General features: G+C 48.8%; 55 protein-coding genes (2 of these 55 cut by a window edge). 18 read left to right on the top strand and 37 right to left on the bottom strand.

The annotated features are described in order from the left end of the window. The 12 genes from rpsR to V3O24_RS13260 all read right to left on the bottom strand — a co-directional run. Positions 1-198: the 5' portion of a 30S ribosomal protein S18 gene (gene rpsR / locus V3O24_RS13315; protein WP_104424167.1), read on the bottom strand. Its footprint begins 30 nt before the window's first position; only the first 198 of its 228 coding nucleotides appear in the window; it begins with the start codon at positions 196-198; the stop codon falls past the left edge of the window. Between the two features lie 33 nt (positions 199-231). Next, on the bottom strand, positions 232-690 hold the full coding sequence (rpsF, locus tag V3O24_RS13310; RefSeq protein ID WP_104424166.1) for a 30S ribosomal protein S6: 459 nt from the start codon (positions 688-690) through the stop codon (positions 232-234). Between the two features lie 244 nt (positions 691-934). Continuing rightward, on the bottom strand, positions 935-2,587 hold the full coding sequence (locus V3O24_RS13305) for a flagellar hook-length control protein FliK (RefSeq protein ID WP_331307597.1): 1,653 nt from the start codon (positions 2,585-2,587) through the stop codon (positions 935-937). A gap of 32 nt (positions 2,588-2,619) precedes the next feature. Next, positions 2,620-3,078, bottom strand: a complete 459-nt coding sequence (gene fliJ, locus V3O24_RS13300) for a flagellar export protein FliJ (RefSeq protein ID WP_331307596.1) — start codon at positions 3,076-3,078, stop codon at positions 2,620-2,622. Positions 3,079-3,107: 29 nt separating this feature from the next. Then, positions 3,108-4,466, bottom strand: a complete 1,359-nt coding sequence (gene fliI / locus V3O24_RS13295) for a flagellar protein export ATPase FliI (RefSeq protein WP_104424163.1) — start codon at positions 4,464-4,466, stop codon at positions 3,108-3,110. After that, positions 4,463-5,284, bottom strand: a complete 822-nt coding sequence (locus V3O24_RS13290; protein ID WP_331307595.1) for a flagellar assembly protein FliH — start codon at positions 5,282-5,284, stop codon at positions 4,463-4,465. The genes fliI and V3O24_RS13290 overlap by 4 nt, the downstream gene beginning before the upstream one ends. Continuing rightward, complete coding sequence (gene fliG / locus V3O24_RS13285) at positions 5,271-6,287, bottom strand: flagellar motor switch protein FliG (protein ID WP_104424161.1); 1,017 nt, start codon at positions 6,285-6,287, stop codon at positions 5,271-5,273. Before fliG ends, V3O24_RS13290 begins: the two co-directional genes overlap by 14 nt. Next, positions 6,280-8,100 (bottom strand): flagellar basal-body MS-ring/collar protein FliF, encoded by a 1,821-nt coding sequence (gene fliF, locus V3O24_RS13280; protein ID WP_331307594.1) that lies wholly within the window; start codon positions 8,098-8,100, stop codon positions 6,280-6,282. Before fliF ends, fliG begins: the two co-directional genes overlap by 8 nt. 25 nt (positions 8,101-8,125) lie before the next feature. Then, a complete protein-coding gene (gene fliE, locus V3O24_RS13275) occupies positions 8,126-8,440 on the bottom strand; it encodes a flagellar hook-basal body complex protein FliE (protein WP_331307593.1) in 315 nt (104 codons plus the stop codon). 60 nt (positions 8,441-8,500) lie between these two features. Further along, positions 8,501-9,880, bottom strand: coding sequence for a sigma-54 dependent transcriptional regulator (locus V3O24_RS13270; protein WP_331307592.1), 1,380 nt, complete (start codon positions 9,878-9,880; stop codon positions 8,501-8,503). Next, positions 9,867-11,168, bottom strand: a complete 1,302-nt coding sequence (locus V3O24_RS13265) for an ATP-binding protein (protein ID WP_331307591.1) — start codon at positions 11,166-11,168, stop codon at positions 9,867-9,869. Before V3O24_RS13265 ends, V3O24_RS13270 begins: the two co-directional genes overlap by 14 nt. Positions 11,169-11,312: 144 nt before the next feature. Beyond that, entirely contained in the window at positions 11,313-12,812 is a 1,500-nt protein-coding gene (locus V3O24_RS13260) for a sigma-54 dependent transcriptional regulator (protein ID WP_331307621.1), read from the bottom strand. A 297-nt stretch (positions 12,813-13,109) separates the two neighbouring features. Between V3O24_RS13260 and V3O24_RS13255 the strand changes: the two genes are divergently transcribed. The 3 genes from V3O24_RS13255 (at position 13,110) to V3O24_RS13245 (ending at position 15,415) form a co-directional block, all read left to right on the top strand. Then, positions 13,110-14,360: an HlyC/CorC family transporter gene (locus V3O24_RS13255; RefSeq protein WP_331307590.1), complete on the top strand. Its 1,251-nt coding sequence runs from the start codon at positions 13,110-13,112 to the stop codon at positions 14,358-14,360. Between the two features lie 109 nt (positions 14,361-14,469). Next, positions 14,470-15,042 carry an FHA domain-containing protein gene (locus V3O24_RS13250; RefSeq protein ID WP_104424154.1) on the top strand — a complete coding sequence of 191 codons (573 nt, stop codon included), beginning with the start codon at positions 14,470-14,472 and terminating at the stop codon, positions 15,040-15,042. Positions 15,043-15,046: 4 nt separating this feature from the next. Beyond that, on the top strand, positions 15,047-15,415 hold the full coding sequence (locus V3O24_RS13245) for a PilZ domain-containing protein (protein WP_104424153.1): 369 nt from the start codon (positions 15,047-15,049) through the stop codon (positions 15,413-15,415). Positions 15,416-15,524: 109 nt separating this feature from the next. Here V3O24_RS13245 and radA read toward each other — a convergent pair whose 3' ends face one another. Together radA and V3O24_RS13235 are read right to left on the bottom strand one after the other, a co-directional pair. After that, entirely contained in the window at positions 15,525-16,895 is a 1,371-nt protein-coding gene (gene radA / locus V3O24_RS13240; RefSeq protein WP_331307589.1) for a DNA repair protein RadA, read from the bottom strand. A gap of 161 nt (positions 16,896-17,056) precedes the next feature. Continuing rightward, positions 17,057-17,527 carry an ATP-dependent zinc protease gene (locus V3O24_RS13235; protein ID WP_331307588.1) on the bottom strand — a complete coding sequence of 157 codons (471 nt, stop codon included), beginning with the start codon at positions 17,525-17,527 and terminating at the stop codon, positions 17,057-17,059. Positions 17,528-17,635: 108 nt separating this feature from the next. Here V3O24_RS13235 and corA point away from each other — a divergent pair, with 108 nt between their 5' ends. Further along, entirely contained in the window at positions 17,636-18,700 is a 1,065-nt protein-coding gene (gene corA / locus V3O24_RS13230) for a magnesium/cobalt transporter CorA (RefSeq protein WP_331307587.1), read from the top strand. A gap of 99 nt (positions 18,701-18,799) precedes the next feature. On the opposite strand, the gene V3O24_RS13225 is transcribed toward corA, so the two are convergent. Further along, the gene (locus V3O24_RS13225; protein WP_331307586.1) at positions 18,800-20,149 is read right to left on the bottom strand and encodes a GGDEF domain-containing protein; all 1,350 of its coding nucleotides are present in this window, start codon (positions 20,147-20,149) and stop codon (positions 18,800-18,802) included. Between the two features lie 192 nt (positions 20,150-20,341). Between V3O24_RS13225 and V3O24_RS13220 the strand changes: the two genes are divergently transcribed. Continuing rightward, positions 20,342-20,500 (top strand): hypothetical protein, encoded by a 159-nt coding sequence (locus V3O24_RS13220; RefSeq protein WP_331307585.1) that lies wholly within the window; start codon positions 20,342-20,344, stop codon positions 20,498-20,500. Between the two features lie 248 nt (positions 20,501-20,748). On the opposite strand, the gene V3O24_RS13215 is transcribed toward V3O24_RS13220, so the two are convergent. From V3O24_RS13215 to V3O24_RS13180, 8 genes are all read right to left on the bottom strand, one after another. Further along, positions 20,749-21,084 carry a DUF2956 domain-containing protein gene (locus V3O24_RS13215; RefSeq protein WP_331307584.1) on the bottom strand — a complete coding sequence of 112 codons (336 nt, stop codon included), beginning with the start codon at positions 21,082-21,084 and terminating at the stop codon, positions 20,749-20,751. Positions 21,085-22,183: 1,099 nt separating this feature from the next. Then, positions 22,184-22,765 carry a hypothetical protein gene (locus V3O24_RS13210; protein WP_331307583.1) on the bottom strand — a complete coding sequence of 194 codons (582 nt, stop codon included), beginning with the start codon at positions 22,763-22,765 and terminating at the stop codon, positions 22,184-22,186. Between the two features lie 194 nt (positions 22,766-22,959). Next, a complete protein-coding gene (locus V3O24_RS13205; RefSeq protein ID WP_331307582.1) occupies positions 22,960-23,640 on the bottom strand; it encodes an NrdJb in 681 nt (226 codons plus the stop codon). Positions 23,641-23,869: 229 nt separating this feature from the next. Continuing rightward, entirely contained in the window at positions 23,870-24,604 is a 735-nt protein-coding gene (locus V3O24_RS13200; protein ID WP_331307581.1) for a DUF3800 domain-containing protein, read from the bottom strand. Beyond that, positions 24,605-26,755: an adenosylcobalamin-dependent ribonucleoside-diphosphate reductase gene (locus tag V3O24_RS13195; protein WP_331307580.1), complete on the bottom strand. Its 2,151-nt coding sequence runs from the start codon at positions 26,753-26,755 to the stop codon at positions 24,605-24,607. 181 nt (positions 26,756-26,936) lie between these two features. Next, entirely contained in the window at positions 26,937-28,679 is a 1,743-nt protein-coding gene (locus V3O24_RS13190) for an ABC transporter ATP-binding protein (protein WP_331307579.1), read from the bottom strand. Between the two features lie 201 nt (positions 28,680-28,880). Beyond that, on the bottom strand, positions 28,881-30,818 hold the full coding sequence (acs, locus tag V3O24_RS13185; RefSeq protein ID WP_104424146.1) for an acetate--CoA ligase: 1,938 nt from the start codon (positions 30,816-30,818) through the stop codon (positions 28,881-28,883). A gap of 26 nt (positions 30,819-30,844) precedes the next feature. After that, positions 30,845-32,734, bottom strand: a complete 1,890-nt coding sequence (locus V3O24_RS13180) for an adenylate/guanylate cyclase domain-containing protein (protein WP_331307578.1) — start codon at positions 32,732-32,734, stop codon at positions 30,845-30,847. A 41-nt stretch (positions 32,735-32,775) separates the two neighbouring features. Here V3O24_RS13180 and V3O24_RS13175 point away from each other — a divergent pair, with 41 nt between their 5' ends. The 8 genes from V3O24_RS13175 to V3O24_RS13140 all read left to right on the top strand — a co-directional run bounded on the left by V3O24_RS13175 (position 32,776) and on the right by V3O24_RS13140 (position 38,498). Beyond that, on the top strand, positions 32,776-33,381 hold the full coding sequence (locus V3O24_RS13175) for a hypothetical protein (RefSeq protein ID WP_104424144.1): 606 nt from the start codon (positions 32,776-32,778) through the stop codon (positions 33,379-33,381). Next, the gene (locus tag V3O24_RS13170; protein WP_331307577.1) at positions 33,378-34,097 is read left to right on the top strand and encodes a hypothetical protein; all 720 of its coding nucleotides are present in this window, start codon (positions 33,378-33,380) and stop codon (positions 34,095-34,097) included. The genes V3O24_RS13175 and V3O24_RS13170 overlap by 4 nt, the downstream gene beginning before the upstream one ends. A gap of 44 nt (positions 34,098-34,141) precedes the next feature. Further along, entirely contained in the window at positions 34,142-35,509 is a 1,368-nt protein-coding gene (locus V3O24_RS13165; protein WP_331307576.1) for a pitrilysin family protein, read from the top strand. Continuing rightward, the gene (locus V3O24_RS13160; protein WP_104424141.1) at positions 35,509-36,834 is read left to right on the top strand and encodes a pitrilysin family protein; all 1,326 of its coding nucleotides are present in this window, start codon (positions 35,509-35,511) and stop codon (positions 36,832-36,834) included. Before V3O24_RS13165 ends, V3O24_RS13160 begins: the two co-directional genes overlap by 1 nt. Then, on the top strand, positions 36,824-37,378 hold the full coding sequence (gene rsmD / locus V3O24_RS13155; RefSeq protein WP_331307575.1) for a 16S rRNA (guanine(966)-N(2))-methyltransferase RsmD: 555 nt from the start codon (positions 36,824-36,826) through the stop codon (positions 37,376-37,378). Before V3O24_RS13160 ends, rsmD begins: the two co-directional genes overlap by 11 nt. A 106-nt stretch (positions 37,379-37,484) precedes the next feature. After that, positions 37,485-37,979, top strand: coding sequence for a pantetheine-phosphate adenylyltransferase (gene coaD / locus V3O24_RS13150; protein ID WP_104424139.1), 495 nt, complete (start codon positions 37,485-37,487; stop codon positions 37,977-37,979). Then, on the top strand, positions 37,976-38,206 hold the full coding sequence (locus tag V3O24_RS13145; protein ID WP_331307574.1) for a 4Fe-4S binding protein: 231 nt from the start codon (positions 37,976-37,978) through the stop codon (positions 38,204-38,206). The genes coaD and V3O24_RS13145 overlap by 4 nt, the downstream gene beginning before the upstream one ends. Before the next feature lie 46 nt (positions 38,207-38,252). After that, on the top strand, positions 38,253-38,498 hold the full coding sequence (locus V3O24_RS13140; protein ID WP_104424137.1) for a YfhL family 4Fe-4S dicluster ferredoxin: 246 nt from the start codon (positions 38,253-38,255) through the stop codon (positions 38,496-38,498). A 115-nt stretch (positions 38,499-38,613) separates the two neighbouring features. Here the strand turns inward: V3O24_RS13140 and V3O24_RS13135 are convergent, their stop codons facing one another. Continuing rightward, positions 38,614-39,384, bottom strand: coding sequence for a TIM barrel protein (locus V3O24_RS13135; protein ID WP_331307573.1), 771 nt, complete (start codon positions 39,382-39,384; stop codon positions 38,614-38,616). Continuing rightward, a complete protein-coding gene (locus tag V3O24_RS13130; RefSeq protein ID WP_331307572.1) occupies positions 39,377-40,261 on the bottom strand; it encodes an NAD(P)-dependent oxidoreductase in 885 nt (294 codons plus the stop codon). The genes V3O24_RS13135 and V3O24_RS13130 overlap by 8 nt, the downstream gene beginning before the upstream one ends. A gap of 215 nt (positions 40,262-40,476) precedes the next feature. Here V3O24_RS13130 and yeiP point away from each other — a divergent pair, with 215 nt between their 5' ends. Together yeiP and V3O24_RS13120 are read left to right on the top strand one after the other, a co-directional pair. After that, positions 40,477-41,043, top strand: coding sequence for an elongation factor P-like protein YeiP (yeiP, locus tag V3O24_RS13125; protein ID WP_331307571.1), 567 nt, complete (start codon positions 40,477-40,479; stop codon positions 41,041-41,043). 3 nt (positions 41,044-41,046) lie between these two features. After that, positions 41,047-42,198 (top strand): methyltransferase, encoded by a 1,152-nt coding sequence (locus tag V3O24_RS13120; RefSeq protein WP_331307570.1) that lies wholly within the window; start codon positions 41,047-41,049, stop codon positions 42,196-42,198. Positions 42,199-42,315: 117 nt separating this feature from the next. Here V3O24_RS13120 and V3O24_RS13115 read toward each other — a convergent pair whose 3' ends face one another. Continuing rightward, positions 42,316-42,468, bottom strand: a complete 153-nt coding sequence (locus V3O24_RS13115) for a hypothetical protein (RefSeq protein WP_181049894.1) — start codon at positions 42,466-42,468, stop codon at positions 42,316-42,318. Between the two features lie 274 nt (positions 42,469-42,742). On the opposite strand from V3O24_RS13115, the gene glgX reads away from it, so the two are divergent. Beyond that, entirely contained in the window at positions 42,743-44,833 is a 2,091-nt protein-coding gene (gene glgX / locus V3O24_RS13110; protein WP_331307569.1) for a glycogen debranching protein GlgX, read from the top strand. Positions 44,834-45,118: 285 nt separating this feature from the next. Here glgX and V3O24_RS13105 read toward each other — a convergent pair whose 3' ends face one another. The 3 genes from V3O24_RS13105 to V3O24_RS13095 all read right to left on the bottom strand — a co-directional run bounded on the left by V3O24_RS13105 (position 45,119) and on the right by V3O24_RS13095 (position 46,840). Further along, the gene (locus V3O24_RS13105; RefSeq protein ID WP_181049893.1) at positions 45,119-45,292 is read right to left on the bottom strand and encodes a hypothetical protein; all 174 of its coding nucleotides are present in this window, start codon (positions 45,290-45,292) and stop codon (positions 45,119-45,121) included. 600 nt (positions 45,293-45,892) lie between these two features. Beyond that, entirely contained in the window at positions 45,893-46,615 is a 723-nt protein-coding gene (locus V3O24_RS13100) for a hypothetical protein (RefSeq protein WP_331307568.1), read from the bottom strand. Between the two features lie 30 nt (positions 46,616-46,645). Then, on the bottom strand, positions 46,646-46,840 hold the full coding sequence (locus tag V3O24_RS13095) for a DUF2934 domain-containing protein (protein WP_331307567.1): 195 nt from the start codon (positions 46,838-46,840) through the stop codon (positions 46,646-46,648). Positions 46,841-47,411: 571 nt separating this feature from the next. On the opposite strand from V3O24_RS13095, the gene V3O24_RS13090 reads away from it, so the two are divergent. Beyond that, positions 47,412-49,322 (top strand): PAS domain S-box protein, encoded by a 1,911-nt coding sequence (locus tag V3O24_RS13090; protein WP_331307566.1) that lies wholly within the window; start codon positions 47,412-47,414, stop codon positions 49,320-49,322. After that, positions 49,312-49,962 carry a response regulator gene (locus V3O24_RS13085; RefSeq protein WP_104424131.1) on the top strand — a complete coding sequence of 217 codons (651 nt, stop codon included), beginning with the start codon at positions 49,312-49,314 and terminating at the stop codon, positions 49,960-49,962. Before V3O24_RS13090 ends, V3O24_RS13085 begins: the two co-directional genes overlap by 11 nt. Positions 49,963-50,029: 67 nt before the next feature. On the opposite strand, the gene V3O24_RS13080 is transcribed toward V3O24_RS13085, so the two are convergent. The 8 genes from V3O24_RS13080 to V3O24_RS13045 all read right to left on the bottom strand — a co-directional run. Further along, positions 50,030-50,767 carry a zinc ribbon domain-containing protein gene (locus tag V3O24_RS13080; protein WP_331307564.1) on the bottom strand — a complete coding sequence of 246 codons (738 nt, stop codon included), beginning with the start codon at positions 50,765-50,767 and terminating at the stop codon, positions 50,030-50,032. 90 nt (positions 50,768-50,857) lie between these two features. Further along, a complete protein-coding gene (locus V3O24_RS13075) occupies positions 50,858-52,471 on the bottom strand; it encodes a glycosyltransferase family 39 protein (RefSeq protein ID WP_331307563.1) in 1,614 nt (537 codons plus the stop codon). 3 nt (positions 52,472-52,474) lie between these two features. Beyond that, positions 52,475-52,759, bottom strand: a complete 285-nt coding sequence (locus V3O24_RS13070) for a lipid-A-disaccharide synthase N-terminal domain-containing protein (protein ID WP_104424128.1) — start codon at positions 52,757-52,759, stop codon at positions 52,475-52,477. Further along, positions 52,756-53,475, bottom strand: coding sequence for a glycosyltransferase family 2 protein (locus tag V3O24_RS13065; RefSeq protein WP_104424252.1), 720 nt, complete (start codon positions 53,473-53,475; stop codon positions 52,756-52,758). The genes V3O24_RS13070 and V3O24_RS13065 overlap by 4 nt, the downstream gene beginning before the upstream one ends. A gap of 104 nt (positions 53,476-53,579) precedes the next feature. After that, positions 53,580-53,975, bottom strand: a complete 396-nt coding sequence (gene rpsI / locus V3O24_RS13060) for a 30S ribosomal protein S9 (protein WP_331307562.1) — start codon at positions 53,973-53,975, stop codon at positions 53,580-53,582. An 11-nt stretch (positions 53,976-53,986) separates the two neighbouring features. Further along, positions 53,987-54,415, bottom strand: coding sequence for a 50S ribosomal protein L13 (gene rplM, locus V3O24_RS13055; RefSeq protein ID WP_104424126.1), 429 nt, complete (start codon positions 54,413-54,415; stop codon positions 53,987-53,989). Positions 54,416-54,526: 111 nt separating this feature from the next. Next, positions 54,527-55,888 carry a sigma-54 dependent transcriptional regulator gene (locus tag V3O24_RS13050; RefSeq protein ID WP_331307561.1) on the bottom strand — a complete coding sequence of 454 codons (1,362 nt, stop codon included), beginning with the start codon at positions 55,886-55,888 and terminating at the stop codon, positions 54,527-54,529. A gap of 14 nt (positions 55,889-55,902) precedes the next feature. Continuing rightward, positions 55,903-57,671, bottom strand: partial view of an ATP-binding protein gene (locus tag V3O24_RS13045; RefSeq protein WP_104424124.1) — the 3' portion only. Its footprint extends 379 nt past the window's final position; the window shows 1,769 of its 2,148 coding nt (coding positions 380-2,148); its start codon lies off the right edge, out of view — the gene reads right to left on this strand; it ends in the stop codon at positions 55,903-55,905.

Raw genomic sequence — 57,671 nt, 5'->3', positions numbered from 1 at the left:
TGCAATAAAACGAGCGCGTTTAATTGCAACGCCTAACTGCCGTTGATATTTGGCGCTGGTTCCTGTAATGCGGCTAGGGACAATCTTACCGGTTTCAGTAATATAATCACTTAATAAATCAAGATCTTTATAATCGATCTCTGTTCCACCTTCTGCACTGAACCGGCAGAATTTTTTGCGTCTAATGTTACGTGCCATAATAATTCTCGTAAATCCAAGTGTTAAAGGTTTTTATTCAGAAGCGAGTGCGTCGGCGTCAAAATCTTCGTCGATGTCATCCAAATCAATTTCATCATCGCTGTCTGCAGCAGCCGCTGCTTCTCTAGCCGCCGCATCTTTTGCTCTTGATTCAGCCGCTTTATTTTCCTCGGCTGTTGAGGTCGCAATGATAGATGGCTCAGTAATAGCCGATTTTTGCAACAAAGTCATGCTACGCAAAATGGCGTCATTGAAACGGAATCCGCTTTCCAACTCTTCCAAAGTAGCTTGATCGCACTCAACATTCATCAGCACATAATGCGCTTTATGAATTTTATTGATTGGGTAAGCCAGGTGTCTACGACCCCAGTCTTCCAAACGATGGATTTTACCGGAAGCGGTTTCGATGGTTGATTTATAACGCTCAATCATCGCTGGAACCTGAGAACTCTGGTCAGGATGAACTAAAAAGACAATTTCATAATGTCGCATGATTTTTCCTTTCGGGTTAAGCCTCCCCCTCTATTTTATTTAGAGGTGGTGAAGCAAGGAGGGGCAGACAGCCCCTAAGAACCGCGCATTATAGATGTTTTTTTAGCTATTGGAAAGTGCGGCATTGAGAAACAACACTATAAGCGAAAGAAAGGTATTCAAATAACTCAGCATAGCCCGCCAATTTTAAGCCGCGAATACGGCGGCTTCATAGCCGCCTCGACAATTACCAGCCTATTTTTCATTATGCATATATACTCAACAAGCCCTTGCTGACTACGGCACGCCCACTTTCAATTTCTTGCTCTACATTATCAACCCCATCGGCAGCCGCACCCGCGCCACCTTGTCTCTGGCTATCAGCAAAGCCTTGAGCAAAGTTTTGTGCTTGTGAACGCCCCGAATCTGAGGAATGCCCCCCTTGATAAACATTTACATCTACCAGATTGATCTGCTGGGCGCTCATCATTTCCCGCAGTTTGGGAATGGAAGCCTCAAGAACTTCTCTTACCGCCGCATGTTGCGCAGTAAACACAACTGTCGCCTGATCGTCGGCAACATCAACACGAACCGATATGGGACCAAGATGTTGTGGATTTAACCTAATCTCTGCCGCAGGTATCGCTCTGTTGTTCATCCACACAATCCGCTCCCCCAAATCCTTATTCCATTCCGGATGCGATATCGGTTTGGTCATTGCCGGAGCCTCGGTTTTATGATCAATAACCGGCCGATTAAGTTGGCTTATGTCGCCAGCCCCCCCAGGCAAAGTTTTTTCTCCAGCTAAAGTTGGCACTAGCCGCCCCTTAACATTTTCCCCTTTGCCGATATCCTCAGCATATTTTAAATTAAAGCCCGGTTTCTCCTGAACCGGCTGCCGAAAAACCGCTTCGCCTTGCAAAGTATCGTCGACTACCTTCGCAGACTGATCCGATTTAGCGCTCCCAACAATCGATGACTTGATATACGACAACAACCCATTGCCGCTAACCTCATCAATTACATCCGCAGGCGTCAAATTACTGACCGATTTTCCTTGCTCAACCGACATTATGATTGGATGAGGAATAACGGCCGCCACCAAGCCTTCAGCTACGTGATCACCGCCCTCCTCTGCCGTTTGAGCCTCTTCGCCAATCTGCGCTCTACTTGGCTTATCATTTACCTGTTTCAAATCGGTTCGCTCAGGAACACCCATGCCAACAATATTTTTTATGCCTTGCTCAGCCTCGGCAGCTACCATGTTTTGCTGAGTGGGGACAGTCTCGGCAGCTGTCATGTTTTGCTGAGCGGGGACAGTCTCGGCAGCTGTCATGTTTTGCTGAGCGGGGACAGCCTCGGCAACTGTCATGTTTTGCTGAGCGGGGACAGCCTCTGAAACTGCAACTGCATATGTCTTGTTTTCCAGGACCGGAACAACCGCAGCATTTGTACCCTCAATGTTTTGTTGGACCGGAGTAGCCATTGCAATGACATCTTTTATATTTTTCTCAGCCTCAGCCGCCTTTTCTCCAGCCGTGGTACCCAGAGTAATATATTTTAATACATCAGTTACCGCACCCAATGCAGCCTCATGATCGGCATCGTCTTTTGTTTTATAAGTCGGCGGCAAATCATTGCCCAACAAAGCGGCAAAATCTTGCACATCACTGCTGCCTACAGATAATTCGGTAACGACCGGCAAACTGTTGACAGCGGGATCCGGTGTTTGTAGAGGCGCTGTATCCCCGGTTTTTATGTTATTTAACAGTTCGAGTTGCGCCACTAATGCGCCGGAGAAACCTTCAGAAACAACACCATCAGGCAAAGGCTGCGACATGCCTTCAACAACACCGATGCCTGCAACTGGAGCGATGCTTGGTGGCAAAGATGATAGATTTGCACTTTCAATATTCATAATCAATTCTCCTGAGATTCTGCGTATACTAACTAAGCATTTCCCGTGCCATTTGAATTATTCCGCCCGATCCTGGACGCCCGCTCATCCTGCTCTTGCTGCTCCCGTTTTGCTTCCTGTTTCATTTCTACCACCAAGGCCGAGTCACAAACCTTTTGCAGACTTTGGGTTTTATGATGTAACTCTTCCCAAATTTTTCTTTTGGCCATTACTTCAGCCTCAATTGAAATCAGCACTTGTTCCTGGCCCATTATTGCTTTATCCAGCTTCTCAATAAACGACCTAAACTCCAGGAGCTGAGCAACATTGACGCCTTTAACGCCCATCTGATCGAATCTATCCTGATATTCCTGCCGATAGCTTCTCAACCCTTGAACTTGAGCTTGCATGGTCAGGAGCTTTCTCTGAACCGCACCCAACACTTCCAAAGCGTTTTTTTCCTGCGTCGCTTTAATGTCCACAATCGTTTTAATACGCTGCGATTTTTTCACTTATATCCTTTGTTATCTCGAAGAGCGCATCAGCCAGGCCGGTTTACACCCAATAGTAACGCCAATTCCTGCAAGCTCTGATTGATATCGACTGAGTCATCCATACTTTGTTGCAAAAATTCCAAAATTGCCGGATTTTTCTCAATAGCCTTGTCAATTCGAGGGTCCGATCCTGGCTGGTAGGCGCCGACGCTGATCAAGTCGCGGTTTTGCTGATAAAGTGAATACAGCCGCCTTAATTCCTTCGCCATTTGCATATGCCCTGGATCAACAACATCCGGCATAACCCGACTGATAGACCCTTCTATATCAATGGCGGGAAAATGCCCTGAGTCGGCCAAGTTTCTGGACAATATGATGTGCCCATCCAACACTCCTCGGGCAGCATCGGCAATAGGGTCATTGGTGTCATCGCCCTCGGCCAGGACAGTATAGAAGGCGGTGATAGAGCCGCCGCCATGATCGGCATTACCGGCACGCTCCACCAAATGCGGTAATTTTGCGAAAACCGAAGGCGGATAGCCCTTGGTAGCCGGCGGCTCGTCGATCGCCAGCGCAATTTCACGATGCGCTTGGGCAAAGCGCGTTAATGAGTCCATCAACAACAGCACATCGAGGCCTTGGTCGCGAAAATACTCGGCAATGCTGGTTGACAATAACGCCGCATGAACACGCATCAAAGGCGGGCAATCCGCCGGCGAAACGACGACCACAGCCCTTTTGAGCCCTTCTTCGCCCAAGGTCTTCAGCACGAACTCGTTAACTTCTCGTCCCCGCTCACCAATCAGGCCAACCACGACAATGTCGGCCTTGGTAAACTTGGTCATCATGCCTAACAGTACACTCTTACCCACGCCGGTACCTGCAAACAAGCCCATACGCTGCCCGCGCCCCACGCTGAGTATTGAATTTATCGCCCTAACACCGACATCGAGCGGTTCGCGTATCGGTCTTCTCGACAACGGATTGATCGGCACCCCATTGAGTGAAATCAGTGCATCGGTTTTAAGCGGACCTTTATCATCAATCGCATTTCCTGCACCATCCAGCACACGCCCCAACAAACCGAATCCCACCTTGGCCGAACTGTTTTTCCCCAACGGGATAACCCGGCAATCTGGCTCAAGGCCATGAACTTCCGCAGTCGGCATCATAAAAACCCGTGCGTCGGAAAAGCCCACTACTTCGGCCTCAATCAGCCTGCCATTTTTGGTCTCGATTCGGCAACGGGAACCGATAGCCGCCCGGCAACCTACAGCTTCGAGCGTCAACCCCACCATACGGGAAAGCTTGCCTTCAACAACAAGCTCGGGTACTTCGGCCAGCCTTTCGGAATAAGGTTTTAGCTTATCAAGCCAGATCCGTGACCGGTCTGCATCAGGAATCACGAGCCTTCATCCTCGGCAACCGCTCCTGCCTCGTTTACAACACTCGCGTCTAACGCCCCGCCTCCCGGCTTACCTCCTGTTGCCGAAGAGCCTTCCGCGAGACCTCCAGCCGCCAGATCCTGCGCCCGCTCACCGCCCAGCAGGTTTGCAATGACAGCCGTCAATCGGTGTTCTACCGTCGCATCAACATGTGAAATCTTGGTATCGACTTCGCAGCCGCCACGGGTAATTAGCGGATCTTCAACCATAGTCCAACTTGAAGACATCTCATCAAGCGCGAGAGCGGAACGCACTAACTCGGCGTCTTCCGGGTGTAATTTCAAACTGATTTTTTGCGAGCCCAACGGTAAAACATTGATCGTTTCCCGGACAACGGCAATAATTTGCCCTGGATCCATCTTGAGCTCCCGGCGTATTATTTGCGTAGCGATAGCTATAACCAGCTTAACAAGCTCTTTTTCAACTTCTTCATCCAGGCGTTTAAACGGTTCGCTTAAGGATTCCAACAGTCTGACCAGCGTCGCCGCCTGCGTTTGCAGCAAATGCAAATTATCTTCGTAACCTTTTTTGGACCCTTCATCAAAACCTTGCTGAAAACCATGCATTTTGCCTTGCGCAAATGCTTCGTCATAGGCCTGCTTCTGCATGGCCTCGATTTCATCGACCGTTAAAATCGGCGTCGGTTCCTGCTCCTCAAGCTCCACCACTTCCGATCCGGCAAAATCTTCCTCTACCCTGCCGGAAACATCCGGCATACTCCATAACTCTAAGGCCGCAAGCTCGGATGCCGTAAACCTTGGCGTCTTAGATAAGCTCATCGCCGCCTACGCCCATTTGTATCTCACCCGCATCCGCCAGTTTTTTAGCAATAGCCAATATGTCTTTCTGCGCCAATTCCACCTCACTCAACTTGGCAGGCGGCGACGCTTCCAGGTCGTCGCGCAGCATCTCCGCCGCACGTTTGGACATATTACTGAATATTTTCTCTTTAAGCTCGCTACCCACGCCGCGCAACGCCAATAACAACTGCCCGGTTGAAACCTCACGCAGTAATGTTTGCATGCCTCTTTCATCAATAGAAGTGAGGTCTTCAAAGGTAAACATCTTCTCCTGAATTTCCTGAGCCAATTCAGACCTGTGCTCGGCGATTCCCGACATCACCAGATCGGCGGCACCGCCATCCAAAAAGTTTAAAATATTAGCCACCGCATCAACACCGCCGATATTGGTCGATTTAACATTATCAGAGCCGGTTAGTTGTTTTTCCATAATTTGATCCAACTCACGCAGAGCGGATGGCTGCACGCCCTTCATCGTTGCAATTCTCATCATCAAGTCAGCACGCATGCTTTCGGGCAAGTACATCATCACATCCGCCGCCTGCTCACTTTCCATCAAGGACATAATCGTCGCGACAATCTGCGGATGCTCTAAACGAATCATATCTGCAATCGACCGGGTATCCATCCACTTCAACTGTTCGATACCTTTCGTGTTTCCGCCTTGCAAAATCCGGTCAAGGATACTGTTCGCTTTATCTGCGCCCAAAGCGCTGATCAATACGGTTCGGATATACTCATCGGTATCCATGCCCAGAGCCGTCTGGTTCTTAACTGCGACAATAAACTCTTCAACCACCTCGTCCATCATCTCTATGGAAATCTCACCGACGCTTGCCATCGTGATACCTAAAATCTGCACTTCCCTGGGCGTCATGTGCTTTAGAACCAGCGCCGCCCTGTCCATGCCCAGCGCCAGCAACAACACTGCGGCGCGGTCAACTTGGGTTAAATCTTTTTTTAGTTCTGTCTTATTAGCCATCTTTTTTAACCCACGACTTAATAACTTGCGCAACTACTTTTGAATCGTCGTCAACCAATCGCTTCACATATTCCAGGCGATGCTCATAACTCTGAGGTACGTCCAAAAGCAATAGATCCTGCATTTCTTCGGGCATCTTCAAATTTACACTTTGTTGACCGACCGGTACGGCGATAGGCAGGCCATGCTCATCAAAACGGACAGTTCCCCCGATAGAGGCCGCCTTTTTTTCCGCCTCGGCCAAAGCCAAGGCTTTTTTCTCTTCCATATCCCGGCCGACCAGACTGCGCATCGTGGGCCGCAATACACCAAAAAACAGGAACAATACGGCCAACGCGGCGGCAACTTGTTTCATCGCATCAAGAAACCAGCCTTGTTCCCAAACGGGTATTTCCGGCAACGCCTCAATAAGTTCGTCTATTTTAAAGGCGACATTAGTAACCGTAACCTGATCGCCTCGACTGCTGTCAAAACCTACCGCCTGTTTTACCAGATCGCTAAAGCGATTAATATCTTCCTGGGAATAAGACTGCGCTTTAACCGTGCCATCGCTCTGGGGTATGCGGCGGTCATCGACAACGACAGCCACAGACAATCGGCGCAAGCCGCCTGTGGCCAAACGGGTATGGGTAATGGTTTTATCCAGCTCGTAGTTTCTGGTTGCATTTTTTGATGCCGAACCGGACGGAGTAGAAGCGGCCTGATCGTTCGGGGCAGTCGAACCTGGCGCTCCCGCTGTTGTGGGGGTTGTCTGCGGGGCGACACCCGCAGGCGTTGGCTGATTTGATAACGCGCCGGGAACGCCTTGAGTAGCGGACAATGAACTTTTCTCTTCCGATACTTGCTCGCTCCTTAAAGCCGGCAAATCTGGATTGAACATTTCTTGGGTTCTGTCAGTTTCGGTAAAATCCACATCCGCTGAAACTTGCACGCGCATTCCCTCGCCCCCCACCAATGGCGACAAAATATTTTGAATGCGCCCCATCAGATGCTCTTCGATATTTTTCTTGTATTCAAATTGCTTGGAGGTCAAATTCCCCGCTGCTGATGAGCTATTGCTGTTTAACAGTTGCCCTTTTTGATCGACGACCGTTACTTGGTCAGCATCAAGCTGCGGCACACTGGACGCAACTAAATGAATGATTGACTCAACCTGCCCTTTATCCAGCGATCTGCCTTGATACAGGTTCACCATGACGGAAGCGCTGGGCTTCTTGCGCTCACGCACAAACACCGACTGAACCGGCATAGCCAATAGCACTCTGGCTGATTTTACATTCTGGATAGACATAACGGTTCGCGCAATTTCGCCTTCCAACGCTCGTTGGAAGCGCACCGCTTCAACGCTTTTACTGGTGCCGAAACCCTGCTCCTTGTCCAGTAACTCGTATCCCATACTGGTGCTTTTAGGCAAGCCCTGAGCCGCCAATTTCAGCTTCACTGCACTGACATCATCCATCGGCACCATAATGGCCCCGGAACCGGTTTCGACTTTATACTTAATATTCTCCTTATTGAGAACTTCAAGAATTTCAGCCACATCACTTTCGCCGATCTCGGAATACAAACGTCCGTAGGAAGGTTCCTGCGACCATAGCACAATAGCGACGCCGATAGCGACGCTCAGAGCCAGACCCAACATCAATCCTATCTGACGCGCTATGGTCAATCCGGCCAGACCTTTTAGAGCGGGATGGGCATCAACCTTGGTCGCAAAAATATGAGAGGATTCACCGTCAAGATGACCCTTGCTCTTTGCCGTCGGGTCATGCTGGTGACTTGGGTTGGTCTCAATCAGGCTATTTTCGCTCATTTTTTAATCACAGTTTGCCGTCATGCTACATTGGCATATTCATGACATCTTGATAGGCTTCAACCAATTTATTTCTAACCTGCAGCATTGCCTGGAATGAAACACTTGCTTTCTGCGAAGCCACCATAACTTCTGCAAGACTGACATTAGTATCGCCTTGTTCAAAAGCTTCCGCCATTTTTCCGGCGGTTTGCTGGGAGTCATTAACAGCTCCGATACTCTGCTTTAGCATTGCGGCAAAATCGGCCCCGCCGCCTGTCTCTTGCACTTTAGCGCTACCGGCCTCAAGTGACATTGCCCGCATCTGAGCCAAAACTTGATTTACATTCATCTCACTCATGGGGTTTTCCTCTTACACATTTATATAGTACAGAGTGTAAAGCATTTTTAATGCCACATGTTAGCACGAAATAATCACCCCCGAATCTTTCATCCTTGCCATTTTATACCGGAGTGTTCTGGGGCTGATGCCCAACTTCTCGGCCGTTGTCTTACGACTGCCGTTTTCCATTTGCAGGGTCTGTAAAATAATACTTTCTTCGGCAGAGCGAACGCCCTCGCCCAAGCCGCTGATCTCAAGCTTTTCATCCTTACTCTCGGCTAGAGACGTTTCAGGCTGCCTCTCGGAAGAAATCCTCATCGAGCCCATGTCCTCAAACACCAAATCATCGACAGTAATTTTATCGCCAGTCCGCAAAATAAGCGCCCGCTGCACCACATTATCCAGCTCCCTGACATTACCCGGCCAGCTATAAGCCAGCATTTTCTCGACAGCCTTAGGGTCAAACTCAGGCAACTTTTTGCCGTCCGATCTATGCCGCTGCATGAGTTCCTGCGCGAGCGGCAAAATATCGCCCGGCCGATTGCGTAACGGCGGAATGTTAATTGGGAATACATTCAGACGATAATACAAATCTTCGCGGAACCGTCCTTGCTCCATCTGTTCTTTTAGCTTCTGATTGGTAGCCGCCAAAATTCTGACGTTCAACTTGATTTTTTTCTGGCTGCCCAGACGCTCGACCTCTTTTTCCTGCAACACCCGCAATAACTTTGCCTGCAAGCCCAGATCCATTTCGGCTATCTCATCCAGCAACAAAGTACCGCCCTGAGCCTGCTCGAATTTCCCCGGCATAGACTGAACGGCGCCGGTGTATGCGCCTTTTTCATAACCGAACAACATTGCCTCCAGCATGTTTTCAGGAATAGCCGCGCAATTCACCGCAACAAAAGGCCCGCGATGATAAGCCGAATTCTGATGAATATAGCCGGCAATAACTTCTTTGCCCGTTCCACTTTCACCCTGCAACAACACGGTAACATCGGTTTTAGCAACCCTGGCAGTCAACGCATAAAGTTTTTTCATGCCGTTGTCCTGCACGACTCGCTCATTATCGGCCGTATTGGCCGCCAACGGATTGGCTGTCACATAATCAGCCACCTTATTGACCAGCGCCTCGGCATCGAATGGCTTGATAAGATAATCGGAAGCACCTGCCTGCATGGCTTCGACTGCCTTAGGGATAGTCCCGAAAGCCGTCATCAGCAGCACCGGCGTTTCCGAATATTTTTGCTGCATATTTTTCAATAGCTGAAAGCCATCCATAACCGGCATCTGCACATCGCTGACAACCAGCTTAAACTGACTGTGTTCCAACTTAATTAACGCTTCTGTACCGTTGCGGGCGGAAACCACACGATAACCGCCTATCTCCAGCGTATCGCAAAGTGCTTCGCATAAAGACAGATCATCCTCAACGACTAACACATCATACTGTTTCATGGTTCAGCTCCCTTTGTTGATGATGATTTTTACCGGACAAATCTGTCTGGAACAGATTTGCATTGACCCGAAGGGCATCAGGCTGGATAGCCTTATGTGAAAACCCGCCCGGCAGTAAACCAAACGCCTGATTGATACAAGGCAGGACTATCGAAAAAACAGTGCCCCGCCCCAGAACCGATTCGACACGTACTTGACCGCCATGCGCCTTCACTACGCTGTCGACGACCGCCAATCCCAAACCGGTACCATAGCTCTTGGTGGTGAAAAACGGCTCAAAAATACGCTGACATAGCTCGCTTTCGATACCCGGACCGTCATCTTCAATCACGATCCGTAAATTGCAGCCGTCAAGCTGATCCACGGAAATGTGTATGCACCCGGCCTGCCCTACCGCATCAACCGCATTATTCAATAAATTAAGCAACGCACCGCGCAAGGCATTTTCATTACCCAGCATTACGTCGCTTTGTACCTCATTAACAATCTGCAAATCAATCCCGCCGTTGCCGGTATAGTCTTTCACCGCTTCTTTCAGATGATTCAACAGTTCGGCCAATGAAAAAGTCTCCATCGCCAAACGCCCGTCTTTGGCAAAAATCAACATATCGTTAACCTGCCTTTCCAGATATTGCAGACGCTCAAGAATTTTTTGCGAAAACCGCTGCCGTTTTTCATGATCCACTGCCGGACTGCCCATTTGCGACGCATAAAGTATCGCCGTCGCCAGCGGCGTCCTGACCTGATGCGCCATGCTCGCGACCATTTCGCCCATGGCCGACAACTGTTTTTGCTGATTCAGCATATCCTGCAGGTTGCGCATTTCGCTGACGTCGGACAACAAAATAATTTGCCCGGAATCGGTATCTGCTACGTCTCTGCTGGCGGTCATATTGACCCGTTTGCCATTGCTCAATTGGCGTTCATGCGGGTTACCGACGACGGGAATCAAACTGCGGGCGACAACGTCAAGCCAATCCTGACCAATCAGAGGTTCGCCTAAAAAGGCTATCGCTACCGCATTGCAATCCAAAACCTTACCATCCACATCCAACACAATAACCCCGGCCGGAAGCGCTGCCAATATCTTTTCCAACCGGCTGGCAAGCTTTTCTTTTTCCTCAAGCGTTCTGAGCCGTTCACTATGGGCGAAGGCAAGCTCAGCATGCAGTTTGGCGACCTGCTCTTCCAGTCCTTGGTAAGAAACCGACAAGTTCTGGGATAGTTCGTTAAAAATGCGAAACGCATCGGTGAGTTGCTCGGTTTTCTGGTTTTTCTGAGTATTCATATCTGATCGCTCTAGGTTTTTATCTCTCAAACTTAATTGTGGACAAGCAAAAACCAGACCAAATATTAACTACTTTAATTTCAATTGCTTACATCACTCGCCCAACATTTAAAAACCAATCCGCCAAAGAATTGACTCCCCTACTTAACGTTGCAAATCATATTTGCGTAATTTCTCAACCAATGTTGTACGCCGCATATTCAACCTCTTGGCGGCATGGGCCACCACGCCGTTGCATTCATTTAACGCCTGCCGTATCAAATCGAGTTCTAAAACATTCAAATATTCTTTCAAATCGATTCCCTGTTCCGGCAACTGGGCTAAAGCACCCGACGAACTATCAAGAGTACCGATAACCTCAATTTGTCCGGCCCCGGATAACTCCTCCTCTTCCTCACGATCTTCTTTTCCTTCCTTTGTATTAACAGCTTCTTCGTCGCTCATCGCTTCCGCATCATTAATGATGTCTTCAGAAACGTCGTACTGTTGAAATTTTTCCGGCAAATCAGCCGCGTCAACGAGCCCTTTGGGATTAATAATTGCCAAGCGTTCAATCAAATTTGCCAACTCCCTGACATTGCCGGGCCAGTCATGTTGCATCAGCACGGCTAATGCGGCAGAGGTCATCCGTACTGAACCGCGATTGGACGCTTCCATACGTGCGATCAGATCGTTCACTAACAAGGGGATGTCTTCAGCCCTGTCTTTTAAGGCCGGTATTTCAATAGGAAAAACATTTAAGCGGTAAAACAGATCTTCCCGGAACCGGTTTTCTTTAATCTCGTTTTCAAGATACCTGTGCGTTGCGGCAATAACCCGCACATCGCAATGTATAGTTTTGTTACTTCCTACGCGCTCAAAGGTGCGTTCCTGCAATACGCGCAATAGTTTGACCTGCATAGCCAGAGGCATATCGCCGATTTCGTCCAAAAAAAGCGTACCGCCTTCGGCCATTTCAAAACGGCCTTGCCGGGCGGTTAAAGCCCCGGTAAATGCCCCTTTCTCATGCCCGAACAATTCGCTCTCCAATAACTCCCCCGGAATCGCGCCGCAATTTATCGGCACAAAGGGTTTGTCTTTACGAAAAGAGGCGTCGTGCAAAGCCCTGGCAACCACTTCTTTTCCGGTGCCCGACTCGCCAAGAATTAAAACCGTTGCATCCGATTCCGCAACCTGCTCGATCAGCTTGCGGATCTCGACAATAGCCTGGCTTTTGCCTTTTAGCCTCTGAGCGGTAGGCGCACGACGGTCCCCTCCTTCACGTACTGTAAAAACCGTATGCCCGCCCGATGCTGAAAATTTATCGAGTATGGGTTTCAACACGGGATGCGTAGTCGGCCATTCCAGTACTTGAAACACACTATTGGTGATCGCGGTCGAAACCTGAAGTGCGGTTCCCTTATTGATCAGCAGGACGACGGGAATCTTATTCGCCCGCTCCACAATATCACTGACCACAGTCGCCTGTTTTTCAATGCCATCGCCGACAAAAACCCCGCACAGCTGATCAGTTTCGCTAAAACAAGACGCATAGTCCGCCGTTCCTACGGCTTGTACTGCGTATCCCATAAACTGGAAAACCGCCTCCAATTGCTGGATTCTTGCTTTGTTATTGTCAACTACCAAAATGCGCGGCAACGCCATATTTTCACACTCATCACTCATTAATAGGCCGTTTAACAGCCTGGAAACCGACCGAATAGTAACTGCTGCCCATTATCCAGCAAGGCCTTAAAAAAAATCTCTCTAATTATTTAGCTATTCGGCAAAGTTAAGCATCGAATCAGCAGCATGTCAAAATTCTTTTTATTTCATATTGTTCTAATACCTTTCTAATGTAACTTACACAATCAACCTCATCAGCAACTCACATCGACGCTTGACAAAAATTTCTCATCATGGAGACTAGAGCCGTTTTCACAACCCCAGAGTACATCTTCTTTGAACGATATGTCCCTTGGCATGCTGTTTGGCATACTTGCCGCCATGCTTATTCTTTCCGCTTTTTTCTCCGGCTCGGAAACGGCCTTGATGACGCTAAACCGTTATCGTTTAAAACATTTAGTTAAACTAAATCATTCCGGTGCAACCAAAGCACAGCAATTACTGCAAAGACCGGAGCGCTTGCTCGGCCTGATTTTGCTATGCAATAATTTTGTCAATAATTTCGCATCCTCAATAGCGACTGTCATCGCCATTAAGCTCTATGCCGATGAAGAATCCAGTGTCGCTATCGCTGCCGGAATTTTGACTATCGTAATGCTTATTTGCTCGGAAGTAACGCCCAAAACGCTCGCCGCCATCAAACCGGAGCCGCTTGCCTTCCCCGCCGCCTGGATTTACACACCTTTACTGAAAATCCTTTATCCCATCGTTTGGTTCGTCAATTTATTTGTCAACCTGTTGCTCCGCGTAGTCGGCGTCGATGTCAAAAAAAATCGTCATGATGCACTAAATAAAGACGAATTAAAAAGCATTATTAGCGATGCGGAAAGTCTGATGCCTACACGCTACCAGAAAATGCTGATGGGCATACTCGAGCTCGAATCGGCGACGGTTGAAGACATCATGACGCCTCGCAACGAAATTATCGGCATAGACCTTGAGTCGCCTATTGAAGACATCATTAGCCGAATAAAAACCAGCCCGCATACCCGATTACCCGTCTACAAAACCAGCATCGACAGAATTATCGGCTTTATCCACTTAAGGAAGATACTGGTGCTGATTAACCAGGAAGACTTTGATAAGCACACCATCATCAGCTGCCTGGACAAGCCCTCATTTATTCCTGAGAGCACCCCGGTACATAATCAAATGCACCGGTTTAAACATGAAAAAATCCGCATAGGTCTGGTGGTCGATGAATACGGCGATGTGCAGGGATTAGTCACACTGGACGATTTATTGCAGGAAATAGTAGGTGAGCTGATCACCGACGACGTCGCCGTTAGAGCCCAAAACGACGGCAGCTATCTGGTTGACGCCAATATAACTATCAGGGAACTAAACCGCGTCGCCCAATGGTCTCTGCCCACGGAGGGGCCTAAAACACTGAACGGACTTATTATTGAGTTTATGGAAACCATCCCCGAAACAGGAACCGGTATCAGGCTGCACGGATACCCGCTGGAAATTATAAAACGGGATGAAAATAGCGTTAAATTGGTCAAATTTCTACCGATAAAATAAGCCTTTCTCACAAGGCCGACCGAGGCATTACCCAAAAGTGGAATTTGTTGAACAACTAAAATGATACCGTCTATAATCAAAACTCGTTTAAAGATGCTCATCCATAACAATGGCAAAACTCACCGTTTTTTTCAAAGACAAAGCAATTCATTCGAGCCTGTTTGAAAACGGTATTGTCCATATCGGACGCGATGAAAGCAATGACTTAACGATTGACAGCCTGACCGTCGCTCCGGCTCACGCCGTAATCATTATTGGTGACGATGACTGCACTATCAAACAACTCAACGATGAATTCCCGCTAATCATCAACGGTGAAGAAACCAAAACCCGCATTCTCAATGACAACGACATGATCTCAATGGGAAAACATGGCGTCATGTTCAATACCGCGGAGCCAATCGAATTAAAATCGCTTAGCCAGACCGCCAATCTGCAATTTATGACCGGCGACAATATCGGGAAAATCCTGCAATTAAAAAAGCCAATGGCCCGGCTTGGCCGTGATGGCAACGGCGTTGTTGCTATCTCAAGGAGAAAAGACGGGTATTTTGTTTCAGTCTTGGAAAACAGCGGCACCATTACCGTAAACAATGAGCCCTTAAACGATAAAGCGCTAAAATTGAACACGAATGATGTGTTGGTTATCGACAATACATCCCTGCAATTCTTTTTGAATTAAATCCATGAATCCAATAGAAAACCCAGACCACCGCCATTTTCACCGCATTCATTTCGCCGAAGAAGCAACCTTAAGCTCCGATGACAATACATGGAGCTGCGAAATTATTGATTTGTCGTTAAAAGGCTGTTTATTACGCTTTGACTTTCCCTGGGAAGAAAACCCGGAAAAACTCTACACGCTCACCTTACACCTGTCCGAGGATGCCCAAATAAAAATGGAGTTGACCGCAACCCACGTCGTCGGCAATAAAGTCGGGTTTAAATGTGAGCATATCGATATAGACAGTATTTCCGAGCTACGCCGTCTGGTCGAGCTTAATCTTGGCAACAGCGCCTTACTGGAAAGGGATTTGTTGGCGCTGTTCGAGTAAGATGAATTAGGCGAAGGGCAAAAGACGAAAGGCGAAAGGGTTCTTTTTTAGCCTTTAGCCTTTAGCCTTTAGCCTTTAGCCTTTAGCCTTTAGCCTTTCGTCTTTTGCCTCATATCTCCGAAAGAATATCCAACGCTTCGGAAAGCGTAGAAACCCCGTAAATCTTCAATCCCTCAATCGGTTTTTTAGGTGCATTAGCCTTCGGAATCACCGCCTTTTTGAAGCCGTGTTTTGCCGCATCATTTAGCCGGGCGTGACCATTGGCTACCGGCCTGATTTCCCCGCTCAATCCAATTTCGCCGAAAAAGAACGTATCATGCGGAATCACCTTATCCCTCAAGCTGGACACAACCCCGACCACAATAGCTAAATCGGAACTGGTTTCGGTCACCTTAATGCCGCCGACCACATTGGCATAGATTTCATCATTCGCGGTAAAAATGCCGCCGTGCCGCGACAGCACCGCCAGCAACATCGCCAGACGATTTTGATCGAAGCCCACCGCCAGCCGCCGAGGATTGCCATACTGGCATTCGGTCACCAGCGCCTGAATTTCCACCAGCAGCGGTCGCGTCCCCTCCCACAACACCGTCACCACGCTGCCTGAGGAGGGCTTGTCCGGCCGGTTTAAAAACATCGCCGAGGGATTTTTAACCTCTTTTAGCCCAGTGCTGTCCATCGCGAAAAAGCCCAGCTCGCCGACGCTGCCGAAACGGTTTTTATCCGCCCGTAACACCCTGAACCGCGCGTCATCGGTTGATCCCAGCATCACTTGCGTATCGACGATATGGCTCAAGGTCATCGGTCCCGCCAGCGATTGATCCTTGGTCACATGCCCGACCATAAAAATGGATACGTCGTGCTTTTTGGCGTATTGGGTCAAATAACTGGCCGACTCCCTGACTTGGGAAACCGAACCCGGCGCCGACTCCGTATCCTGAGTATGCATCACCTGAATCGAATCGATCACCAGAATTTGCGGCTTGACTTCATCCATCACATCGCAAATCCGCTGCACCGAGGTTTCGGCCAGCATCATGATCTTGTCCGCAGGCAGCTTGAGCCGGTGCGCCCTTTCGGCAATCTGTTGCAGCGACTCCTCGCCGGACACGTAAAGCACGCTCACGCCGCGCCCGGCAATATTGGCAATCGCCTGCAACAGCAGCGTACTCTTGCCCGCCCCCGGCGCTCCGCCGATCAACACCACGCTGCCGCAAACGATGCCGCCGCCCAAAACGCGGTCGAATTCGGAAATTCCGCTGAAAATCCGCTCCGCCTGGGAAAGATTAACGTCGGATAATAATTTAACCTCCGACCGGCTCCCGGCATAACCCGCCGTGCGGTTATGACGCTCTGCCCCGCCCAGCCTGACTTCCTTGATAGTATTCCATTCGCCGCAACTGGTGCATTGCCCGCCCCAGCGGGGGAAATCGGCGCCGCACTGATCGCAGACAAACGCGGTTTTGTTTTTCTTGCTCATAAGTCTTTAAAAATGTCTTTAACAGCTGTTAAAAATAGAACTCGGATAGCACGGATTTGACTGAATAAAGGCTAAAGGTAAAAGACGAAGGGCAAAGGGCAAAGGGCAAAGGGCGAAAGATACACTTTAGCCTTTAGCCTTTAGCCTTTAGCCTTTCGTCTTTAATCTTTACGTTCCAGCAATCGCCGGTATTCATCCGCATCGGGCTTGCCCTGTAGATACGATGCGCCGGGATCGATGATAAACCGCGCATCCATCGCCGTGCGTCCCAGCAACATACGAAAGCGCATCGTATCACGGTTGGTCAGCGTCATCTCGGCTCTTATCACCGATGGCCCCAGCAACAGCTGGGTTTCGATCACATAACGGCGCTGCTTGTGCCCGCCGGAATCCGTAACCATGCGCCGGTCTTTAACCGGTGCGTGACATTCAACCGCCATGTCGTAGCGTTGCTGCAAGGGATGAATCGCAAACATCACCCAGCGCTGCCCGCCTTTTCGATAAGGCTCGATAGCGAACGCATGCAAAGCCGATGATCTCGCCCCGGTATCGATTTTTGCTTTAATCCCGGCAAGCTTGAGTTCCGGCAAAGCCACCCACTCGCGCCAGCCCAGCATCGGTTTGTGTATCATCTGTGTAAAGCCTTCATCTAAAGTTATACTTTGTCCAAACAACTAAAATATGCGCCATTATGCTTGAATACCTAAGCCGGATAAAAAAAATTATCAAAAGGATAAACCATGTCTGAATCACTGAGTTACGCCTCCGAAAAATCGGGTCTGCCGCCAGGATCGCTGGTGCATGTCGGCGAAGTGCATAAGTACGAACAGAAAATCACCGTCATTGATTACAACAAATCATCGCTAAACCGGCGCACCATAAAGACCATTGAAGAGCTGCTGCCCTACAAGACCACCGACACCATCACCTGGGTAATTATCGACGGCCTGAAAGACGTTTCAATTATTGACGCGATCGGACAACATTTTGATATTCATGGTCTGGTGCTTGAAGATATTCTCAACACTCACCAACGCCCGAAATTCGAGGAATTTGACGATTATTTGTATATCGTCATCAAAGCGATTGCCCTGGCTGCGGATAAGTTTAATGTCGAGTATGAGCAGGTCAGCTTACTGCTGCTAGACAAATTTGTTTTCACCTTCAAGGAAAAGCCCGATGCGCTGTTCGAACCCCTGTTCACCCGGCTTAACAACGATAAAAGCCATCTCAGGAATCTGGGTACGGATTACCTGGCCTATGTGATCATGGACAGCATCGTCGACGAGTATTTTAGCCTGCAAGACACCTTCGACGAACTGATTGAAACCGTTGAAGATGAATTACTGACCGATCCATCGGCGCAAACCCTGAACACCATCCAGAAAATCAAGCGCGAATTGATTTTTTTACGCCGAAGCGTATCGCCGATGCGGGAGTTGCTGGCTTCCATTCAGCGCTGCGAATCGCCGCTGATCAAAGACAAAACCAAACGCTACTTCGGCGATATTTATGATCATGTGATACGCGTAACCGAAGCCATGGAATCCTACCGGGATTTAATCTCCGGTATGCTGGATATTTATTTATCCAGCGTCAGCAACAAAATGAACGAAACCATGAAAGTGCTGACCGTGTTTGCGTCCATTTTTATTCCGCTAACCTTCATCGCCGGTGTCTACGGCATGAACTTCGAATACATGCCGGAACTTAAATGGCGTTGGGGTTACCCGACATTGTGGATGATATTTATAGGGGTATCGGTATTTTTGCTCAGGTTTTTTAAGAAAAAGGACTGGCTTTAACTGGGTAAAAATCACCAAGATGCACCGATTAAAAAAACAGGCAAAAAGCGGCGCTCACAAGTTTCATGTGATGCCAGATCATTTTCACAAAGTTGCCATTCAGATGGCGGCGGAATAACCCGCAACCTGATTGCGTCCATTCATTTTAGCTTGATACATAAAATGATCAGCCCGACTCAGCAAACCATTAAGAACTTCATTTTTTTTCAGCTCAGCGCAGCCAATCGAAACCGTAACAGCCTTGTCAATTGGAAAAAGCTGAGTTGCTATAGACTGTCTTAATTTTTCCGCTAGCAGCATAGCCCCGGATAAATCTGTACACGGTAATAAAACAACAAATTCTTCCCCCCCATATCGTCCGCTAATATCATCTTTGCGAATAGACGCCCGAATTGTAGCCGCTAAAATTTGCAAAACCTCATCGCCGGCTTGGTGTCCATAATTATCATTAATGTATTTGAAATGATCGACATCTAGCATCATTACTGACAAACACTCCTGATTTCGTTTGGCGCGTTCTATGAGGTAATTGCCGCTTTCCAGAAGAAAATGCCGATTCCTTAATAAAGTCAACGCATCAGTAGTGGCTGCAAAATTTTGTTTACGCTCTAACTGGCGTCTTGAAGCATCAATTTTTTCCTGATACATCGCTGAATAGGCGATCAGCAAAGTTATGAACATACCAGTTAGAATGACAAATACGCCTATCAGCTCACTCGAATTGTGAAATTTAATGGAGAATAACAAGTAGCCCAAGAAGATTGGGAATAAATAGCCCAATACAAATTGGATTCTGGCGATTTTTCCGCCAACCCAGGGGCTTAGAATTGCTCGCAATGCATGATATTGGGCATTTACCAACAGAGCGGCATAGCCAGCCGGTATTGAAGGAATTACTGTCGTAAGCGCCATCTGTCCATAAAACATGGGCACGGCGTAGAAATAACCGGTCAAACTCACAAAAGGAATACCCAATGCCAGAAAAGCTAAAAGCTGAGATAAAACATATTTTTTCTGGGCAAAAAGTATTGAAGCGGCTGCGCACATTAAAATAAAAACAGCCGTATTGATGCCTATTTCAATCGGTTTCCCCGCTATTGCCGATTGGGCTAACTGTGTGGAAAAAGGGGTGATTATTTGTAAAATGGGGATAGCGGAAAAAAACTCGATAAGCCGAGCGCCAGCCAACAAAAAAGCTAAAATATCGCACCCCATTATTAAGGGGGTATTTGAATAAGGCCGCCAGAAAGATTTACCGACACCCAGAAGAAACAACATTATTGCTGTTAATGGATGAGTAGCGGGACCGCTGCTTATAGGCCTGTACAGTGGTTCAAAATTAAGTATATAACCTATCAAAACGATCAAGGAACTGACTACACAGAAAAAACCCAGTGGCCGAACCAAGCGTAGAGCAAGAATGATTTCTTTAAATCGAATTTCGGGCATTGGTAGAAAACTAGAAAATTAGGCGGGCTATAGTCAGCTATATTTCGAAAAGAAGTCAACGAATTATTCTTAGCCGAATGCTGCTCGGGGTCGGGAACCGACTGTCGCTGATAGCGGTAACCAGTTATTAGCTAGCCACTTAAGCGCTTAACAATAAATCGCCATGCATTAAAATAGGAAAATGTTTAGGCAATGAGTGTAAAACCGATTGAATTGAGCGAAAGCGAAAGACTATCGGGTACACCGTCGCTCAGTACAGCCGTGCATCATGTCGAGCACCGGCTCATAGTAACAGGGCTGTTTGAAGCTGCTGGATTCAAGATAACGTCTGAAAAAGTGGCTCAAAATTAATGGCCAATTTTGGCTCGGTTTAATTGGCCATTAACAATCATCATGAGCACAAAAAACCACAAACAATTATATTGCTTCATCATTGTGTTGTTGGGAAACAGATCCCGTTGAAAATGTTGAGCTGGAGATTGCGAACCAGCGTAACACAGGATGCGGCGCGTCCCATACTACATTCCCACGCGGCGAGAACGAAGCAAATTTACCCGTCGTATGAGTTCACATTCAATGAATCAATGGGGCTCGATGGTTCATTGAATTTGAACGAGAAAGTAAATGCCCGCGCCCAGCCATGTCAAAAACAGTAGCGACCAAGGAAGCCAGTGCTGCCGATAAACTATTTGTATTTCATAATCATCGGACTCAATCGATTGCGCCTTTTGACTTGATATTTTCTTGAGTTTCCTGTTCAGGTCCCTGGCTTTTTCCTTTTGCTGTTTTTTGTATAGATCGATTCCTTTTTGAATGCCTTGAGCAATCAGCTTTGTTTGTTCTTTGGTTTGAGCGGGGCGTTGAATTCCTCGGGCTATTTTCAACGCTTCCTCTTGAGTTTGCTGCGACGGCTTTTGATAGCTATGTTTAGTCATGATTGTATTTTGATAATGAATGCTTTCCTGATTATACCGTGCGAGATTACGGATGCAGATAATCAAATTACTAGCATTTTATAGATAATAAGCCTTTCATGACTTGTTAAAAGCCAAGCGACCGCGCGAGTATAGAATGGCAAAGTTTACAGGATGGTTATTTACAAATACCAATAAAGCATGCACATTGGCTCATTGATTTTCTAGTCAAACACAGGACGTAGCGCGTCCCATACTGCAAAATAAGGTGTCGCTAGCGCGACGCTTGATTGAATCGGGGTCTCGCCCCCGACGGCGAGATACTTTTCTTTGCTCCGCCAAAGAAAAGTATCCAAAAGAAAGGCGGCCCGGTTGCCGCTTACTTCCTGCGTTCCTCGCTTTCGCCGGGGGTTGCCAGAAGGGCCATCCCTGGCCCTCTGGCAACGCGCTGCATCCATGCAGCGCCCCTGTCGGGCTGTTCCCGGCGAAAGCTCCGGTACTCGGCGCGGCATACGGGATTAAGCTCCCACTACCGGCAAATTTCCTTCGTTCTCGCACAGCGTTTATTGTTATGGAAAAAACGTTTTTGTCTCGTTCCCACGCGCTGCGTGGGAACGCAGTCAAGGCGCGCTACGCCGCGAGTCGTGGTTAATGTATTGAAATATAGGCCTTACAAATACAGGACGCAGCGCGTCCCATACTGCATTCCCACGCAGCGCGTGGGAACAAGTAAACGAGAATCGTCGTATAAGAGCGAAGAAAATTTGCCTGTGTTACGAGTTTAATCCCGTATGCCGCGCCGAGTACCGGAGCTTTCGCCGGGAACAGCCCGTGAGGGGTGCGGCAGGGAGGCCGCACGTTGACGAAGGGGCAGGAGCCCCTTTCGGCAACCCCCGGCGAAAGCGAGGAACGCAGGATCAAAGCGGCAACCGGGTCGCCTTTTCTTTGGATACTTTCTTTTGGCGAAGCAAAAGAAAGTATCTCGCCCTCGGGTGCGAGAACCCGATCAAATCAATCGTCGCGGTAGCGACACATTGTTAATGTTGTTGGCAGGTTTTTTCGTTGGAAATGTTGGGCTTCATTGCATTCAGCCCGCCTACGCGGCTTGTACTTGTTAAGGTTAGGCATTTGTTTTTAGCCACTCAGGGAGTTTTGTTTCAGCAGCCATATGAAAATTAGATACAAGCTCAAGAGCTATATTTACTGCCCAGCCAGGCTTCAAAGCGGCCAGTTTGTCAACTGACGGAAGGAGCGCTGCTTCCTCGGGAACAGATGTGCCGCTGGGACGGCTAGAAACGGCATGAATTAAACCGTCTCGGTAATTGACGAGTATGCACCAATTTACCCAAAAGGTATTTTTCAAAGAGGGAGTTCCTTTTAGAAGACCATCTTGGCAAAGTATCTTCGGAATCTCTTTCCATTTCTCTTTAGCCGAAAATTTTGCGGAGGTAGGGAAAAGTTCGAAAAACTTTTGGAAATCTCTTTGAAGAATTTCATCACGAACCCATTCGACCAAGTAGCTTTCAGCAAATGCTACGGAAAAGATAATTTCTCGCCTTCTGGCCGAATGATGATTTTCTGGCTTTTCAGCTTCTGCTTTTGCATCTGCGAGCCATTCAGGTGCAAATGAATAGGTCATCCAGAGATCTGGACTGTCGATAGTCTGATAGATAGTGATATTGTGAACTTCCAGTGTGGTCATGGTTCGCTCCTTAGCCCTTACGAGTGATTATCTGGACGTAGATAACATGCAAATTCAGTATGTTAACCAGCGTTATTTTCAAAAGTTGTTCTTTATTCAATTTTAGCTCAGCAGAGCCGAATCGTAATTAGGCAATCCACCCGTGATAGTTTGGCTACCGGCGACATGCAATGTCGCCATGAATCCCAATCCCATCACCCACACTTACTCTCCCCACAATTCAAACAAGTCATACACCCATCCATCAACACCATCGCCTTAGTGCTGCACTTGCTGCAAAGCACCGCCTTCTCAGGAAACGCCTGCCCCTCCGACTCCCCATGCGCAGCTTCAAACTCCTTACGCTTCTCATCAAGAAACTGTTTCTGGTGATCGGTCATCTTTTCCGGCTTGATCATCCCGATGTGCTTCAAATGCGATTCGATCGCGTAGCCGATTTCGGCGACCAGCGACGGCATGAACACGCCGCCTTTTTTGAAGTAGCCGCCGTGCGGGTCGAATACCGCTTTCATTTCCTCGACCAGGAAGCAGGCGTCGCCGCCTTTGCGGAACACCGCCGAGATCAGCCGGGTCAGCGCCAACACCCACTGGAAATGCTCCATGTTTTTGGAGTTGATGAAGATTTCATAAGGTCTGCGCTCTTCATGGGGCGTGCCCTGGTTCAGGATCATGTCGTTAATCGTGATGTACAACGCATGTTCCGACTGCGGGGTTTTGATTTTGTAGGTGGAACCGAGCAGCACTTCCGGGCGCGTCAGGTTTTCGTTCATGCTTTCCAGCGAGGGCTGTTCCGGCTCTTGCTTGACCGGTTCGGCATCTTCTTTGGTCAGGACTTTGTAGCTGACGATTTTTTTGGTGATCTTATGTAGTGTCATGATGTCTGCCTTGATAGGTGTTAAAGATGTAATCAATTTGAAAGCCATTACTTTGGATTACATGAAATATGTTAGTGGTTTGTGCTTTATCCCTTTAATGCCGTGCTGATTACTACCAGTAGTTATACTTTACTTGACTGCTGGTAGTAACTTAACGATAATGCGGCCAAGGATTGAGGATTCTCGGTCGACCAAAAGCCTCGGTGGTTACATCGGGGCTTTTTGTTTTTTACGGGTAGCATTTTAATCCGTAGCCGATTTTGTCGCCTTGGCCGTTCTTGTAAAACTTCTCGCTAATAATCTCAAAAGCCCTATTGCTTTGCCCCGGCTTTAGTATGTGCAATCCGATTGGACGCGCAACTAAGTCAGCCACTTGTAAACCAGCCGAATTGCTTTTTTTATCCGCAAACACCAGTTCAAAAGGCAGTGCTTGCCGTAGGTGGTTATTGCCCGCGCAAATCCGGCGGAACTCAAGCTCTAACGCGTCATCTTCGACCTTGCCGCGTTGCTCGACAACGATATGTGTAACAGCGGGCTGTTGCCGCAAATAATAAAAAATACGCTCCAAACCGAAACGCAAGGCGATATGGTAGGGGTTTTCCAGTTCATGATGGTGCTGGCGATACGCTTCTTTTTTTATTACGGTGCTGATGAGTGTGAAAGGTGTTCCTTGGATAATACCGGTTAACTCATCTAAAAAATCCGCTTTGAGTTCCCTGCTTTTTAAAAACGAAAAGCTGCCTCGATCGCGACGAATATCGGTTTCATGCAAAACGACTTGATCATGCCCAAAATGCTTTAGTTTAAATTCTTGCAATAACGGGACTGCTGTTTGCACATAGTCCCGCTTTTTAAAGATACAAAAAACCAGTACAAATATTGGGTAGTTGGGATCTATGGTATTCAAACCATGGTCGCCGCTTTCATCAACATAAACGATGTATTCCGAGAACTTATTGGTCATTTAAAACTTGCCGTAGTAACCTTCTTTCAAGGCGTCAAACAGGTTGGCGGCGCTGTGGATTTCGCCGTCGTATTCCACTTCCTCGTTGCCTTTATATTCCACGACATGGCCGTCTTCCAGCGTGAACTGGTAGGTGGTGTTTTCCAGGTCCGATTCCTTAACCAATACGCCCTGGAACACTTCGGGATTGAAACGGAACGTGGTGCAGCCTTTCAGGCCTTTATCGTAGGCGTATTCGTAAATGGACTTGAAGTCTTCATACGGGTAATCGGTCGGCACGTTGGCGGTTTTCGAGATCGACGAATCGATCCATTTTTGCGCGGCCGCCTGAATATCGACATGCTGTTTCGGCGTCACGTCGTCGGCTGATATGAAATAATCCGGCAATTGCTGATCGGGATTGTCGCTGTAAGGCATCGCATCGGCATTGACCAAAGCGCGGTAGGCCAACAGTTCAAACGAAAACACGTCTATTTTTTCCTTGGATTTTTTACCGGCGCGGATCACGTTGCGCGAATAATGATGCGCAAAGCTCGGCTCTATGCCGTTGCTGGCGTTATTGGCCAGCGACAGGGAGATGGTGCCGGTCGGGGCAATGGAGCTGTGATGGGTAAAGCGGGCGCCGGTTTCGATCAGCTCGGCGACCAGTTCGGGCTCTTCCCGGCTCAATTGCTGCATGTAGCGGCTGTATTTGGCGTGCAGCAGTTTTCCGGGTACGCGGTCGCCTATTTTAAGACCATCGGCAACCATTTCCGGGCGTTTGTGCAGCATTTCGCCGGTGACGGTAAACATCTGCTCCATGATCGGGGCCGGGCCTTTTTCTTTGGCCAGCGCAAGTCCGGCTTTCCAGCCTTCGACCGCCAGCACCTTGGTCACTTCTTCGGTAAATTCCAGCGACTGTGCGTCGCCGTATTTCATGCCCATCATGGTGACGGTCGAACCCAGCCCCAGGTAGCCCATGCCGTGGCGGCGCTTGCCGAGAATTTCTTCTTGTTGCTGGGGCAGCGGCAGGCCGTTGATTTCAACCACGTTGTCGAGCATGCGGGTGAAAATCTTGATGGCTTTGCGGTAGTTGTCCCAGTCGAAATGCGCGTCGCCGGTGAACGGTTTTTTGACGAAGGAGGTCAGGTTGATCGAGCCTAACAGGCAGCTGCCGTAAGGCGGCAGCGGCTGTTCGCCGCAGGGATTGGTCGCGCGGATTTTCTCGCAAAACCAGTTGTTGTTCATCTCGTTGACCTTGTCGATCAGGATGAATCCGGGTTCGGCGTAGTCGTAAGTCGAGCTCATGATGATGTCCCACAGGCGGCGTGCGGGCATGGTTTTACTGACCTTGCAGGCGACCAGGCCGTCGTCGTTAACGACATAGCCGTCCATGTGCGGCAGGTCGCGCCAGATGATTTGTTTGTCGTCGGCCAGATCCAGGTTATCGAGCTTGACTTGTTTTTCGGTGACCGGAAACGACAGCGGCCAAGGCAGATCGTTTTTTACCGCTTCGACAAACTCGGTGGTGATCAGCAGCGACAGGTTAAATTGGCGCAGGCGCCCGTCTTCGCGTTTGGCGCGGATAAATTCGACGACATCGGGATGGCCGACGTCGAAAGTCGCCATTTGCGCGCCGCGCCGTCCACCTGCGGACGACACGGTGAAACACATCTTGTCGTAGATGTCCATGAACGACAGCGGACCGGAGGTATAGGCGCCCGCACCGGACACATACGCGTTTTTAGGTCTTAGGGTCGAGAATTCGTAACCGATGCCGCAACCGGCTTTCAGCGTAAGTCCCGCTTCATGCACCTTGTGCAGAATATCGTCCATCGAATCGGAAATGGTGCCGGATACGGTGCAGTTGATCGTCGATGTGGCCGGCTTGTGTTCCAGGGCTCCGGCATTGGACGTAATCCGCCCGGCCGGAATAGCGCCCTGGCGCAAGGCCCACAGGAAATCTTTGTAAGACTGTTCCTGTTTGGTTTTATTCTTTTCCACCCCGGAGAGCGCTCTGGCGACCCGCTGGTAGGTTTCGTCGATGGTGCCGTCAATCGCCACGCCGTCTTTGGTTTTTAAGCGATATTTGGAGTCCCAAATATCCATTGAGGCGTCTTGAAAAGGTATTTCGGTCACGGTGTTTGGGATCACATGTAGCTTTGCCGACATTGGGAGCTCTCTCTAGTAATAGGGGGATAGTAAGTTAAGGCAAAAAACATAAAGCGAAAAGCCGCCGAGTCAGGCCAGCAATCGATATATAGTGCTTATTTTTTATAATAACACAATATGTAGTGGTTTAGCGAGCAAATAAAAACAATGCGGCAAACTTCACAGTTGCGGATTAAGCCTGCTATTCGACCAGGAAATCGCCACTTTGATGCTGCCACATGGCGTAATATTTGCCTTGTTTGGCGAGCAGTTGCTGGTGCGTGCCTTGCTCTATGATTTTGCCTTTTTCCAGCACGACGATGCGATCCATGTTCAGGATGGTCGACAGGCGGTGAGCGATAACCAATGTGGTTTTATGTTTAATCAGCTCGAAAATCGCGGCTTGAATCTGTTTTTCGGTCAGCGAATCCAGCGCGCTGGTGGCTTCATCCAGGACCACAATCGGCGCATCCTCCAAAAAGGCGCGGGCAATGGCGATGCGCTGCCTTTCGCCGCCGGACAGTTTGACGCCGCGCTCGCCGACCAGCGTGTCGAATTGCTCCGGCAGCTGTCTGATGAACTCAAGGCAGCGGGATTTCTCGGCGACATCAGCCAACCGCGCGTCCGAAATATCCGCGCCCAGCGTGATATTGTCCCGTATCGAGCGATGGAATAAATCCGGCTGTTGCGGCACCATCGATATTTGCCGGCGCAATGAAGCCAGCGTAAAGGCTTTTGCATCGACTCCGTCGAAGCTGATGCCGCCTTTTTGGGGTTCGATGAAACGGAACAACAGTTTGGTCAACGACGATTTGCCGGAACCGGAGTGGCCGACCAGCGCGACTTTTTCACCGGCTTTAATGTTCAGGCTGAAAGCCTCGAACAGCCGGTTTGCTTCGTTATAGCCGAAGCAGACCTTGTTAAAATCGATAGCGCCGCGGACGATGGTCAACGCCTGGGCATTGGCCCCGTCGGCCTCGACATCTTGCTGGCGGAAAATATCGGCCATTTCGGAGGCGTCGGCCAGGGCTGAGAAAAAGTTCCTGAAATTGCGGCCGAACTCCCATAAGCGCTGGATCAGCATGATCATGATCGACTGGAACAGCACAAACTCGCCGACCGGAAAGCTGCCGGTTTTCCATTTTTGAATCATCAAATAAACCAGCAGCAATTCAATACTGAAGGTCATCAGGCCTTGCACCGCGAAGGAGATGAACATCAAGGTCCAGGCGATTTTTTTCTTCCTGTAAACAATATCTGAGGCTTGGTTGATGCGCGCCTGTTCGCCGGCTTCCAACGCAAAGCTCTTGACCACGAAGATATTGCCGATCGCATCCGAATACGCGCCGCCGACGACTGAATCGGCTTGGGCCACGGCCTTATCGAAACGCAGTTTCCATACCGAAAAACCAACGCTCCAGGTAATAAACAACACGACCCAGGCCAGAAAATAACACGCGAATTCCGGCTGTTGCCGGTAAAAAATCACAAAGGCGACGCTGACAGCCACAATGTTCATGAAAAACTGGAACAAAAACCAGTCCATAATCAGTTCAAAAGAACGCGAGAAGCGGTTCGCCTGTTTGATCAGGCTGCCGGAAAAACTGTTCTCGAAAAAAATGGATTTTTGTTTTTTGAGCACCTCGAAACAGCGTTTTTCGAGCAGATTGATGCCGCCAGCATCGAGTGGAATAATCGCGACTTCATACAAGCGCCATGACAGCCAGATGCCCGCATAAATCATTCCGATCTGTTTCAGGTTGTCCAGCAATAACGTCAGCGTTGCGTCCGAATAGGGCGCGGCCAGTCCGTTGGCGATATTTTTATAATAAACCGGCGCAAATAAATCCAGGGTCATCGCTGAAGCCAAGGCGGCTAAAGCCAGCAGGAAAAACCATTTTTTCTGCCGGATAACCCGGCCGTATTCTTTGAAGATGATGTCCATGAATTGTTTTTTGTAAGCGGGGAACTGTTACCTGGGTTCAGCTGATAAATGCAACCGAACCAAACGGCCAAAGCAAGCTTTGGACTCCAGAAAGTGCAGATGCCGGAGTTCAAAGCTTGCTTTGAATACAAAAATACGCGATGCCTTGTCCGCGTAGCCAAACGCGGTTACGGCATTGGGCAGGGTAAGTCGTTAAGATGATTATTTATTGGCGCGATGCTCAATAATATCCTCAACCACGGACGGGTCGGCCAGCGTGGAAGTATCGCCCAATGTTCCGATCTCATTGGACGCCACTTTGCGCAAAATACGGCGCATGATTTTACCGGAGCGGGTTTTGGGCAAGCCCGGCGCCCACTGGATAATATCCGGGTGCGCAATCGGGCCGATTTCTTTTTTGACCAGATCGATCAGTTCCTGGCGCAGCTCTTCGGAAGGCTCGATGCCGACATTCAAGGTCACGTAGGCGTAGATGCCCTGCCCCTTAATATCGTGCGGATAGCCGACCACCGCCGCCTCGGCGACATGCTCGTGCAGCACCAGCGCGCTTTCGATTTCCGCCGTACCCATACGGTGGCCGGAGACATTGATCACATCGTCAACCCGCCCGGTAATCCAGAAATAGCCGTCTTCATCGCGCCGCGCGCCGTCGCCGGTAAAATAATAGCCGGGGTAGTTCTTAAAATAGGTATCGACAAAGCGTTGGTGGTCGCCGTAAACGGTGCGCATTTGTCCGGGCCAGGACCGGCTGATGACTAAGATGCCTTCGGCCGCGCCCTCCCTGATTCGGCCTTCGTTGTCCATGATTTCGGGCTTGATGCCGAAAAAGGGCAAGGTCGCCGAACCCGGTTTTAACGCAATCGCGCCGGGCAACGGGGTGATCAGGATGCCGCCGGTTTCGGTTTGCCACCAGGTATCCATGACCGGGCAGCGGCCGTCGCCAACCACATGGTAATACCATTCCCAGGCTTCCGGGTTGATCGGTTCGCCGACGCTGCCGAGTATCCTTAAACTGCTGCGCGAGCTGCGCTCGACAAATTCATCGCCCTGCGCCATCAATGCGCGGATAGCGGTCGGCGCGGTATAGAAGATATTGACCTGATGTTTGTCGACCACCTGCCAAAAACGCCCGGCATCGGGATAAGTCGGCACGCCTTCAAATATCAGGGTGGTGGCCCCGTTGCATAACGGGCCGTAGATCATGTAGGAATGTCCGGTTACCCAACCGATGTCGGCGGTACACCAGTAAATGTCGCCATCGTGATAATCGAACACGTATTTGTGGGTCATGGCCGTATACAGCAAATAACCGCCGGTCGTGTGCAAAACCCCTTTCGGCTTGCCGGTGGAACCCGAGGTGTACAGGATAAACAGCGGATCTTCGGCATCCATGACTTCGGCCGGGCAGTCGGGGCTGGCGCTCGCCATCGCCTCGTGGTACCAGACATCGCGCTGCTCGTGCCAATTGACAGGACTGCCGGTGTTCTTTATTACGATGACTTTTTCAAGGCAAGGGCAAGCCGCGGCAGCCTCATCGACGTTGGCTTTAATCGGTACGATCTTGCCGCCGCGGTGGCCTTCGTCGGCGCAAACCAAAAACCGGCAGTCTGCATCCAAAATCCGGTCTTTTAAAGACTCGGCCGAAAAGCCGCCGAACACGATCGAATGCACGGCGCCGATGCGGGTGCAGGCCAGCATCACCGCTGCCGCCTCGCTGATCATCGGCAGGTAGATGCAAACGCGGTCGCCTTTTTTGACGCCTTGCGCTTTCAGCACGTTGGCGAACTTGCAGACCTGCTCGTGCAATTGCCGGTAAGTGATTTTTTTGTCCTGGGCCGGGTTGTCGCCTTCCCAGATAATCGCAACCTGGTCGCCGCGCGTTGCCAGATGCCGATCCACGCAGTTGACGCTGACGTTGAGTTTGCCGCCCTCGAACCAACGGATATGGCCGGTCTTGAAATCGCAGTCCGTGACCTTACCCCAAGGCTTGCTCCAGTCCAGGAACAATTCTGCCTGTTCGGCCCAGAACGCTTCCGGTTCGGCTATCGAGCGCTGATACAGGGCTTTATAGGTTTCAGCGGTAATGTGTGCATTGGCCGCTATGTCCGGCTTTATGTCATAAATTTTAACGTCTGACATGTATTATCCTTGAGTTCGATTGAAGTTTATTTATCCAGCATGGAATGAATGCCATCCCAGCTTTCAGGCGTATTTTGTTGTAGATCATTACAACGTTTTAATAGTGTACGGCTAGGGCCATCAGCGCTTAAGGTTGAGAGGATTTGCGCCGCTTCGGCGAAATCGGCATTCCTGTATAAAGCCAGCGCTTGTTCATAGCGGCTTATTGTTTCAAGCCGTGTGTCGTCAACTTCATTGGCTTCGCCGATTAATTCGTAAATGGTTTCGCCGGCTTCTCGCCCCTTAACCCGTACTGTATCGAGCTCTCTAATAATAAAGCCCGTTATTTCAGCCCCGGTTTGCCGGTCGATCATAATCTGCGTTCCGTAATGTTTATTTAAACTTTCAAGACGGGAACTGTAATTTACCTTATCGCCGATACAAGTATAACTGCGAGCCTGTTCCGAACCAATATTGCCGACGATCATTTCTCCCGTCGCGATACCGATGCGGACATTAATTTCAGGCCCCCCTTTCGCCGCCCAATGCGGGCGCAACATGCACAGTTTTTTTTGCATGGCTAACGCTGATTGGCAAGCGTAATTCGCGTGATGTCCATTACAAAGCTGCGGACTCCAAAAAGCCATGATCGCATCGCCGATAAATTTATCCAAAATGCCGTGTTGTTGGCTGATTTCCGAAGTCATTGCCGATAAATAGTCGTTGAGAATTTTAATCAACGCTTCTGCGGGCAATTTTTCGCTGAACTCGGTAAATCCGGCAATATCGCTGAATAAAACCGTCTGCTGTTTCCGTTCGCCGCCTAGCCTTAATTTCTCCGGCTGGCTGAGCAATTCGCTGACAATTGCAGGATCGACATATTTGTTAAAGGTGCTGCGGATCAGCTCTTTTTCTTGTAAATCGCTCGCCATCACATTAAACGCGGCGGCTAATTGCCCGACTTCATCCGAATTTTGATAATCTATGCGATGCCGGTAATTGCCCTGTTTAATCTCCAGCGTCCCTTTGGTGATTAAGCGTAACGGACGCGTGATACGTTGCGAAATCAACATAAACAATAGCGCGCCCAGCAATAAAATTCCTCCGCCTATCAATATAACCTGGTGCTGCAGTTGTTTGAACGTGCGCAATGCTTGATCCAGATTAGCGCTAAGTATGTAGCCTGCCTGTTGGTTTTGTTGCTCGAACAGTACTTGTTTAGCGATATAACGCTCATTGTTCCAGCTGAATATGCCGTTTTCCCGGATGTCTGGCTGATGGCTCAGGACCGCGGAGGCCATTTCCGGGCTGGTATTTTTAGCAACAACGTGTCGCCCATTGAAAAAGACGGTTTGCAGCAAATTGTTTTTAGACAATAATTTGGCAACCCAGCCGTCGTTTATTTGATTGCAAACCACGATTAAGCCGACCGCATACTCATCGTTCAGGTTTTCTTTCAACGGAATAAAATGGCTGCTATATAAGCCTTCAGTCAAGCTGACCATTTTTGACGACATCACCCCCGAATCCAGGCTGGTTTGGACGGCAAAACTGGAAAAGTTGTTTTCCATCGGCGGCTTGCTGTGGCCGTTTAACGAATAAAGCGCTCTGACGGCCGACTCATCATCCAGCATAAAAACAAAATCCGCGTCTGTATCTTTGCCGATTTCTTCAACAAAGGGATAAAAATTATCTTTTATTTGCGCTAAAAAAGAGCGGAATTTTTGGTCGGCAGTTATCACGCGGGTCAGCGTCTGGATCTGTTTCTGTTCGGCTTCCAGATCATGTTGAAACTGAAATTGCGCGGCATCCAGATCGGCAATAATTCGTTTGATTTCATGCTGTTCGGCTTGCGTATCAATTAGGTATAGAGTGATGCATAATAAAGCCGTGACTGAAATAAAGAAGGTGATAAAAATCTTTTTATTAAGGCTCATAAGATAAGCTCATATACTGACTTAACGAGAATAACACCAAGATGAAAAAAATTAGTTTTTATTTTTTAGCAGCCGGTTTGACTTATTTCTCATCACTGTCACCCATTGCGGCTCAATCCATTTCAGGCCATATTGAGGCACCCGCGCAAGTTAAACAACTGGTTGTTTACATGCAGGCGGAGGGTTCCGGTAAATCGGGTCAATCCCAGAAAACACATGTAGTTTCACAAAAAGACACGGAATTTCATTCGCCGCTAACCGTTATCGCCGCCGGAGATAAGGTTCAATGGAGCAATGATGAAAGCAAGGATATAGACCATAATATTTTTTCACTGAGCCCGTTGACGAGTTTTGATTTAGGCCTGGGAGAAAAAGGCTCTAAACTGGAGCAAGCTTTTAAAACTACCGGTATTGTTAATTATTACTGTTCGGTTCATAAGAACATGGAAGGCAAAATAATAATTTTACCTGACCGTTATTATCAGGTTTTAGACCGGCCTGGGGATTTTTTAATCGACAATCTGCCGGAGGGCGAATGGACTTTAAATGCGGTCGTGTTACATCTGCGCTACAAAGCGGAGTCTATCAAGTTAAGCGTCGGCAAAGATCCTATTAAAAACCTGACTTTAAAGATTATAAACAAATGAAATATTTAATCCTGTTGAGTGTTGTCATTCTGTCCGCGTGTACCGCCGCACCTAAAGTTATAAAAGGCAAAGGCGGTGTTTATGGTATGTTGTCCGCCGATTCTCATCCCGCTATTAACAAAAAGATGGAAAATGATCCCGGCGCGGTTTCGATATATGGGGAAATGAAGACGGGCGGAATTAAATATCAAGCCGATATGGTCAATTACGCCAAACTGGATGAGTTATATGTCGGCCTGATTCAAGCAAACTTGCCGCCTCAGCAACATCAATTGACCGCCAATACTGAAGGAATGTCGTTAAAGTCTATCGCATTGGCATTAGGCGATACGATACAGCTTCATAACAACACCAAGCAAAGCCAAAATTTTTTCGTTGCCGAGACCTCCTCGACCGGCCAAAGGATTCAAACACTTCCCAGCCTGGACGCCGGTGCTACTGCAATCTTTAAAATTGAACTGGAAGGTGATTTGGAACTGTTATCCGAAGATAACGAATCGCTTAAAACGGTACTGTTTTCCAAAAAAAATATGCTGACAAAACGTGTGTCCAGCGGCGACAACTATCAGTTCGACAATCTTGCTCCCGGAAGCTATCAATTGATTTTCTGGTATTGGCGTTTGGGTAAAATTCAACAAACTGTTCAAGTCCGGGCTGAAGAAAATGTCCGTGCAGATAAAATTTTAACGGTTGATAGCGTTATCAATCCTTATTAATCAAGATACTTAAAAGAACCTTAACATTGACCCAAGAGGGAGTTATGAACAAACGATTACTATGCGCCGCATTATTGTGGCTACCGGTTTTTGCAAGCCATGCTGCGACAACTAAAGTGTCCGAGCATGTGTTGGGGAACGGGTTAAAAGTGCTGGTTAAGGAAGATCACCGGTCTCCGGTGGCGGTGTCCCAGGTTTGGTACAAGGTCGGCTCAAGCTATGAGCCGGGCGGTATCACCGGCCTTTCCCACATGCTTGAGCACATGATGTTTAAAGGCACCGACAAGCATGCGCCCGGCGAGTTTTCCCGGATCATCGCCGAAAACGGCGGCGAGGAAAATGCGTTTACCGGACAGGATTACACGGCCTACTTTCAAACCATGGAGGCTTCAAGGCTGGCGGTCAGCTTTGAACTGGAAGCCGACAGGATGCGCCATCTGCACCTGCTGGCCGATGAGCTGAAAAAAGAATTGCAGGTGGTGACCGAAGAACGCAGGATGCGCACGGACGATAATCCGCAAGCGAAAATGCAGGAGCATTTCAATGCAATGGCTTATACCAACAGCCCGTATAAAAATCCTGTGATCGGCTGGCCTTCGGATATTGAAAACTACAAGATCGAAGACCTTCAGGCCTGGTACCAGCGCTGGTATGCGCCCAATAATGCGACGCTGGTCGTGGTCGGCGATGTGCAGCCCAAAGCGGTGTTTGCGCTGGCGGAACAATACTTTGCCGATCTTAAGCCCAGCGAGCTTAAACCGCTAAAGCCTCAGGCCGAAGTCGAGCAGCTGGGCGTTCGGAAGATGACGGTCAAGTTACCGGCAAAACTGCCGTACCTGGTCATGGGCTACAAGGTGCCGGTATTGAAGACGGCGCAACATGAATGGGAAGCGTATGCGCTGGAAGTCCTGGCCGGAGTGCTGGACGGCGGCAGCAGCGCCAGATTGGAGTCGGGACTGGTGCGCGGCAAGCAAATCGCCGTTTCCGTCGGAGCCGGTTATAGCCTGGCTTCAAGATTGCCGGAATTGTTTACGCTGGAAGCCACGCCCGCCGAAGGAAAAACCGTCTGGGATCTGGAAAACGCACTAAAGGACGAGATTACCAGGCTGCAAATCAAGCTGGTCGATGACGATGAATTACAGCGCATTAAGGCTCAGGTACTAGCCAAGGCGGTTTACGAGCGGGATTCCGGTTTTTATCAGGCCATGCAGCTGGGCATGCTGGAGACGGTCGGCCTGGGCTGGAAAGTGGCCGATGAATATGTAGAAAAAGTTAATCGGGTTACCGCGGAACAAGTGCGTGACGTCGCGCGTAAGTATCTGGTTGAAGACAAATTGAGCGTCGCTTATCTGGAGCCCTTGCCGATCACCGGCAATATCACCGAGACCAAGACAACAAAAGGAGTTAGATAATGCGTATCCGTCTGTTAAGTTTTATGTTGGCCGCTTGGCTTGCGGCTTTTTGCAACCCGGCGCAGGCCGCGGCAAAAATCGAACACTGGCAAACGCCGCAGGGCAGCCGGGTTTATTATGTGCATACCGAAGGCTTGCCGATGGTGGACATACAGGTGGCGTTCGACGCCGGAAGCGCGCGTGACGGCCGTCAGTTCGGCCTGTCTGCATTGACGTCCGCATTGCTGGATACCGGGGCCGGACAATGGAATGCCGATCAAATCGCCCAACGTTTTGAAAGCGTCGGCGCGCAGTTCGGCGCCAGTGTTTCGATCGATATGGCGTCCGTTTCGTTGCGAACCTTAACGGATAAACCCCTGTTCGATAAGGCGCTGGAAACCATGCAGGTCATTTTGACCAGCCCGAGTTTTAATGAAGCCGATTTCCAGCGGGAAAAAAACCGGACCTTGGCCGGTTTAAAACAACAGGAAGAATCGCCCGCCGAGCTGGCCGGCATCGCCTACTACAAGGCCTTGTACGGCGATCATCCCTACGGGCATCCGACTTCCGGCGAGATCGTCACGGTCTCCGGTTTTGAGGCGGCGGACCTGCGCAGCTTCTATCAGAAATATTATGTCGCCGCCAATGCGGTGGTCGTGATCGTAGGCGATTTGTCCAGACAACAGGCGGAGCATACCGTAGAGACGCTGGTCTCAGGCTTGCCGGTCGGCCAAAAGCCGGAACCGTTACCTGAAGTGGTCATGCCGGTCAAAGCGGGCAAACAGCATATTGACTTCCCCTCAACTCAAACCCATGTTCTGGTCGGGATGCCCGGCACCTATCGTAAAGATCCCGATTACTTTGCCTTGTATGTCGGCAACCACATTCTGGGCGGCGGCGGACTGGTGTCCAAACTGTTTGAGGAAGTCAGGGAAAAACGCGGGCTGGCCTATAGCGCGGGCAGTTCGTTTGCGCCGATGTTCCGAAAAGGGCCGTTTACGGTCAGCCTGCAAACCCGTAACGACCAAACCGGCCAGGCATTGGAAGTGCTGAATAAAACCCTGGCCGATTTTATCGCGCAAGGGCCGACGGAAGCCGAGCTGATTGCCGCCAAGAAAAACATCACCGGCGGTTTTGCAATGCGTTTCGATACCAATAAAAAACTGGCCAGCTATGTATCGATGATCGGCTTTTATGAAATGCCTCTGGACTATCTGGATACGTTCGAGCAAAACGTCGAAAAAGTGACGGCCGCATCGATAAAAGACGCCTTTAAGCGCCGCATCGACCCGCAGCTAATGCAAACCATCACCCTGGGCGGGAGCGGCAACAAGAGTGAAAAATAAGCTCAGGATTATCGGCGGGGACTGGCGCAGCCGGCAGTTAAGCTTTGTCGATGCGCCCGGATTAAGGCCCACGCCCGCAAGAGTCAGGGAAACGGTGTTCAACTGGTTGCAGTATGAAATTGTCGGAAAGCAGTGTCTGGATTTATATGCGGGCAGCGGCGCTTTGGGCTTTGAAGCCGCTTCCCGAGGCGCCAAGTCGGTCGTCCAGGTGGAAAATAATGCCCAGGCCTGCGGCTGCTTAAAGGACAATGCGGCGGCGCTGTCCGCCGGGCAGATAAAAATCGTACAAAGCGATGTGTTGCGCTATTTGACCGGCGAGCCGCAAGCCTTCGATGTAGCGTTTCTCGATCCGCCGTTCGGCCTGAATCTGGCTGTTCAAACCTGTAGACTGCTGGAGGAAAACGGCTGGCTGGCTAAGCATGCAAAGATTTATGTTGAAACCGAACGTAACGTCAATTGGTCGGGCATGCCCGCAAATTGGCGGCAGCTGAAAAGCAAAAGCGCGGGCGAAGTCGGCTATCATTTGTTTGAGCGTACTGAATAGCCGGCTTGTGACTGCATGGAGCTGTCCATGCAGTTATTTCCTTAAATGAGTATTTAAAATCATATTCTTGGTATAGAATTGCCGCTTTTTTTGAAAACCACCGACCATGTCTAGCACCGCAATTTATCCGGGTACTTTTGATCCCATTACCAATGGGCATTTAGACCTGATTGCCCGAGCGTCCAGGCTTTATCATAAAGTGGTCGTCGCCGTGGCCGTTAACCGGGGCAAGACCCCGTTATTTTCTCTGAACGAGCGGGTGGATATGGCTAAAGCGGTTACCTCGGAATTCCCCAATGTGCTGGTGATCGGCTTTGACAACCTGCTGGTCGAGTGCGCCAAACAACAGGGCGCCAATGTGATTTTGCGCGGCTTGCGCGCGGTATCCGATTTTGAATATGAATTTCAGCTGGCCGGGATGAACCGGCGTCTGGCGCCGGAACTGGAAACCGTGTTTCTGACCCCGGCCGAACAGTATGAATTTATTTCCTCGAGCATGATTAGGGAAATTGCCCTGCTGAACGGCGATGTGTCCTGTTTCGTGCCGGATCTTGTCCACCAATGCTTAATTAATAAATTCAAATCCGAGCAAAAATCATGACCCTGGTTATTGATGACAATAAATGCGCCCGGTGCGGCGTCTGTGAACCCGAGTGCCCGAATGAAGCGATTGTTCAGACCGAGGATGCTTATGTGATTGATCCCGCATTGTGTACCAATTGCGCTGAACACTACGGCGAGCCCCTATGTGAAGCGGTTTGCCCGAATGACGGCATCCACAAAGTCAAAGAGAGCTTGTATAAGAAGTGTTTGAATTTATTTGGTTGAACATTAAGTGTTCATCAATGTCGTGTTGTAATTTGTAGGAGTATGTATGGCCCTTATTATTAATGAAGAATGTATCAACTGTGATGTATGCGAACCGGAATGCCCAAATGGCGCGATTTCCCAAGGCGAGGACATTTATATCATCAATCCTGAGTTATGCACCGAGTGCGTGGGGCATCACGATTTGCCGCAATGCATGGAGGTTTGTCCGGTCGATTGTATCGACAAAGACCCCAAGCATGTTGAGGACAAGGAAAGTCTGTATCAGAAGTATTTGAAGTTGATAGGCTAGGCTGGCTTGCACTCAGATAAAAAATAGAACACGGATTTGCGGATTTTTTATTCGCGTTTATCCGCCAAATCCGTATTATCCGTGTGCGATTAAATACCGTTCTTTAAGTTGAGGTTTATGCCGTCAACCAATCCAGACTTTCAGCGGTAGTTCCAACCGGCTTATATTCCGCCCCCACCCATCCCGAATAGCCCGAATCCTCAATGGCTGAAAACACCCGGCCGAAATCAATCCGGCCTGTACCGGGCTGCCCGCGTCCAGGGCAATCGGCGAACTGGATATGGCCGATCTTATCGGCATGTTCGTCAATAAATGTCTCGGGCTTTTCGCCCATCATTTGCATATGATAAATATCGTACTGCATGAACAAGCCGGGGCGGTTTAGCCGATCTAACACGTCGAGCATTTGCGCACCGCTATGGATGATAAATCCGGGCATGTCGTGAGTGTTGACCGCTTCAAACACTGTCTTGATGCCCAACGGCGAAAAGGCCTCGGCGGCGTAACCCAGGTTTTCCTTAAAGGTTTGCAGATATTGCTCTAAGCGGGTTTTGTCCAGGCAACGTCCCGGCAGGACATTGACCGCTTCCGGCTTTAACAGCTTGGCATATTCGACGGCTTGAGCGACGGCCTGCCTGAATTGGTCGCGCTTTTCAGGCACGCAGGCCAGCCCTTCGCCGCCTTGCAATAAATCGGCGGCGGCTACGTTGAACAAAACCAGTTTCAAGCCGTATTCATCCAGTTTGTTTTTGATGTCCGTTGCGCATAGGTCGTAAGGAAATTGGATTTCAACGGCGTTAAAGCCCGCCTGCTTGGCGGCCTTGAAGCGCTCGATAAGTGTATCTTCGGTAAACAGCAGGCTCAGGTTGGCGGTAAAGTTAAGCATCGGTTTTACTATAGAGTTTGATTAAGGTGGAAGGGTCTTGTTCCAGATAACCGTGGCTGCCGTGCAATTGCATCAGCTGCGCGGCCAGGGCGGACATCGGGACTGATGTACCCTGTTTGGCGGACAAATCGGCCGCCATGTTCAAATCCTTCAACAGCGTTTTAACCCGCCATTTAACCGGCTCAAAGGCTTCGACCGCCATTTCGGGAGCGACAATTTGCAAGGGTTTGGAGTCCGCAAAACCGCCTGCCAATGCGACGGGTATTTGCCCCGCATCAACACCGGCCTGTTTGGCCAGCGCCATCATTTCGGCAATAACCAGCACATTGCAGCCGACGATCATCTGGTTGCAGATCTTGGTAATCTGGCCGCAGCCCACCTCGCCCATGTGAGTCAATTGTTTGTACAGCGGCGCTAGGACGATCCGGGCAACTTCGATATGTTCCGCGCTGCCGCCCGCCATAATCGCCAGACTGCCTTGCTCCGCACCGGCGACGCCGCCGGAAACCGGTGCATCGACCCAGCCCATGCCGCATTTTTGATGCAGCAGCGCCGCTAATTGCCGGGTGTTTTCCGGGTGGATGCTCGATAAATCAATCAGCAACTTGCCCGCTGCACCGTTGGGGGCAATATTATTTAGTACAACCAACTCTACAACCGCCGTATCGGCCAGGCACAGGATAATCACCTCGGAAACACGGACCAACTCGGCTACGGAAACGCAGGCTTTAGCGCCCGCTTCAATGACTGGCTGGAGCTTTTCAGGGCTGCGGTTCCAGACATTGACGCTAAAGCCCGCATCCAGCAAACGCAAGGTCATCGGTTTACCCATCAGGCCGATGCCGATGAAACCGAGGGATGGTTTTTTATTTAACATGGTTTTTAACTTATCGCTGATTAATATTTAGGATGAAGCGCCTGGATCGCCAAAGCGCTGATAATTCGTTACGCCATGCATAGCAGGCGGCTTTAACTGCAAATTCTACGATATAATGCCGTTTAATGGCGGCTTAAGTCCGGCCATCCGGCGCTGTTTTTTAATATAAACCCTTGCTGCGTTTTGCCGGCAAGTTTAATCGAGAGGAAGTTTGCGTGGCAAAAGCGAGTGAGTTAAAAAGAGGCATGGTGGTTGAAATAAACGGCGTACCCCATGCGGTTAAACAGGTCGATGCCAAGAGCCCGTCATCCCGCGGCGCATCGACCTTGTACAAGATCCGTTTCACCAATCTTAAAACCGGCCAAAAACTGGACGAGTCGCTAAAAGGGGACGATTTTTTCAAGGATGCCGACCTGGTCCGCGCCAAGGTGCAGTTTTCCTATATCGATGGAGACAATTATATTTTCATGAATATGGAGGATTACACCCAGTACAGCTTGAGCAGTGAGGACTTGGAAGGACAAATCGAGTATCTGACCGAAGGCCTGGAAGGTATAGTGGCCTTGCTGGTGGACGATGCGGTGCTGGGCATTGAACTGCCCAGTTCCGTGGTACTGCCGATCGTGGAGACGGCCCCGGCGATCAAGGGAGCAACCGCATCAGGGCGCACCAAAACCGCCAGGGTCACTACCGGCCTGGAAGTTCAGGTACCGGAATATCTGGAACCCGAGGAGTTGATCAAAATCAATACCGAAACCGGCAAGTTCATGTCCCGCGCTTGAGCCATGTCCAATCATCTAACCGTTGCCCAAGGCGAATTTGAACTAAACCGGCTGCCGAAACGGCCGAGGGAGTTGCTGCGCGCCTGGGACGCGGCGGACGAATATCTGCTCGACACGGTTGCGGAACAGCTGCCACTGCCGGATGGTCCGGCAACGGGCGCGCGGATTTTGATATTGAATGACAGTTTCGGCGCACTGTCCGTAGCGTTGAGCGCTTACCGGCCTTATGCGATGTCGGATTCCTATCTGTCGCAACAGGCCACGCGGCTTAATCTCGCCGTAAATAACTTGCCTGAACATAGCGTCAGCTTGCTGAACAGCCTTGAATCGCCGGAGGGCGTATTCGATCTGGTGCTGATTAAAGCGCCGAAAACCCTGGCCTTGCTGGAGGACGAGCTGATACGCCTGCACCCGCATTTAACGCCTACAAGCCGGGTGATTGTCGCAGGCATGATCAAGACCCTGCCGCCCTCGGTTTGGAAACTGCTGGAGCGCTTGGTCGGTCCGACGACAACCTCGCTGGCAAAAAAAAAGGCGCGGCTGGTTTTTGCATCGCCTGATGCCGAATTGATTATTCCGCCTAGCCCTTATCCGCTTTGTTACCGGCTTGAAAATACCGAGCTCCTGATTAGCAACCATGCCAATGTATTCTCGCGCGACAGTCTCGATATAGGCACTCGCTTTTTTCTCCAGCATCTTCCGTCCCGGCAGGATGCTTGCGACATTATCGACTTGGGTTGCGGCAACGGCCTGGTCGGTTTAATCGCCGCAGAACGCTGCCCTTTGGCGACGGTGCATTTTGTCGATGAGTCTTTCATGGCGGTGGCGTCGGCCAGGGATAATTTTCAGCGTGCTTTTGGGGAACAGCGCCAAGCGACTTTCCGCGTCGGCGACGGCTTGATCGGGGTTGAATCGGAGTCCGCCGACCTGATTCTGTGCAATCCGCCGTTTCATCAGCAAAATACCGTAGGCGACCAGATTGCCGCCGGCTTGTTTAAACAGTCAAAAAGGGTGCTGCGCAAAGGCGGTGAATTATGGGTGATCGGCAACCGGCATCTGGATTATCACAGTTACCTTGGCCGCCTTTTCGGCGCGCATTCGATTATCGCGGCCAACTCAAAATTCCTTATCGTGAAAGCGGTATCGGCGGCTTAACTTGCAGGACAGGCGAAAAATTAAGGCAAAAAAAACTCCCGTCGCCTAAGCAACGGGAGTAAAAATCAAACAGGAGAGATACTGTTTGAGGCAGGATACCAAGAGGTGGTAGAAACTTTAACCCAGCAATCTGCGACTTAACAGCATATTGCTGAATATTGCGGCTGTTGCAAACATGATGGTTGAAACAATGAACTCGCCGGAAAGAAAGCCCAGAATACCAACAACAAACATCAGCCCTATTAGAATATCTCTTTGAAAATCAGTCATTTTAAAGCCCCTTTAATTTTCGGTAAGAAGTAATCAATGTTGGTTATACTATATATGCGTACCTATGGATTGACAATATCAGCTATTATTAACTAATAGTTTCCTATATGAATACAATTGATTTTTAAGCATTGGCTTTCGTTGTTAAGTAACGGAAAATTAGCCTAAATTCTTTTGCCTTTAGCCGGAGGCTTTGGATAATAGTCTTTATGAGTTCGTAAACACGACCCGAATATTTATTAAGCTTTGTGATTGCAAAGCGTGAGACGAGGATATGCAAAAAAAAGAATATCAGTTAAAACCGGGGAATCCTTACCCTTCCGGTTCCATAGCTAAAAACAAGGGGGTTAATTTTTCCATTTTCAGCCGTTATGCAACGCATGTGGAACTTTTACTGTTTACTACCTCGGATTGCGATGAACCCTTTCAAACCATAGTATTGCAGGAGGAAATCAACCGGACTTTCTTTTCCTGGCACGTTTATGTGGTCGGCTTGCCGACCGGCACTTGGTATGCGTGGCGCATGGACGGCCCCAATCAGGTCCGTGAAGCGGGCCTGCATTTTGATAAAAACAAGCAACTGATTGATCCTTGGGCGCGCGCCGTCAGCCATCAACGCTGGAGCCGCAAAGCCGCATGCATGCCCGGCGACAACAAACTTAACGCGATGCGCTGCATCGTCGTTGACGACCGGTATGACTGGGAAGGCGATGTGCCGCTACGCATTCGCAGCGAAAAAGCCATTGTCTACGAACTGCATGTCGGCGGATTTACCCGGCATCCTTCCTCGGGAGTGGCTCATCCGGGTACTTTTGCAGGCTTGATTGAAAAAATCCCCTACCTGCAAAAGCTTGGTATCACTCACGTTGAACTATTGCCGGTCATGGCTTTCGATGAGCAGGACGTCCCTCAATACACGGCCGATATGGGATTGAAAAACTACTGGGGTTATAGCACTCACAGTTTTTTCAGCCCGCATCCAGGCTACTGCGTCACCCCGGAGCAGGGAACCCATGTGCAGGAGTTTCGCGACTTGGTCAAGGCGCTGCACCGGGCGGGCATAGGCGTCATTATGGATGTTGTGTTTAACCATACCGCAGAAGCCGGCGCAGACGGCCCCATCATTAATTTCAGGGGCATCGGGGATGACATTTTTTATCATCATGACAAGTTCAACAAGAGCATTCTTCATGACTATACCGGATGCGGCAATACGGTAAACGCCAATCATCCTCTGGTTGCCAACTTCATCATCAGCTGCCTGGAATATTGGGTCAGGGAAATGCATGTCGACGGTTTCCGTTTTGATCTGGCCAGTGCACTAGCACGGGGTGAAGACGGCAAGGTCCTGCAAGACCCCCCTTTGCTCTGGGGTATCGAGCTTTCGGCACAGCTGGCCAAAACCAAACTGATTGCCGAAGCCTGGGATGCGGCCGGGTTGTATCAGGTCGGCAGTTTCCCCGGCTATCGGTGGGCCGAATGGAACGGCAGATACCGGGATGTTATCCGGCGTTTTGTGCGCGGCGATAAGGGCTTGGTCAACGAACTTGCGACCCGTCTCTGCGGCAGTAACGACCTGTATGAACACAAAGGGCGTCTGCCCATTAACAGCATTAACTTTGTAACCTGTCACGACGGATTTACCTTGTATGACTTGTTCAGTTACAACGAAAAACATAATTATGCTAACGGCGAGCATAACCAGGATGGCTGTAATAATAATTTAAGTTACAACTGCGGCATTGAGGGAGAAACCAAAGATCCAGGCGTTCTGGCGTTACGCAGAAAACAGGCGAGAAATGTTTTCACGATGTTGCTGCTCAGCCAGGGAGTCCCGATGCTGCTTGCAGGCGATGAGATATTAAACAGCCAGCACGGTAATAATAATTGTTATTGCCAGGATAATGAGCTGTCCTGGATAGACTGGCGCATGACCGAGAAAAATGCCGATATGTTGCGTTTCGTTCAACTGATGATAGCGTTGCGCAAAAGACATTCATCCATTATGCGGCGGCGTTTCTTAACCGGGAAACCCATCGATGGCCGGGAAATAGCCGAAATCCAATGGCATGGTACTGAACTTAACAAACCGTTATGGGATGACCCGGAGTCCAGCGTTCTGGCGTTTACCCTGGCGGGCATTGAAAGTAACGAACCCGACCTGCACATCGTGATGAACATGTCAGACCGGCCGGTTATCATTGAGCTGCCGGTTATTTACGGTTATGCATGGTGTCTGGCCTTGGACACGTCGCTGGAATCGCCGCATGATATTGTGCCGCCACAAGATCAAAAAACGGTGAATGAAAATTTTTATTCGGTGAATACCCAAACAGTCGTGGTTTTTGAGAATAGAGAATGCTAAATAAATCAGTTGCATTCAAACCGTTGAAAGACATGGCCGGATCGTCTTGCAAAAAAACGCTTGCGATTTTCGCGGCTACGCCGAACCGGTAATCGAACGGCACCCGTGAATCTTCAGCAACGCTATTAAAACAAAAGACTTCAATAAGCCGGTTTTATGCGGTCAACCGATGAGGTTTTCCAGGAGGTGTAAGGTAAGAGGGTTAAAAACAAAAAGACTTCCAAGACCGGTTAAGCCTTGGAAGTCTTCAAGTCGCTGTATTAATCAGTTCAAATAGGGGGAGGGTCATTCGCATGATAATTGTCCGGCTTTGCCCCGTTTACGGTTTAAGTTAACGTTACTGGCAATAGCCGCAGTTGCGAATAGTGTAGATGAGATAATGAATTCACCGGAAATAAAGCCCAACAGGCCGGTTATAAATACCGTTCCGATTAAAATATCTTTGTAAAGGTCGTTCATGAGTAAATCCTCGTATCAAGTTGAAAAGGTTTTTCTAAACTACGGCTCAACTATAATAAAGAGGCCTATTGATGGCAATAGCCAAAAAAGTAGACAGATTGTTTCCTTTTTTTATACATTAAATTCATAAACGGTTCATCTAATGTGCGTACATAATACATATCAGTCTCCCTGTCTGTCTTTTGGGGCGAAAGTCCGGTCGGCCCCAACAAAAACAGTTGAACTACGCAATGGCATTGCCACCTAACTTTACGATCAACACGATAAACCGTAAAAACAGCATAAGATCAACGCACTGGTTGCCGAGATTCCTCCCCATTACAACAACCGCCATTTCTTCATTCGGTAAATTCTTAGCAAAAAAACCAGCTTATAGCATCCATTGCCTGCCGAACTAACTGAGTGGTGAAAGCATCAGGATCAATAACAATACGAAGAAAAGAATCTTTCTTTACCTGGAACCGGTGTTTTTATTCTCGGCCGGTTTATTGAATTCCCGCTCCGGTTCCCGTTTAAAAAGATAACTTAAACCAGGTTTTTCAGATATATGAAAAATTACCCAGCAACGCGAGTACGGCCTTAAAAATACTGTTCTTTGAGTCATCCATTGTAATGACGCCTTGCTTTGCTTCTTCGATTTTGAAAATGAGCGACCGACTGCTCAAGTATTGAAACAACCTCTTCGTAATCAATAATGTTTTCACTAGCGCCGTAAATATAATCCGCCAGCTTGGTGATTGCCGCCCAGTTTGCATCATTATTTACAAAGTCAAACGCTGCAGTAAACAGTTCATTCAATTTATCGGTTTTTTGCTGTTCATCGGCAGAGAAACTTTGTAAATATTCATCAACCAGAGCAAGATCGGAACTGCCGCCATAATTTTTTAAGGCTTTCAAGTTGATTAACTGACGATTAAATAGCTCGTCATCTTTGTCGACGACATATTTAGCTTCAGCTAAAGGTCCAATAAGCAGATTAATGACATCCGCATCAAAAGCAGCCATGTAATCTTTTGCCGATTGCCTGTTCGCATCATTGTGCTCCGTTAAATTCTGCATTGAGAGCGGTAAAAACTCAATTAACCGCCCTCCTTCCACTCGCGCAATACAATCGTCATCGGTTGTTTGATAAGGTCTCGCATCAGTGTCCGTCGCGCCGCTCATCCCCTTAAAGACAATCTTAAAAAAAACCGGCGGCGAGCGCCTGGCTTTGTTGTTTAAATAAATACCCGCGGTATGCCCCGCTTCATGGAAAGCAACACGCTGTTTGTGTTTTTTTAATTTATCCTTGCTGAGAGTCCCGGTTATCTTGTTTCGTTTCATAATAAACACCATAGTTTTAAATCAAAAAAATTACTCATCATGAAACCAGTAAAAGCATTGTTTTTTAATTTCCGATTCAGCCTCGAGCCAATCTTCCATGTCATGCCCTCCTATACCCCCTCTTTTTTTGAATTTACTATAAGCCCGTTCTGTAACCATTTTGCGAAACTTGCCCTCATCAAAAACGACCTTATTCGATTCTTGCTCTGAATTAAAATCAATCACAACCTCACCTCCTGCACATTTCCAAAAAATATCAATCCTTATTCATTTTATGGCAAAAAAATAATGGGACGATATGTATAAACGGCAGCAAATCTAACACAACAAGTTAGCCGACATAACTCGTACAAACACTTATGTTTTATTTTATTTCTATAAATTCAATAGCTTGAGATACAGCCAAACCTTAAGACAATCGCTTTCTCGACCGTCATTTATAATCAACAGGCGTTATGATTCTTTAGCGTCGGTGAGGTGCGTTTTTCTTGATGATTTCTTGATCTGGATAATGGGGGTTCCATCTATAATCAGCGCAACCTGTATGACAGGATATGCCGTGCAAGCCCATTGCGTTATTAAAATGGGCGAGCTATACAGTGATTGGAAACCAGCCCTTAATCGGTTTATGATTATATACTGGGTGAATTGCAACGGCATACAGAGTATGCTTTCTCATCTCTCAGCAGACTCATAAAATAAAAGATTAATCCTCGCATGCGGCTAAAAGTAACAATACTGCAAAAGGGACAGATCCATTCTTAATTTTACCACCCCGCAGAAACGGATACTGGTTATGAACAAATCACTGATCAGAGACCTGAATGCTAAAAACGTTAACGGCGGCCCAGCAGGTTCTTTTCTAAGTCAACACAGTGAAGCCATCCTGAAACAGGCAGAAAGCATGCTCCGCCACTCCAAAGCAGATATTGCAAAAATGTCCACCGAAGACATTCAAAAACTGCTGTTTGAGTTTCAGGTTCAGCAAATAGAGCTGAAAATGCAGAACGAGGAATTAAACCGAGCTCATCTGGAGTTGACAGCTTCCCGTGATAACTATGCCCTGCTTTATGACTTATCGCCTGTTGGTTATCTGACTCTAAATGAAACCGGAATCATCCAAAAAGCCAATATTGCGGCGTCAACCCTGCTGGGGCATACAAAACAGGAACTTATCAACAAGCGATTTGGAGAATTTGTTCATCCTTCGGACCAGGATAATTATTACTTGTTTCTCCGCAGCCTTTTAACCCTAAACACCGGCCAAACCTTTAACACCGGCATCAATGATTCGAGTAGGTCGCCGACTCAGTCAAAATGCCAATACTTTCAACTTTGCACAAACTCGCCGCAATCACAGGATAAAAACGGCATATCAACTTATGTTGAATGCTACGCAAGGGTCGTTTGCAACGATAAAAACTCACTGCAAATATGCTTGGCCATTAACAACATAAACGAATGCAAACAGGCGCAAGACACCATTGCCCGTCTTAATGAACAATTGGAAGAAACGATTCGCAAACAAACCAACCAACTGATTGCAAGCAACCTGAGTTTAATGAAAAAAGTTGAAGAACTGCGCCGCTCCAGACATCAGTTAGTGGAACGGGAAGCCAAACTCAACTCTATTTTTAATGCCTCTGTCGAAGGCATTATCACGGTTAACACGTCCGACATCATCGTCTCCGCTAACGCCGCAGTAGAAACTATTTTCGGCTATAAACCCCAGGAGCTGGTCGGTTACAACATTAGCAAACTGATGCGGTCATCGCCGAAAGAAACGAATCATTGTTGCTTGCCTTCCACGTTCGAATCTGTCGGCCAAATCAGGGAGATTGAAGGTATACACAAAAATGGCTCTATCGTGCCGCTAGACCTGTCCATAGCAGAGTTTTCAATCGATAATGCGCACTATTTTACCAATATTGTGCGTGACGTGAGTCTACGCAAATACCGGGAACAGCAGGACAAGGAACACCTGGACGAACTCGCCCATGTCACTCGCCTGGGGCTGATGGGAGAAATGGCTTCAGGCATTGCCCATGAGGTTAATCAACCCCTGTCAGCGATTTCCAGTTACGCCCAAGCCAGCTTAAACCTTATTAACGCTGAAAATCCCGATCTGGCAAAGCTCATCGAGATATTACACAAAACCCAGCAACAGGCGTTGAGGGCCGGACAGATCATTCATCGCATGAGGGAGTTCGTCAAGTCCCATTCCAAACATCGTTCAACCGCCGACGTTAATTGCTTGATTCATGAAGCCGTCAGTCTATGCACCGATGAACTCAAACAAAACGGCATAAAGCTGATATTTGAACTGAAAAATAATCTGCCGCCCATCTATGTCGATCATGTCCAAATAGAACAGGTCATCATAAACCTGATCAGAAATAGCATCGAAGCCTTGCAAAACCTACCTGCAAAGCAGCAACGGCAGTTAACAATCCATAGCCGACTAACGTTGAATGATGGCATACAGATCAGGGTAAAAGACAATGGACCCGGCATTGATGAAGAGCAACGACAAAAGATATTGACGCCTTTTTATACCACTAAGACAAACGGCATGGGCATGGGACTATCGATCAGTCGCTCGCTTGTCGAAGCCCATGAGGGCACATTGAATTTCGATAGCGAACCTGGGAAAGGCGCTACTTTTTATTTCACTCTACCAACACGGAACCAACCTAATGGGCGTTAATAAACCAACACCGATAGTCTATTTAGTTGACGATGAATTCTCGATACGCGACTCGCTAACGCTTCTAATTGAATCAACGGGGCAAGCGGTCAGGAGCTTTGAATCCGCCGAAGCCTTTTTAAATAATTATGACCCTGAACAGCCTGGATGCCTGCTGTTGGACGTTAGAATGCCGTTAATGACAGGCCACGAGCTTCAGAACGAATTATCGAAAAGAGATATTAACATTCCTATCATTTTTATCAGCGGCCATGCCGATATTGCCGACTCGGCAAAAGCATTTAGAGCGGGCGCCGTCGATTTTCTGGAAAAACCGTTTGATAACGCGGTATTACTGGAACGGATCAATGAGGCCATTGAAAAGGATCTTGCATTCAGAGAGGAATTTACCAAAAAAAACCTCATACAAGAACGCATTAATCATTTAACGGCCAGGGAAAAAGAGGTGCTGAGCCTGATAGTCAAAAGCCATTCCAACAAGGAATCGGCAAAAATACTTAATATCAGCAATCGCACTGTGGACGTACACAGGGCGAGTATCATGGAAAAAATGCAGGCGGAAAACATTGCCGAACTGATAACAATGGTCATGTATTGCGAAACGCCAAGCAGCCGCTCAAAGGCTGAAATATTCCGTTAAGAAAAGGCGCGAAACCAACTTTGCAGAATACGCTAACGTCTCGATAAGCTCAGCCTGGACGGGGAGCTTAGCGCCTATACCGATTAACCAGTAAACGCCCGCCCCACAACAGCGCCAGCAGCATGATTGCAACCCCTGTCGCAAACACTGTTTTAGCCAGGGCATGGTCGTATTGCAAAAGACCGGACTCAGTCAAAAGATATTGCCAATCGTGAAAACCATAGGGGGACGAATGACCGAAATTACCGCCCAATAGCGGCAATTGTCCGGCTCGAGCATCGTTCACATACGGCGCAACATCCAAAAAATTTTCACCGACCCACCATAAGGCTACCGACGCGCCAAAAGGGTCGCGTGTTTTGACCAATAACACGACCATGCATAGGGTCGGCATTAACAATTGTCCCAACGTACCGCCCAATGAGGTGATAAATGCGCCGAACGGTCTGAAAACAATATGTCCCGCTTCATGAAAAGGCAGATTGACCTGATGTAAAAAAGAGGTCCCGGCTGCATTGCTTTCGATTGATGGCCCGATAAGCCGCCAACTCCAAATAATCAGACCCAAAAGAATAATCGACCTGCCGATCAAACAGGCCAACGTGCATTGCTGCGTCTCGTGCAACAGATTACGCATCGACGTCTTGGCTCCATATTCTTCAGATAACGTCACAATGGGCGGCTGAATAAGCCGTTGCCCCGTTTGTTCAGGATGGTATTTTAAATATTTCTGAAAGACGATGCCGCAATGAGGGCAGACTTCACTTTGCAGATGCCGCTTACCGTGGCACTTCGGACAGTTCATGATTGACCTGATAAACAATGGTTAAATTCGTTCATTTTTTGTGTATAAGGCGTTTTTACGCGGTTTTGTGGATACTTCAAATCTATGGTTTCAGAACGGCACTGAGGCGGAATTCGCCAACAACACCCGGCAGGAAAGCAAGCCTACATTTTGCCCCCTGAACAGATAGTGGTAACTGATCAACGATGGGGACAATGCCTCTGCATCGCTATATGTCACGATGATATAGCCGGTTTGATGCTGCTTTGCCCAAGCGTACAACTCGGCGAAACCCGGTATGACGGTAATCGGCTGTTTAATACGCCCGGCAAATTGATATTGGCCGTGATACTTGCTGCCGTAAAAAGCAACAGCTCTGTTTTGATCCATTAAAGCGGCAATTGTCCGGGCCGCGATTTTGGTATCGTAACGGTCGGCTTTAACTGAAAAAATGCCGCCGGACACGGTTGTTAACGCGATAACCGACGCGACGCAAATGTATAAAACCGAATCTTGTAGTTCCTTTGCCCTAATGACCGCCAAAACGACCGCGCTGATAACCAGCAGGCCGCCCCACATCGGCGAGATTAGCGATAACTCGGACTGCCGTGGGTAAACACCCTTTATCCACGGCAACAACATGAATACCACACCCAGCAATCCGAAAACCGCCATGACAATAATGTGGCCTCGCTGCCAACGCTCAGGTTCAGTTAACTCATCTACTGCCCGCGCCAATATCAAGGCCAAAGCCGGAATCAGCGGCAATAAATAATGGATGCGCTTACCGCTGATCAGGGAAAATGCGATAAAAACAGGTATAGCCCAGACCAGACAAAAACGGATACCCGAATCCTGATGCGTGAGCTTGCGTAATCCTACCCATAAAGGCTTCCAAAGCAGCCAGGGCAGCAACAATAACGGCAAAATCTCCAAATACCACCACCACGGCAGGCGATGCGCAAAAGACTCGACCAGTCGCCCGCTGGTCTGCCCCAGAAAAATCGCCTTTCTATAGTCCTCACCTCCGGCAATACCGGCCGGTATTGCCCAACACAATGCGATTGCGGCCCCAATTAAAACGGCAGAGACCAGCGCCAAATACCAATGTTTCCAGCGAAAACCAGTCGTTTTCAACCACCACGGCCCCAGTAATGCGACAGGTAAAATATGCAGCAGAATCACCGGACCTTTGCTAAGAGCGCCGCCGCCGATGGCTATTCCTAACAGAGCCCAGTACTTTAAAGATAAACGCGATTCGGCGAGTTTTAACAGACTGTAGACGCCCAGTAAGGCAAAAAACGCCAACATCATATCGAACATGGTCAAGGTACTGTAGACCAGCCAAAAAGACAACCCCAGCAAAAGCAACGGCGTAAGCGCTTCAATCCGCTTGCGTTCAGGCCATAATGTACGGGCCACGGCGCCGGATAAAAATAATGTTGCCAAGGAAAAAAGCGGTGAAATCAGGCGTAGCGACCAGTCGTTAACGCCAAACAGCCGCCAGCTGAGTTGCATCAACCAGAATAACAACGGCGGTTTGTGGCTGTAAACCTCGCCATTTAAATAGGGGACCAGGAAATCATTTCTAAGCCACATTTCCCACGCAACGGCGGCGTACCGGGTTTCATCAATCGGGAATAACGGCCGGACGTAAAGGCTGACGGCAATCAAAACACCCCAAAGAAGGAGAAGCCAAAGCCAGCCGGGCAGCAACCGATACATCGTTTATTCCAGATTTAAATTTTTACGCTCGTGGATCACGAAATACAGGTTCCGAAGATAAATAAACAGACCGCTAAGTTGCCCCACGATAAAAACCGGGTCCTGCCGGTAAACCGCGTAAGCCAGCAGGGTAACACCGCCGCCGATGCTGAAATACCAGAAAGCGATAGGAAAGACGCTTTTTTTCTCGCGCTCGCTCTTCAGCCATTGCACTATAAACCGAGCGGAAAACAGCGCCTGTCCCAGAAAACCTATCACAAGCCACACGCCATCTTTATCTAAATTCACTCACTTGCCTCCGGTAATTTTGCCCGCCTCTGCAGCCATATCACGCCTAATATGTCGGCAATTCCTACCCAAAGCCGGTCTAAGGTACCGTATTTCGAATAGCCATGCACCCTGACTCTGTGCCGAACCGGCTCGGAAATAACTTGTCCACCCGCCCTTAAAACCAGTGCAGGCAAGAAGCGGTGCATATGATCAAAATACGGTAAAGTCAGAAACTTATCTCTTAAAAACACCTTTAATCCGCAACCGGTATCCGGCGTATTATCCCCTAACAGGCGGGAACGAACGGCATTAGCCACTTTCGATGAAAAAAGCCGCCAGGCGGAATCATGACGTCTATTTCTCCACCCGGCCACCATCCATAAATTGCTGTTGATTTTTCTTTGTTGCATCAATATCTCATGCAACCGGGGAATATCAGCCGGATCATTTTGTCCGTCACCATCCAGCGTTGCGATGCAAGAATAGTTTGCCGCCTTTACTCCGGTATGAATGGCCGCGCTTTGCCCGCAGCTTTGTTGGTGTCGAATCACTCTCAGAACTTTGATATGTTGTTGCGTCTGCCTTAAAACTGTCGCAGTGCCGTCATTACTGCCGTCATCGACATAGATGATTTCATAGGCTTCAGCCTGATTCATTGCTGTAACAATCTCTTCAATTAAAGAAACGATATTATCAGCTTCATTATAAACAGGAACAACAATCGAGATCTTCACAGCTCCCCCTTTTAAATGCCCATAAAAAAAGGCCACATCCTAGGAATGCAGCCCTTTTTATTTCCATATGCGTAACGCGAGTTACCTCATAATGAAGTAATCGATTAACGTTTCGAGTACTGTGGACGCTTTCTGGCTTTGTGTAAACCGACTTTTTTACGCTCAACAATACGTGAATCGCGGGTAACATAACCGGCTTTTCTAAGTGCTGGACGCAAAGCTTCATCGTATGCCATCAGCGCACGCGTCAGACCGTGACGGATAGCGCCGGCCTGACCTGACGGACCGCCGCCTTTAACGATCACGTTAATATCGAATTTACCTTCCATGTCAACACAACCCAGCGGTTGGCGAGAAACCATCTGGTCAGTTTTGCGACCAAAATATTCTTCGAGAGTTTTTGTGTTAATAGTGATTTTTCCGGTACCTGACGTTGCGTAAACGCGTGCTATTGCACATTTACGACGACCTGTTCCGTAGTACTGAGCTGCTGCTACCATGATCTACCCGCTTATAATTCTAATACTTGTGGCTGTTGAGCCTGATGATCGTGTTCAGGACCTGCATAAACTTTCAATTTCTTGAACATTGCACGACCCAGCGGATTATTAGGCAACATACCTTTAACTGCTGTAGTAAGAATACGATCAGGGAAAGTTTTTCTTAATTTACCCAGGGTAACGGTTTTGAGATTACCGATATAACCTGTGTGGCGCTGATACAATTTATCTTGTTCTTTATTGCCGGTAACGCCTATCTTCTCTGCATTCACTACAATAATGTAATCACCGGTATCAACATGCGGTGTGTATTCTGGTTTATGTTTACCGCGAAGACGAAGCGCAATTTCAGAAGCAAGACGACCAAGCGTCTTTCCTTCTGCATCGACCACGTACCAATCACGCTTAACTTCTGCTGGCTTTGCACTAAATGTTTTCATCGTTGCTTAGGCTTTCTGTTAAAGGCTCAATATAAAGAGCGAAATTTTACTAAGGATTACCATATCTTTCAAGTTTATTTATGATTTATATTCAAGGGCGATGCTTTATATTTATAATTTTATATTCAACGAATGTAATTTGCGATAAAGATGTGTCCGTTCCATGCCTACTGCGGCCGATAATTTTGCCACACTGCCGCCGGTTCTTTCAAAATGATATTCCAGATAGGACTTCTCAAAATGATCCCTGGCCTCTTTTAACGGTAAATTAAAAAACTCAGGCACTGTTTGAGATGTACCGGTGTCGCTCATGACCGACCCTAACGCTGCCTTCACCTCATCCAACTCTATATCTTCCCCGGCACCCAAAATCATCAAGCGCTGCACCAGGTTTTTCAATTCCCGAACGTTGCCACGCCAGCTGTAGTTGCGCAAAAAGTTTTGCGCCGCCATCGAAAATTTCCGAAAAGACAATCGATCCTGACTGACGAAATAATCGACATAAAAACTCAGTAACGCCGGCACATCTTCACTGTGCTCCCGAAGCGGTTGAATATCCAGCGAGACCTCATTCAGCAGATAATACAAGTCCTGCCGAAACCGTCCGGCCTTGACCTCCTCATCCAGAGCGATCCGGGTTGAGGCCACCACACGGACATCGACGCGAACCGCCTCGCTGCCGCCGACCCGCAAAAACGAACTTGATTCCAAAGCGCCAAGCAATCTCAGTTGGGTTTCCTTATCCATGCCGCCGATTTCACCTAAAAACAGCGTTCCCTTATGCGCCCTTTCCAATAAGCCCGGGTAAATCTTGCCCCCATCCTCTTTGCCGAAAAATTCGACCGCCGAATTTTCCGGCGATATGCTGCCTACCGCCACGTCGACAAAGGGACCGTCCCGATGCGCGCTATTATTGTGCAGGTATCGCGCGTACATTTCCTTGCCAACACCCGCCTCACCGGAAAATAACACCCTGGCGTCATGCTGAGCCAAGCGCTTTAATTGATCCTTGATTCGCGCAACGGTTGCGCTCTTGCCGACCGGTTCAATATCGGCGGCCAGCTGCTGCTTAAGCCCTGCATTTTCTATTTGCAGACTGCTGGCTTCCAAAGCCCTTTCCACGATCAATAATAATTTTGCCAGAGACAACGGCTTCTCAAGAAAATCATAAGCCCCCAACCGGGTGGCCTCGACAGCAGCTTCAACGGAACCGTGTCCCGACATCATCACCACAGGACAAAGCAGGGCTTTTTCGGCCACCCATTCTTTCAACAAGGTAATGCCATCGGTATCCGGCATCCAAATATCAAGCAGGATCAAATCGGGAGCATTGGATTTTTTTAATTCCCGTGCTGCACCGGCATTTTCTGCGGTAGCAACCTGATAGCCCTCATCTTCAAGAATTTCGCAGACCAAGCGGCGAATGTCAGGCTCATCATCTACAACCAATATACGTGGTATGTGTGCATTCATAACTTTACGACATCTCAAAAATTACACGCCGGAAACTGGATAATAAATCCAGCTCCCACTTTACGGCTGGTGTCGACCCATATCGCACCGCCATGTTCTTCTATTATTTTTTTGACTATCGCCAATCCCAAGCCGGTTCCCTTGGCCTTGGTGGTTACATAAGGTTCGAAGATTTGCTCGATTTGCTCGTCTTTAATGCCCGGCCCGTCATCGTAAAGCGCTATTTCGATAAAATCGGTATTATTTTTCTGCACCCGGTGCAGGCTTATTTCAATCACGCCATTAGCATCTATCGCTTCCAGCGCATTTTTTATCAAGTTGTGCAGCACTTGCCTGATACTAACCGGATCCCCCTTAATCATCAACAAACCGGTATCATAATCGGCTTTAAATTTGACCCCCGACTTTAGCGCATAAAGCGCCAACACTTCCTGAACCAATGCGGGCAAATCGATATCCACGGTCTGTTTCTTGGACGGCTTGGCGTATTCCGAAAAATCATCGACCATTTCCTTCATCGCCTCAACCTGCTGCACGATGATGGTGGTTGAGCGCTGCAACATACCCGCGTCAACGTCGTTCAGCTTGTCAGCCAGCTTGTGCTGCAAGCGTTCCGCCGATAACTGTATCGGTGTTAACGGATTCTTGATTTCATGAGCCAGCCTTCTCGCCACTTCCCCCCAAGCTGCGTTTTTTTGCGCCTGAATCAGGTCGGTTACATCGTCAAAAACCACCACCGCCCCGACCCGGTAACCTTCCTGGGAAAACAGCGGCGTGCCTCGGCACAACAATTCCTGCCGGCCATTAGGGCCTAAAAAGGCGATCCGCTGCTGCCATATATCGTCGGCTTGCTCCAATAAGCGCTGAATCGATTTTAACGGCTCGGCCAATTCTGCATAACCCTGGACCAATTCCAGCAAAGTCCGCCCGACAAACTGATTCACATGAATATGGAAAATCCTGTAAGCCGCCTGATTCGCCGTGCGTATCTTATGGCCCGCATCAAAGCTGATCACGCCGGCCGTTAAATTCGCCAATATCGTTTCCAGATAAGCCCGTTGGTTTTCCACCTCAATACCGGCCATCCGGGTTTCATCGCTGGCTCTGGCGATACGGTGCGTCATTTCATTAAAAGACTCCACCAGAAAGCCCAAATCATCCTGGGCAATGACCGGCAGTTCCTGGTCGTAATGCCCTGAAGCCACCGCCTGCGTCCCCTTAACCAGCGCCTTTACCGGCGCGATAATATTACGGATACTGATAAAGGCCACCCAGATAGCCGCCAATAAACTCATCAACAAAACCAGCGACAAGGCCAGGGAGAAACTCAACTTTAATGAGTGCCTTAAAAAATGCATCTCCTGGTAACGCACAAAGGCGAATTCGACCGAGTCGGCCAAATCGGCGATTCTTACCGGCACCGGATATAAAGCCTGCAAATATTGCGGCTCTTTTGACTTAATAGCGACGATAACCCGGATCATCAATTCATCCTCGCGCACCGGCGCCAAGGCGACATATTCCGCATTCTGCCGCAGCTGCAACCAGATATGTTCATCCGGCAAACTCGGCAAAATATCGCTGGGATTGATGCTGCTTGATGCAATAATCCTGCCTTGCCGGGAGAACAGCGTCATCTCGGAGGCCCCGGAAAGTTGACGCAAATTTTCTATTTCCAACGTCGCCTGGGTTTCCGACGATTCGACCAACTTCCCGGTCAACTGCTGCGTTTGCCGCAAATGCCAGCGCATCCGCTGATCTAACGATGCCTGACTCAACTCCA

This window comes from Methylobacter sp. Wu8 (genome assembly GCF_036440755.1).
GTDB classification, from domain to species: Bacteria; Pseudomonadota; Gammaproteobacteria; order Methylococcales; family Methylomonadaceae; genus Methylobacter_A; species Methylobacter_A tundripaludum_A.
This window is presented reverse-complemented; position numbering and strand designations above follow the sequence as displayed.

Excerpts from the sequence above, each read along its gene's own strand:
- rpsF (WP_104424166.1), bottom strand. The coding sequence starts at position 690 with ATGCGACATTATGAAATTGTCTTTTTAGTTCATCCTGACCAGAGTTCT.
- V3O24_RS13305 (WP_331307597.1), bottom strand. The coding sequence starts at position 2,587 with ATGAATATTGAAAGTGCAAATCTATCATCTTTGCCACCAAGCATCGCT.
- V3O24_RS13290 (WP_331307595.1), bottom strand. The coding sequence starts at position 5,284 with ATGAGCTTATCTAAGACGCCAAGGTTTACGGCATCCGAGCTTGCGGCC.
- fliG (WP_104424161.1), bottom strand. The coding sequence starts at position 6,287 with ATGGCTAATAAGACAGAACTAAAAAAAGATTTAACCCAAGTTGACCGC.
- fliF (WP_331307594.1), bottom strand. The coding sequence starts at position 8,100 with ATGAGCGAAAATAGCCTGATTGAGACCAACCCAAGTCACCAGCATGAC.
- fliE (WP_331307593.1), bottom strand. The coding sequence starts at position 8,440 with ATGAGTGAGATGAATGTAAATCAAGTTTTGGCTCAGATGCGGGCAATG.
- V3O24_RS13270 (WP_331307592.1), bottom strand. The coding sequence starts at position 9,880 with ATGAAACAGTATGATGTGTTAGTCGTTGAGGATGATCTGTCTTTATGC.
- V3O24_RS13265 (WP_331307591.1), bottom strand. The coding sequence starts at position 11,168 with ATGAATACTCAGAAAAACCAGAAAACCGAGCAACTCACCGATGCGTTT.
- V3O24_RS13260 (WP_331307621.1), bottom strand. The coding sequence starts at position 12,812 with ATGGCGTTGCCGCGCATTTTGGTAGTTGACAATAACAAAGCAAGAATC.
- V3O24_RS13250 (WP_104424154.1), top strand. The coding sequence starts at position 14,470 with ATGGCAAAACTCACCGTTTTTTTCAAAGACAAAGCAATTCATTCGAGC.
- V3O24_RS13245 (WP_104424153.1), top strand. The coding sequence starts at position 15,047 with ATGAATCCAATAGAAAACCCAGACCACCGCCATTTTCACCGCATTCAT.
- radA (WP_331307589.1), bottom strand. The coding sequence starts at position 16,895 with ATGAGCAAGAAAAACAAAACCGCGTTTGTCTGCGATCAGTGCGGCGCC.
- V3O24_RS13235 (WP_331307588.1), bottom strand. The coding sequence starts at position 17,527 with ATGATACACAAACCGATGCTGGGCTGGCGCGAGTGGGTGGCTTTGCCG.
- corA (WP_331307587.1), top strand. The coding sequence starts at position 17,636 with ATGTCTGAATCACTGAGTTACGCCTCCGAAAAATCGGGTCTGCCGCCA.
- V3O24_RS13225 (WP_331307586.1), bottom strand. The coding sequence starts at position 20,149 with ATGCCCGAAATTCGATTTAAAGAAATCATTCTTGCTCTACGCTTGGTT.
- V3O24_RS13220 (WP_331307585.1), top strand. The coding sequence starts at position 20,342 with ATGAGTGTAAAACCGATTGAATTGAGCGAAAGCGAAAGACTATCGGGT.
- V3O24_RS13215 (WP_331307584.1), bottom strand. The coding sequence starts at position 21,084 with ATGACTAAACATAGCTATCAAAAGCCGTCGCAGCAAACTCAAGAGGAA.
- V3O24_RS13210 (WP_331307583.1), bottom strand. The coding sequence starts at position 22,765 with ATGACCACACTGGAAGTTCACAATATCACTATCTATCAGACTATCGAC.
- V3O24_RS13205 (WP_331307582.1), bottom strand. The coding sequence starts at position 23,640 with ATGACACTACATAAGATCACCAAAAAAATCGTCAGCTACAAAGTCCTG.
- V3O24_RS13200 (WP_331307581.1), bottom strand. The coding sequence starts at position 24,604 with ATGACCAATAAGTTCTCGGAATACATCGTTTATGTTGATGAAAGCGGC.
- V3O24_RS13195 (WP_331307580.1), bottom strand. The coding sequence starts at position 26,755 with ATGTCGGCAAAGCTACATGTGATCCCAAACACCGTGACCGAAATACCT.
- V3O24_RS13190 (WP_331307579.1), bottom strand. The coding sequence starts at position 28,679 with ATGGACATCATCTTCAAAGAATACGGCCGGGTTATCCGGCAGAAAAAA.
- acs (WP_104424146.1), bottom strand. The coding sequence starts at position 30,818 with ATGTCAGACGTTAAAATTTATGACATAAAGCCGGACATAGCGGCCAAT.
- V3O24_RS13180 (WP_331307578.1), bottom strand. The coding sequence starts at position 32,734 with ATGAGCCTTAATAAAAAGATTTTTATCACCTTCTTTATTTCAGTCACG.
- V3O24_RS13175 (WP_104424144.1), top strand. The coding sequence starts at position 32,776 with ATGAAAAAAATTAGTTTTTATTTTTTAGCAGCCGGTTTGACTTATTTC.
- V3O24_RS13170 (WP_331307577.1), top strand. The coding sequence starts at position 33,378 with ATGAAATATTTAATCCTGTTGAGTGTTGTCATTCTGTCCGCGTGTACC.
- V3O24_RS13165 (WP_331307576.1), top strand. The coding sequence starts at position 34,142 with ATGAACAAACGATTACTATGCGCCGCATTATTGTGGCTACCGGTTTTT.
- V3O24_RS13160 (WP_104424141.1), top strand. The coding sequence starts at position 35,509 with ATGCGTATCCGTCTGTTAAGTTTTATGTTGGCCGCTTGGCTTGCGGCT.
- coaD (WP_104424139.1), top strand. The coding sequence starts at position 37,485 with ATGTCTAGCACCGCAATTTATCCGGGTACTTTTGATCCCATTACCAAT.
- V3O24_RS13145 (WP_331307574.1), top strand. The coding sequence starts at position 37,976 with ATGACCCTGGTTATTGATGACAATAAATGCGCCCGGTGCGGCGTCTGT.
- V3O24_RS13140 (WP_104424137.1), top strand. The coding sequence starts at position 38,253 with ATGGCCCTTATTATTAATGAAGAATGTATCAACTGTGATGTATGCGAA.
- V3O24_RS13135 (WP_331307573.1), bottom strand. The coding sequence starts at position 39,384 with ATGCTTAACTTTACCGCCAACCTGAGCCTGCTGTTTACCGAAGATACA.
- V3O24_RS13130 (WP_331307572.1), bottom strand. The coding sequence starts at position 40,261 with ATGTTAAATAAAAAACCATCCCTCGGTTTCATCGGCATCGGCCTGATG.
- V3O24_RS13120 (WP_331307570.1), top strand. The coding sequence starts at position 41,047 with ATGTCCAATCATCTAACCGTTGCCCAAGGCGAATTTGAACTAAACCGG.
- V3O24_RS13115 (WP_181049894.1), bottom strand. The coding sequence starts at position 42,468 with ATGACTGATTTTCAAAGAGATATTCTAATAGGGCTGATGTTTGTTGTT.
- glgX (WP_331307569.1), top strand. The coding sequence starts at position 42,743 with ATGCAAAAAAAAGAATATCAGTTAAAACCGGGGAATCCTTACCCTTCC.
- V3O24_RS13105 (WP_181049893.1), bottom strand. The coding sequence starts at position 45,292 with ATGAACGACCTTTACAAAGATATTTTAATCGGAACGGTATTTATAACC.
- V3O24_RS13100 (WP_331307568.1), bottom strand. The coding sequence starts at position 46,615 with ATGAAACGAAACAAGATAACCGGGACTCTCAGCAAGGATAAATTAAAA.
- V3O24_RS13090 (WP_331307566.1), top strand. The coding sequence starts at position 47,412 with ATGAACAAATCACTGATCAGAGACCTGAATGCTAAAAACGTTAACGGC.
- V3O24_RS13085 (WP_104424131.1), top strand. The coding sequence starts at position 49,312 with ATGGGCGTTAATAAACCAACACCGATAGTCTATTTAGTTGACGATGAA.
- V3O24_RS13080 (WP_331307564.1), bottom strand. The coding sequence starts at position 50,767 with ATGAACTGTCCGAAGTGCCACGGTAAGCGGCATCTGCAAAGTGAAGTC.
- V3O24_RS13075 (WP_331307563.1), bottom strand. The coding sequence starts at position 52,471 with ATGTATCGGTTGCTGCCCGGCTGGCTTTGGCTTCTCCTTCTTTGGGGT.
- rpsI (WP_331307562.1), bottom strand. The coding sequence starts at position 53,975 with ATGGTAGCAGCAGCTCAGTACTACGGAACAGGTCGTCGTAAATGTGCA.
- rplM (WP_104424126.1), bottom strand. The coding sequence starts at position 54,415 with ATGAAAACATTTAGTGCAAAGCCAGCAGAAGTTAAGCGTGATTGGTAC.
- V3O24_RS13050 (WP_331307561.1), bottom strand. The coding sequence starts at position 55,888 with ATGAATGCACACATACCACGTATATTGGTTGTAGATGATGAGCCTGAC.